The organism is Enterobacter sp. fkY84-1 (genome assembly GCF_052974705.1).
Window position 1 is genome coordinate 1,260,372 of sequence record NZ_CP169393.1, and the last position, 57,671, is coordinate 1,318,042.

The 57,671-nt window shown below is 56.0% G+C and carries 49 protein-coding genes and 7 tRNA genes (2 of these 56 cut by a window edge); 24 read left to right on the forward strand and 32 right to left on the reverse strand.

What is annotated here, in order from left to right; translation table 11 throughout:
• The 5 genes from lnt to miaB all read right to left on the reverse strand — a co-directional run.
• Window positions 1-489, reverse strand: partial view of an apolipoprotein N-acyltransferase gene (gene lnt / locus ACEPLT_RS05885; RefSeq protein ID WP_021242575.1) — the 5' end (the start) only. Its footprint begins 1,050 nt before the window's first position; 489 of the gene's 1,539 nt are visible here — the first part of the coding sequence; it begins with the start codon at window positions 487-489; its stop codon lies beyond the left edge, outside the window.
• A gap of 5 nt (window positions 490-494) precedes the next feature.
• Window positions 495-1,373, reverse strand: a complete 879-nt coding sequence (gene corC / locus ACEPLT_RS05890) for a CNNM family magnesium/cobalt transport protein CorC (RefSeq protein WP_021242574.1) — start codon at window positions 1,371-1,373, stop codon at window positions 495-497.
• Window positions 1,374-1,462: 89 nt separating this feature from the next.
• Entirely contained in the window at window positions 1,463-1,930 is a 468-nt protein-coding gene (gene ybeY / locus ACEPLT_RS05895; RefSeq protein ID WP_008501052.1) for an rRNA maturation RNase YbeY, read from the reverse strand.
• Window positions 1,927-2,973, reverse strand: a complete 1,047-nt coding sequence (locus ACEPLT_RS05900) for a PhoH family protein (RefSeq protein WP_063453799.1) — start codon at window positions 2,971-2,973, stop codon at window positions 1,927-1,929. The genes ybeY and ACEPLT_RS05900 overlap by 4 nt, the downstream gene beginning before the upstream one ends.
• Window positions 2,974-3,136: 163 nt before the next feature.
• The gene (gene miaB / locus ACEPLT_RS05905) at window positions 3,137-4,561 is read right to left on the reverse strand and encodes a tRNA (N6-isopentenyl adenosine(37)-C2)-methylthiotransferase MiaB (protein ID WP_021242573.1); all 1,425 of its coding nucleotides are present in this window, start codon (window positions 4,559-4,561) and stop codon (window positions 3,137-3,139) included.
• A gap of 135 nt (window positions 4,562-4,696) precedes the next feature.
• On the opposite strand from miaB, the gene ubiF reads away from it, so the two are divergent.
• Window positions 4,697-5,872, forward strand: a complete 1,176-nt coding sequence (ubiF, locus tag ACEPLT_RS05910; protein ID WP_126288502.1) for a 3-demethoxyubiquinol 3-hydroxylase — start codon at window positions 4,697-4,699, stop codon at window positions 5,870-5,872.
• 104 nt (window positions 5,873-5,976) lie between these two features.
• Here ubiF and ACEPLT_RS05915 read toward each other — a convergent pair.
• The 12 genes from ACEPLT_RS05915 to nagB all read right to left on the reverse strand — a co-directional run bounded on the left by ACEPLT_RS05915 (window position 5,977) and on the right by nagB (window position 12,846).
• Window positions 5,977-6,051: transfer RNA gene (locus ACEPLT_RS05915), tRNA-Gln, on the reverse strand.
• A 36-nt stretch (window positions 6,052-6,087) separates the two neighbouring features.
• Window positions 6,088-6,162, reverse strand: a tRNA-Gln gene (locus ACEPLT_RS05920).
• 42 nt (window positions 6,163-6,204) lie between these two features.
• Window positions 6,205-6,281, reverse strand: a tRNA-Met gene (locus ACEPLT_RS05925).
• A gap of 17 nt (window positions 6,282-6,298) precedes the next feature.
• Window positions 6,299-6,373: transfer RNA gene (locus ACEPLT_RS05930), tRNA-Gln, on the reverse strand.
• A gap of 32 nt (window positions 6,374-6,405) precedes the next feature.
• Window positions 6,406-6,480 (reverse strand) — tRNA-Gln (locus ACEPLT_RS05935).
• A gap of 23 nt (window positions 6,481-6,503) precedes the next feature.
• Window positions 6,504-6,588: transfer RNA gene (locus ACEPLT_RS05940), tRNA-Leu, on the reverse strand.
• Window positions 6,589-6,597: 9 nt separating this feature from the next.
• Window positions 6,598-6,674 (reverse strand) — tRNA-Met (locus ACEPLT_RS05945).
• A gap of 226 nt (window positions 6,675-6,900) precedes the next feature.
• Window positions 6,901-8,565 (reverse strand): asparagine synthase B, encoded by a 1,665-nt coding sequence (gene asnB / locus ACEPLT_RS05950; protein WP_021242994.1) that lies wholly within the window; start codon window positions 8,563-8,565, stop codon window positions 6,901-6,903.
• A gap of 249 nt (window positions 8,566-8,814) precedes the next feature.
• A complete protein-coding gene (gene nagD / locus ACEPLT_RS05955) occupies window positions 8,815-9,567 on the reverse strand; it encodes a ribonucleotide monophosphatase NagD (protein WP_008501057.1) in 753 nt (250 codons plus the stop codon).
• A 45-nt stretch (window positions 9,568-9,612) separates the two neighbouring features.
• Window positions 9,613-10,833: a DNA-binding transcriptional regulator NagC gene (nagC, locus tag ACEPLT_RS05960; protein WP_021242995.1), complete on the reverse strand. Its 1,221-nt coding sequence runs from the start codon at window positions 10,831-10,833 to the stop codon at window positions 9,613-9,615.
• Between the two features lie 8 nt (window positions 10,834-10,841).
• Window positions 10,842-11,990 carry an N-acetylglucosamine-6-phosphate deacetylase gene (gene nagA, locus ACEPLT_RS05965; RefSeq protein WP_008501059.1) on the reverse strand — a complete coding sequence of 383 codons (1,149 nt, stop codon included), beginning with the start codon at window positions 11,988-11,990 and terminating at the stop codon, window positions 10,842-10,844.
• 55 nt (window positions 11,991-12,045) lie between these two features.
• Window positions 12,046-12,846: a glucosamine-6-phosphate deaminase gene (gene nagB, locus ACEPLT_RS05970; protein WP_008501061.1), complete on the reverse strand. Its 801-nt coding sequence runs from the start codon at window positions 12,844-12,846 to the stop codon at window positions 12,046-12,048.
• Window positions 12,847-13,173: 327 nt separating this feature from the next.
• Here nagB and nagE point away from each other — a divergent pair, with 327 nt between their 5' ends.
• The 4 genes from nagE (at window position 13,174) to chiQ (ending at window position 19,191) form a co-directional block, all read left to right on the forward strand.
• Window positions 13,174-15,126, forward strand: a complete 1,953-nt coding sequence (gene nagE, locus ACEPLT_RS05975; protein WP_232928088.1) for a PTS N-acetyl glucosamine transporter subunit IIABC — start codon at window positions 13,174-13,176, stop codon at window positions 15,124-15,126.
• A gap of 179 nt (window positions 15,127-15,305) precedes the next feature.
• Window positions 15,306-16,973: a glutamine--tRNA ligase gene (glnS, locus tag ACEPLT_RS05980; RefSeq protein WP_181367259.1), complete on the forward strand. Its 1,668-nt coding sequence runs from the start codon at window positions 15,306-15,308 to the stop codon at window positions 16,971-16,973.
• A 446-nt stretch (window positions 16,974-17,419) separates the two neighbouring features.
• A complete protein-coding gene (chiP, locus tag ACEPLT_RS05985; RefSeq protein ID WP_023293022.1) occupies window positions 17,420-18,817 on the forward strand; it encodes a chitoporin ChiP in 1,398 nt (465 codons plus the stop codon).
• Between the two features lie 47 nt (window positions 18,818-18,864).
• The gene (chiQ, locus tag ACEPLT_RS05990; RefSeq protein WP_025912725.1) at window positions 18,865-19,191 is read left to right on the forward strand and encodes a ChiQ/YbfN family lipoprotein; all 327 of its coding nucleotides are present in this window, start codon (window positions 18,865-18,867) and stop codon (window positions 19,189-19,191) included.
• A 91-nt stretch (window positions 19,192-19,282) separates the two neighbouring features.
• Here chiQ and fur read toward each other — a convergent pair whose 3' ends face one another.
• The 4 genes from fur to ybfF form a co-directional block, all read right to left on the reverse strand.
• Window positions 19,283-19,729, reverse strand: coding sequence for a ferric iron uptake transcriptional regulator (gene fur, locus ACEPLT_RS05995; protein ID WP_008501066.1), 447 nt, complete (start codon window positions 19,727-19,729; stop codon window positions 19,283-19,285).
• A gap of 291 nt (window positions 19,730-20,020) precedes the next feature.
• Window positions 20,021-20,551, reverse strand: a complete 531-nt coding sequence (fldA, locus tag ACEPLT_RS06000; protein WP_008501067.1) for a flavodoxin FldA — start codon at window positions 20,549-20,551, stop codon at window positions 20,021-20,023.
• A 155-nt stretch (window positions 20,552-20,706) separates the two neighbouring features.
• Window positions 20,707-20,994 carry a LexA regulated protein gene (gene ybfE, locus ACEPLT_RS06005; RefSeq protein WP_008501068.1) on the reverse strand — a complete coding sequence of 96 codons (288 nt, stop codon included), beginning with the start codon at window positions 20,992-20,994 and terminating at the stop codon, window positions 20,707-20,709.
• Between the two features lie 128 nt (window positions 20,995-21,122).
• On the reverse strand, window positions 21,123-21,896 hold the full coding sequence (gene ybfF, locus ACEPLT_RS06010) for an esterase (protein ID WP_032674368.1): 774 nt from the start codon (window positions 21,894-21,896) through the stop codon (window positions 21,123-21,125).
• A gap of 183 nt (window positions 21,897-22,079) precedes the next feature.
• Here ybfF and seqA point away from each other — a divergent pair, with 183 nt between their 5' ends.
• Both seqA and pgm read left to right on the forward strand, forming a co-directional pair.
• Window positions 22,080-22,628, forward strand: a complete 549-nt coding sequence (gene seqA / locus ACEPLT_RS06015; RefSeq protein WP_008501070.1) for a replication initiation negative regulator SeqA — start codon at window positions 22,080-22,082, stop codon at window positions 22,626-22,628.
• A 24-nt stretch (window positions 22,629-22,652) separates the two neighbouring features.
• On the forward strand, window positions 22,653-24,293 hold the full coding sequence (gene pgm, locus ACEPLT_RS06020) for a phosphoglucomutase (alpha-D-glucose-1,6-bisphosphate-dependent) (protein WP_023343591.1): 1,641 nt from the start codon (window positions 22,653-22,655) through the stop codon (window positions 24,291-24,293).
• An 89-nt stretch (window positions 24,294-24,382) separates the two neighbouring features.
• On the opposite strand, the gene potE is transcribed toward pgm, so the two are convergent.
• The 9 genes from potE to kdpF form a co-directional block, all read right to left on the reverse strand.
• Window positions 24,383-25,696 carry a putrescine-ornithine antiporter gene (gene potE / locus ACEPLT_RS06025; protein WP_008501072.1) on the reverse strand — a complete coding sequence of 438 codons (1,314 nt, stop codon included), beginning with the start codon at window positions 25,694-25,696 and terminating at the stop codon, window positions 24,383-24,385.
• The gene (speF, locus tag ACEPLT_RS06030) at window positions 25,693-27,891 is read right to left on the reverse strand and encodes an ornithine decarboxylase SpeF (protein WP_032674369.1); all 2,199 of its coding nucleotides are present in this window, start codon (window positions 27,889-27,891) and stop codon (window positions 25,693-25,695) included. Before speF ends, potE begins: the two co-directional genes overlap by 4 nt.
• A gap of 253 nt (window positions 27,892-28,144) precedes the next feature.
• Window positions 28,145-28,249, reverse strand: a complete 105-nt coding sequence (speFL, locus tag ACEPLT_RS06035; protein ID WP_003858645.1) for a leader peptide SpeFL — start codon at window positions 28,247-28,249, stop codon at window positions 28,145-28,147.
• Between the two features lie 278 nt (window positions 28,250-28,527).
• Complete coding sequence (gene kdpE / locus ACEPLT_RS06040; RefSeq protein WP_008501074.1) at window positions 28,528-29,205, reverse strand: two-component system response regulator KdpE; 678 nt, start codon at window positions 29,203-29,205, stop codon at window positions 28,528-28,530.
• Window positions 29,202-31,889, reverse strand: coding sequence for a two-component system sensor histidine kinase KdpD (gene kdpD / locus ACEPLT_RS06045; RefSeq protein WP_232928102.1), 2,688 nt, complete (start codon window positions 31,887-31,889; stop codon window positions 29,202-29,204). The genes kdpE and kdpD overlap by 4 nt, the downstream gene beginning before the upstream one ends.
• A complete protein-coding gene (gene kdpC / locus ACEPLT_RS06050) occupies window positions 31,890-32,465 on the reverse strand; it encodes a potassium-transporting ATPase subunit KdpC (protein WP_232928106.1) in 576 nt (191 codons plus the stop codon).
• A gap of 12 nt (window positions 32,466-32,477) precedes the next feature.
• Window positions 32,478-34,526 (reverse strand): potassium-transporting ATPase subunit KdpB, encoded by a 2,049-nt coding sequence (kdpB, locus tag ACEPLT_RS06055; protein ID WP_008501077.1) that lies wholly within the window; start codon window positions 34,524-34,526, stop codon window positions 32,478-32,480.
• A gap of 18 nt (window positions 34,527-34,544) precedes the next feature.
• On the reverse strand, window positions 34,545-36,224 hold the full coding sequence (kdpA, locus tag ACEPLT_RS06060; protein WP_045909575.1) for a potassium-transporting ATPase subunit KdpA: 1,680 nt from the start codon (window positions 36,222-36,224) through the stop codon (window positions 34,545-34,547).
• On the reverse strand, window positions 36,224-36,313 hold the full coding sequence (gene kdpF, locus ACEPLT_RS06065) for a K(+)-transporting ATPase subunit F (RefSeq protein WP_014069365.1): 90 nt from the start codon (window positions 36,311-36,313) through the stop codon (window positions 36,224-36,226). Before kdpF ends, kdpA begins: the two co-directional genes overlap by 1 nt.
• A gap of 309 nt (window positions 36,314-36,622) precedes the next feature.
• On the opposite strand from kdpF, the gene ACEPLT_RS06070 reads away from it, so the two are divergent.
• The 7 genes from ACEPLT_RS06070 to nei all read left to right on the forward strand — a co-directional run bounded on the left by ACEPLT_RS06070 (window position 36,623) and on the right by nei (window position 42,470).
• Window positions 36,623-36,829 carry a YbfA family protein gene (locus ACEPLT_RS06070; RefSeq protein WP_008501079.1) on the forward strand — a complete coding sequence of 69 codons (207 nt, stop codon included), beginning with the start codon at window positions 36,623-36,625 and terminating at the stop codon, window positions 36,827-36,829.
• Window positions 36,830-37,169: 340 nt separating this feature from the next.
• Window positions 37,170-38,582, forward strand: a complete 1,413-nt coding sequence (gene phrB / locus ACEPLT_RS06075; protein ID WP_232928109.1) for a deoxyribodipyrimidine photo-lyase — start codon at window positions 37,170-37,172, stop codon at window positions 38,580-38,582.
• 10 nt (window positions 38,583-38,592) lie between these two features.
• Window positions 38,593-39,336 (forward strand): type 2 GTP cyclohydrolase I, encoded by a 744-nt coding sequence (locus ACEPLT_RS06080; protein ID WP_021241021.1) that lies wholly within the window; start codon window positions 38,593-38,595, stop codon window positions 39,334-39,336.
• A gap of 14 nt (window positions 39,337-39,350) precedes the next feature.
• On the forward strand, window positions 39,351-40,007 hold the full coding sequence (gene pxpB, locus ACEPLT_RS06085; RefSeq protein WP_021241020.1) for a 5-oxoprolinase subunit PxpB: 657 nt from the start codon (window positions 39,351-39,353) through the stop codon (window positions 40,005-40,007).
• Window positions 40,001-40,933 (forward strand): 5-oxoprolinase subunit PxpC, encoded by a 933-nt coding sequence (gene pxpC / locus ACEPLT_RS06090; protein WP_021241019.1) that lies wholly within the window; start codon window positions 40,001-40,003, stop codon window positions 40,931-40,933. The genes pxpB and pxpC overlap by 7 nt, the downstream gene beginning before the upstream one ends.
• A complete protein-coding gene (gene pxpA, locus ACEPLT_RS06095) occupies window positions 40,920-41,660 on the forward strand; it encodes a 5-oxoprolinase subunit PxpA (RefSeq protein WP_232928112.1) in 741 nt (246 codons plus the stop codon). The genes pxpC and pxpA overlap by 14 nt, the downstream gene beginning before the upstream one ends.
• 18 nt (window positions 41,661-41,678) lie before the next feature.
• The gene (gene nei, locus ACEPLT_RS06100) at window positions 41,679-42,470 is read left to right on the forward strand and encodes an endonuclease VIII (protein ID WP_045371902.1); all 792 of its coding nucleotides are present in this window, start codon (window positions 41,679-41,681) and stop codon (window positions 42,468-42,470) included.
• Window positions 42,471-42,555: 85 nt separating this feature from the next.
• On the opposite strand, the gene ACEPLT_RS06105 is transcribed toward nei, so the two are convergent.
• Window positions 42,556-43,839 carry a citrate synthase gene (locus ACEPLT_RS06105; protein ID WP_008501086.1) on the reverse strand — a complete coding sequence of 428 codons (1,284 nt, stop codon included), beginning with the start codon at window positions 43,837-43,839 and terminating at the stop codon, window positions 42,556-42,558.
• A gap of 639 nt (window positions 43,840-44,478) precedes the next feature.
• Here ACEPLT_RS06105 and sdhC point away from each other — a divergent pair.
• The 8 genes from sdhC (at window position 44,479) to sucD (ending at window position 54,144) form a co-directional block, all read left to right on the forward strand.
• Window positions 44,479-44,883, forward strand: coding sequence for a succinate dehydrogenase cytochrome b556 subunit (gene sdhC, locus ACEPLT_RS06110; RefSeq protein WP_020684965.1), 405 nt, complete (start codon window positions 44,479-44,481; stop codon window positions 44,881-44,883).
• Window positions 44,877-45,224 carry a succinate dehydrogenase membrane anchor subunit gene (gene sdhD, locus ACEPLT_RS06115; protein WP_008501088.1) on the forward strand — a complete coding sequence of 116 codons (348 nt, stop codon included), beginning with the start codon at window positions 44,877-44,879 and terminating at the stop codon, window positions 45,222-45,224. The genes sdhC and sdhD overlap by 7 nt, the downstream gene beginning before the upstream one ends.
• A complete protein-coding gene (gene sdhA, locus ACEPLT_RS06120; RefSeq protein ID WP_232928121.1) occupies window positions 45,224-46,990 on the forward strand; it encodes a succinate dehydrogenase flavoprotein subunit in 1,767 nt (588 codons plus the stop codon). The genes sdhD and sdhA overlap by 1 nt, the downstream gene beginning before the upstream one ends.
• A gap of 15 nt (window positions 46,991-47,005) precedes the next feature.
• On the forward strand, window positions 47,006-47,722 hold the full coding sequence (gene sdhB / locus ACEPLT_RS06125; RefSeq protein WP_008501090.1) for a succinate dehydrogenase iron-sulfur subunit SdhB: 717 nt from the start codon (window positions 47,006-47,008) through the stop codon (window positions 47,720-47,722).
• A gap of 248 nt (window positions 47,723-47,970) precedes the next feature.
• Window positions 47,971-50,778, forward strand: a complete 2,808-nt coding sequence (gene sucA / locus ACEPLT_RS06130; protein ID WP_008501092.1) for a 2-oxoglutarate dehydrogenase E1 component — start codon at window positions 47,971-47,973, stop codon at window positions 50,776-50,778.
• 14 nt (window positions 50,779-50,792) lie between these two features.
• Window positions 50,793-52,013, forward strand: coding sequence for a 2-oxoglutarate dehydrogenase complex dihydrolipoyllysine-residue succinyltransferase (gene odhB / locus ACEPLT_RS06135; protein ID WP_008501093.1), 1,221 nt, complete (start codon window positions 50,793-50,795; stop codon window positions 52,011-52,013).
• 95 nt (window positions 52,014-52,108) lie between these two features.
• Window positions 52,109-53,275, forward strand: coding sequence for an ADP-forming succinate--CoA ligase subunit beta (gene sucC, locus ACEPLT_RS06140; RefSeq protein WP_006809579.1), 1,167 nt, complete (start codon window positions 52,109-52,111; stop codon window positions 53,273-53,275).
• Entirely contained in the window at window positions 53,275-54,144 is an 870-nt protein-coding gene (sucD, locus tag ACEPLT_RS06145) for a succinate--CoA ligase subunit alpha (protein WP_008501094.1), read from the forward strand. Before sucC ends, sucD begins: the two co-directional genes overlap by 1 nt.
• Before the next feature lie 83 nt (window positions 54,145-54,227).
• On the opposite strand, the gene ACEPLT_RS06150 is transcribed toward sucD, so the two are convergent.
• Window positions 54,228-54,944 (reverse strand): GntR family transcriptional regulator, encoded by a 717-nt coding sequence (locus ACEPLT_RS06150; protein WP_232928124.1) that lies wholly within the window; start codon window positions 54,942-54,944, stop codon window positions 54,228-54,230.
• Between the two features lie 170 nt (window positions 54,945-55,114).
• Here ACEPLT_RS06150 and mngA point away from each other — a divergent pair, with 170 nt between their 5' ends.
• Together mngA and mngB are read left to right on the forward strand one after the other, a co-directional pair.
• Window positions 55,115-57,031 carry a PTS 2-O-a-mannosyl-D-glycerate transporter subunit IIABC gene (gene mngA / locus ACEPLT_RS06155; RefSeq protein WP_447088337.1) on the forward strand — a complete coding sequence of 639 codons (1,917 nt, stop codon included), beginning with the start codon at window positions 55,115-55,117 and terminating at the stop codon, window positions 57,029-57,031.
• Window positions 57,032-57,054: 23 nt separating this feature from the next.
• Window positions 57,055-57,671, forward strand: the start of a protein-coding gene (gene mngB / locus ACEPLT_RS06160; protein WP_232928129.1) for a mannosylglycerate hydrolase. The gene runs 2,014 nt beyond the window's last position; the window shows 617 of its 2,631 coding nt (coding positions 1-617); the start codon lies at window positions 57,055-57,057; its stop codon lies off the right edge, out of view.

A 57,671-nucleotide genomic window follows, 5' to 3' on the forward strand; every position in this document is an offset into this window, starting at 1 on the left:
CAGGCCTTTCAGCGGGCCGTCAATCTGACTGTAGCCGAACTGCAGCCACGGGAAGCCGGTCAGCACCCAGCCGCGCAGGAATTCCGTGATCTGCCAGACCACCGGCGCGGCAATGGCAACGCGCAGCCAGGTGGTTTTGGGCCACAGGCGAGAAAGGATGCCGGCGAACAGACCGGTATAGAGCGAGAGATACGCGGCGAGCAGTACCACCAGGAAGACGTTTACCGGGCCCGGCATACCGCCAAACTGGGCGATGCTGACGTAGACCCAGTTAATCCCTGAGCCAAACAGCCCCAGTCCCCAGAAGTAGCCGATAGCGGCAGCCTGCACCGGACGACGATTCAGGGTCAAACCCTGAAGCCCCATCAGGGAGAGAATGGCCGCAGGCCAGATGTCGTAAGGAGAAAAAGCCAGCGTACCGCTGGCTCCGAGTAACAGCGCCAGCAGCAAACGGACGCGCTGGCGTTCAAGCAATGGGGCAAATGCCATTTACATTAATCTTCCAGTTTTGGCACCGGTGAGTCGTCCGGCGTTCTGACGTGAACCTGTATAATACGTCGGCTGTCGGCCATGGCTACTTTGAACTGGTAACCGTCGATGTCAACGGTCTCTCCGCGCGCCGGGAGGTGGCCAAAGGCCTGCATCACCAGCCCGCCAATGGTATCGACCTCTTCATCGCTGAAGTGGGTCCCGAAGGCGTCGTTGAAGTCCTCAATGGAGGCCAGCGCCCGCACGGTCCAGGTGTGGCGGCTGAGCTGACGGAAGTCGATATCCTCTTCTTCGTCGTACTCATCTTCGATTTCGCCCACGATCAGCTCAAGGATATCCTCGATCGTGACCAGACCGGAGACGCCACCAAATTCATCAATAACAATCGCCATGTGGTAACGCTGAGAGCGAAACTCTTTCAGCATCCGATCCACACGTTTACTTTCCGGCACAACCACGGCCTGGCGTAACACTTTTTCCATGCTGAAGGCTTCGGCATCGCTGCGCATAAACGGCAGCAGATCTTTCGCCATCAAAATCCCTTCGATGTGATCTTTGTCTTCGCTGATGACCGGGAAACGCGAGTGGGCGGATTCGATGATGACATCGAGACACTCGTCCAGCGTCTGGTTACGTTTCAGGGTGATCATCTGCGAGCGGGGAATCATGATATCGCGAACGCGCTGGTCGGCGATGTCCATAACCCCTTCGAGCATTTCGCGCGTATCTTCGTCGATAAGGTCGTTTTGCCCGGAATCACGAATCAGCTCCAGCAGTTCATCACGGTTTTTCGGTTCGCCGTGGAAAAGCTGGTTCAGAATGAGGGAGAAAAATCCCTTTTTACTGGTTGTCGTGTCGCTACTGTGTGAATTGTCGTCGCTCATGGCGTTTGTTAAGGGTTCTCTTGTTAGTTCAATGTTTACCGCCACGCGATGTCCTTTCGTGGCGGCAGGGGAGTCAGTCCGGTGACTGACTATTCTTTCTCGGCAATGTACGGATCCTCATAGCCCAGAGCAAGCATTATCTCTGTCTCGAGGGACTCCATCTCTTCCGCTTCGTCGTCTTCAATATGATCGTAGCCGAGCAGATGCAGGCTGCCGTGTACCACCATGTGCGCCCAGTGGGCTTCAAGAGGTTTCTGCTGCTCTTTAGCTTCCTGTTCAACCACCTGGCGGCAGATGATCAGATCGCCCAACAGCGGCATCTCGATGCCCGGCGGGGCTTCGAACGGGAAAGAGAGCACGTTGGTCGGCTTATCTTTCCCGCGATAGGTCAGGTTAAGCTCATGGCTTTCTGCTTCATCCACCAGGCGAATCGTGACTTCTGATTCTTCCTGAAACTGCGGGATAACGGCATCCAGCCATTTCTGAAACTGTGCCTCATCTGGCATGCCGGAATTGTCTTCACAGGCCAGCTGTAAATCGAGGATCACCTGACTCATTTCTGTTCTTGCTCCTGCGCTTCGCGCTTACGTTCCGCGGCCTGTTCGGCCCTGCGTTTTTGATCCGCCTCTTCCCAGGCTTCATAGGCGTTAACGATGCGCGCGACCACCGGGTGGCGAACGACGTCTTCACTGTGGAAGAAGTTAAAGCTGATTTCATCGACCTCGGCCAGCACTTCGATGGCGTGGCGCAGGCCCGATTTGGTGCTGCGTGGCAGATCGATCTGCGTGACGTCGCCGGTAATCACCGCTTTCGAGTTAAAGCCAATACGCGTCAGGAACATTTTCATCTGTTCGATGGTGGTGTTCTGGCTCTCATCGAGAATGATGAACGCATCGTTCAGCGTGCGGCCGCGCATGTAGGCGAGCGGGGCCACTTCGATCACGTTACGCTCAATGAGCTTCTCGACCTTCTCAAAGCCCAGCATTTCGAACAGCGCATCGTATAAAGGACGGAGATACGGGTCGACCTTCTGGCTGAGATCGCCTGGCAGGAAGCCCAGTTTTTCACCGGCTTCAACGGCAGGGCGGGTCAGCAGGATACGTCGGATCTCCTGACGCTCCAGCGCATCGACCGCTGCGGCAACGGCCAGATAGGTTTTACCCGTACCCGCCGGCCCCACGCCGAAGGTGATGTCGTGGTCGAGAATATTGGCGATATACTGCGCCTGGTTTGGCGTACGCGGCTTGATGACGCCACGCTTGGTCTTAATGTTGATCGCCTTGCCATAGTCCGGCACGCTCTCCGCGCTCTGCTCAAGCACGCGCGCCTCTTTAATGGCGAGGTGAATCTGCTCCGGTTCGATATCCTGAATTTCGCCGCGCATGGGGGAGGTGTCGACATACAGGCTACGCAGAATGTCCGCAGCGGCGTTGACGCAGATAGGGCGTCCGGTGAGTTTGAAATGATTATCGCGACGATTGATTTCGATACCCAGACGTCGCTCCAGTTGTTTGATGTTGTCATCAAACGGCCCGCACAGGCTCAGCAGGCGAGCGTTGTCTGCTGGCTCAAGGCTAATTTCACGCGTATCTATGTTCAAACTGTTCCTCTTTGATTGATTAACTGACCCACTGCCACACGGCGCAATAAAACGGTCATTACCGAAATTATTCACGCCACAGAATAAAGGCGCAAGCGTTGCGGAAGATATTGGGGGCGATGAGAGGAAATACAAGGCCTGCCAAAGCGGCAGGCCTGAAGGATTATGGCTGGTAAATCCCAACGCCAGAATCGTTTTCTTTGCGGGTACGCGAGATCACGGATTCCGGTGACTCTGCGATACGCAGGCCCATTTCGTCTTCGGTGCGGACCACTTTCGCGCGCAGCGAGTTGGTCAGCACTTCGACAATCTCGACGTCCACAAACTTACCGATCATATCCGGGGTGCCTTCAAAGTTCACCACGCGGTTATTTTCCGTACGACCAGAGAGTTCCATAATGCTCTTGCGGGAAGTGCCTTCCACCAGAATGCGCTGTACGGTACCGAGCATGCGGCGGCTCCAGGCGTTAGCCTGCTGGTTGATGCGCTCCTGCAGAATATACAGGCGCTGCTTTTTCTCTTCTTCCGGTACATCGTCAACCATATCGGCCGCCGGTGTTCCTGGACGCGCAGAGAAGATGAAGCTGTAGCTGACGTCAAAGTTCACTTCGCCGATGAGCTTCATGGTGCGCTCGAAGTCTTCTGCGGTTTCGCCAGGGAAGCCGACGATAAAGTCGGAGCTAATCTGGATATCCGGACGTGCTTCACGCAGCTTGCGGATGGTGGATTTGTACTCCAGCACCGTATGGGGGCGGCCCATCAGGTTCAGCACGCGGTCAGAGCCACACTGAATCGGCAGGTGCAGGAAGCTCACCAGCTCTGGCGTATCGCGATAAACGTCAATGATGTCATCGGTAAATTCCATCGGATGGCTGGTGGTAAAGCGAATGCGGTCGATGCCGTCAATCGCGGCCACCAGACGCAGCAGCTCAGCAAAGCTGCCGGTCGTGCCGTCGTAGTTCTCACCGCGCCAGGCGTTAACGTTCTGGCCCAGCAGGTTCACTTCGCGCACGCCCTGCGCGGCAAGCTGCGCGATTTCAAACAGAATGTCATCTGCCGGGCGGCTGACCTCTTCACCACGGGTGTACGGCACCACGCAGTACGTGCAGTATTTGTTGCAGCCTTCCATGATGGAGACGAAGGCGGTCGGGCCATCGGCACGTGGCTCAGGCAGACGGTCAAATTTTTCGATTTCCGGGAAGCTGACGTCAACGACCGGGCTACGGTTACCGCGAACCTGATTGATCATCTCAGGCAGACGGTGCAGGGTCTGAGGGCCAAAGACAATGTCCACATACGGGGCTCTCTGGCGGATCAGCTTGCCTTCCTGCGACGCGACGCAGCCGCCCACGCCGATGATCAGGTCCGGATTTTTTCGTTTGAGAAGTTTCCAGCGGCCTAACACGTGAAAGACTTTTTCCTGCGCTTTTTCACGAATTGAACAGGTGTTCAGCAGCAGCACATCGGCTTCTTTCGCATTTTCAGTCAGCTGGTATCCGTGGGTGGTATCCAGCAGATCGGCCATCTTGGATGAATCGTATTCGTTCATCTGACAGCCCCAGGTTTTTATATGGAGTTTTTTAGTCATCGACTTGCTCAGCTCAGGATTGCAAGCCGCGTATTGTAATGCTTTGGTGGGGTTGTGACCAGTATGAAGGTTATGTGTCTCAGGACCGCAAAAATCCGGTAAACTTAAGGGATTCTCCAATAAGGAAAATTGACCATGACACTCCAACACACCGAAGTTGCCGTTGTCGGCGGCGGTATGGTCGGCGGCGCGCTGGCGCTGGGGCTGGCACAGCAGGGATTTGAGGTAACGGTCATCGAACAGGCGGCTCCGCCAGCCTACGATCCCGCCAGTAAACCGGACGTGCGCATTTCCGCGATCAGCGCGGCATCCGTCGATCTGCTGCGCGGGCTGGGCGTCTGGGAGGCAGTGCAGGCGATGCGCGCGCACCCTTACAGCCGCCTCGAAACCTGGGAGTGGGAAAATGCCCACGTCGCGTTTGATGCCGCTGAGCTAAAGCTGCCGCGCCTGGGGTATATGGTGGAAAACAACGTGCTCCAGCGGGCGCTCTGGCAGGCGCTGGAGGCGCATCCGAAGGTGACGCTGCGCGTGCCTGCGTCGCTTAAGGCGCTGCATCCTCACGAGCGTGGCTATCTACTGACGCTCGACAACGGCGATGAGCTGGCCGTGAAGCTGGTCATCGGGGCGGACGGCGCTAACTCGCAGGTCAGACAGATGGCGGGGATCGGGGTTCATGCCTGGCAGTATGAACAGTCCTGTATGCTGATTACCGCCGAGTGTGAGAATGCGCCGGGCGAAAGCACCTGGCAGCACTTTACGCCGAACGGCCCGCATGCCTTTTTACCGCTGTTTGATAACTGGGCGTCGCTGGTGTGGTACGACAAACCGGCGCGCATTCGTCAGCTGCAGGGGATGAACATGGAACAGCTGCAGCGCGAGATCCTGCTGCACTTCCCGAGCCGTCTGGGGCACGTCACGCCGGTCGCCGCCGGGGCGTTCCCACTCACGCGTCGTCATGCGTTGCAGTATGCCCGCGCAGGCTTAGCGCTGGTGGGTGATGCGGCACACACCATTCATCCGCTGGCCGGGCAGGGCGTGAACCTGGGATATCGTGACGTCGATGCCCTGCTGGATGTGCTGGGCAACGCCCGCGGACACGCGGAAAACTGGGCCAGCCATCAGGTGCTGAAGCGTTATCAGACGCGGCGTATGGCGGATAACTTTATCATGCAGTCGGGGATGGATCTGTTCTATGCCGGGTTTAGCAATGACGTAGCGCCAGTGCGTATTCTGCGTAATATAGGCCTAATGGCAGCAGAACGTGCCGGTGGCCTGAAGCGTCAGGCCCTGAAGTACGCTCTCGGACTCTAAACTTTTTCCCTCTCCCCGTGGGAGAGGGCCGGGGTGAGGGCATCAGGCCGCACAATTCTGTACAAAAACAAAAAAGCCCGCAGAGCGGGCTTTTTTGTTTTAAGTGGCTGGGGTGCAGGGATTCGAACCCCGGAATGCTGGTATCAGAAACCAGAGCCTTACCGCTTGGCGACACCCCAATTGCGTTAAACAAGCTGCTTAACGACTTTGTAAATTGGCTGGGGTACGAGGATTCGAACCTCGGAATGCCGGAATCAGAATCCGGTGCCTTACCGCTTGGCGATACCCCAACAATTTTTTCTCATTACCGAAATCGATCGATAATCTCAATTTGGTGGCTACGACGGGATTCGAACCTGTGACCCCATCATTATGAGTGATGTGCTCTAACCAACTGAGCTACGTAGCCAGTACTGCAATCTTCGATGGCTGGGGTACCTGGATTCGAACCAGGGAATGCCGGTATCAAAAACCGGTGCCTTACCGCTTGGCGATACCCCAATACCGCGGAGAACCGCAAAATCGAAGAAATATGGCTGGGGTACCTGGATTCGAACCAGGGAATGCCGGTATCAAAAACCGGTGCCTTACCGCTTGGCGATACCCCATCCGTGCAACGCTTACCCGGGAATGGTGCGGGAGGCGAGACTTGAACTCGCACACCTTGCGGCGCCAGAACCTAAATCTGGTGCGTCTACCAATTTCGCCACTCCCGCAAAAAAAGATGGTGGCTACGACGGGATTCGAACCTGTGACCCCATCATTATGAGTGATGTGCTCTAACCAACTGAGCTACGTAGCCATCTTTTTTTCGCGTTACCTTATCGGCGTTGCGGGGCGCATTATGCGTATAGACCCTTGCAGCGTCAACACCTTTTTCAACGAAAATAGCCGGAATGTGACTGTTTGGTTAGGTTGCGAACAGCGTGACCGAATATTCGGCAATTATTGGTTATTAATCGGTTTTAGCTGTGCAAAAGCGGGGCAAAAAAAATCAGGCCCCGCAGGGCCTGAGATGAAATGCGTGATTATTTGTAGGCTGACTGGTGAACGCCTACCGCACGTCCTGACGGATCGTTCATGGATTTGAACGATTCATCCCATTCAATCGCTTTGGCAGACGAGCAGGCGACGGATGGACCACCCGGCACACACTCCGCAGCGCTCGGTACCGGGAACAGTTCTTCAAAAATTTCACGGTAGAGGTACGCTTCTTTCGAGCCCGGCGTGTTGTACGGGAAGCGGAAGCTTGCGGTTTCCAGCTGTTGGTCAGAAACCTGTTTCGCCGCCACCTCTTTCAGGGTGTCGATCCAGCTGTAGCCTACGCCATCGGAGAACTGCTCTTTCTGACGCCATGCCACGCTCGCCGGCAGGTAGGATTCAAAACATTCACGCAGGATATGTTTTTCCATTTTACCGTTGCCGCACATTTTATCCTGCGGGTTGATGCGCATCGCCACGTCGAGGAATTTCTTATCCAGGAACGGTACACGCGCTTCGACACCCCATGCCGACATCGCTTTGTTGGCACGCGCGCAGTCAAACATATGCAGCGCCTGGAGTTTACGCACGGTCTCTTCGTGCAGCTCTTTGGCATTTGGCGCTTTGTGGAAGTACAGGTAGCCGCCAAACACTTCGTCAGAACCTTCACCGGAGAGCACCATTTTGATGCCCATCGCCTTGATCTTACGCGACATCAGGTACATCGGCGTGGAGGCGCGAATTGTCGTTACGTCATACGTTTCAATGTGATAGATCACATCGCGGATCGCATCCAGGCCTTCCTGCACGGTGAAGTGAATTTCATGGTGCACGGTGCCGAGGTGGTTTGCCACTTCCTGCGCGGCTTTCAGATCCGGCGCGCCTTCCAGGCCCACGGCAAAGGAGTGCAGCTGTGGCCACCAGGCTTCTGAGCGCTCCTGATCTTCCACGCGACGAGCCGCAAATTTCTTGGTGATCGCGGAGATCACGGAGGAGTCCAGACCGCCGGAGAGCAGCACGCCGTAAGGTACGTCTGACATCAGGTGGCTTTTCACGGAATCTTCCAGCGCCTGACGCAGCTCGGCTTTGTCCGTCACGTTGTCTTTTACCGCGTCGTAGTCGAACCAGTCGCGCTGGTAGTACGGACGGATCTCGCCGTCTTTACTCCACAGGTAACTGCCTGCCGGGAACTCTTTGATGGTGCGGCAGACCGGCACCAGGGCTTTCATTTCAGACGCAACGTAGAAGTTGCCGTGTTCATCGTGGCCCATGTACAGCGGGATAATACCGATGTGGTCGCGGCCAATCAGGTAGGCGTCTTTTTCGCTGTCGTACAGGGCGAAGGCAAACATACCCTGCAGGTCGTCCAGAAACTCGGGACCTTTCTCCTGATACAGCGCCAGGATCACTTCACAGTCGGACCCGGTCTGGAACGCGTAGCGGTCGCCGTACTCGGCGCGCAGCGCCTGGTGGTTATAGATCTCACCGTTGACAGCCAGCGCGTGCGTTTTTTTCTCGTTATACAGCGGCTGTGCACCGGCGTTGACGTCAACAATAGACAGACGTTCGTGAGCCAGAATTGCTTTGTCACTGGCGTAAACGCCTGACCAGTCCGGGCCGCGATGGCGCATCAGGCGGGACAGTTCGAGTGCCTTTTTACGCAGTTCGCCCGCGTCAGTTTTAATATCCAGTACGCCAAAAATTGAACACATAACCTTCTCCGTTAACCCTGTTGCTTTGTAATGTTGCTTGCTTATGAAAATGCCGCAAAGGGGCAGGGCGCGCAAGCGTTTTACGGGCGAAAACGGAAATAGTGCAATGGTGGTTGCAGATCAGTGAAAAACGCGTATGCCATGAGCACTTTTATTGAGGATTATGCAATGAAAGTGCTTTTTCGTTAGATGTAGTCGTGTTTTGCAGGTGAGAAAATAAAAAACCACGCCCTGAGGCGTGGTTCGGTATCAGATGATGTCAATTTCATCGACGGAGGGGTAAATCCAGCTTGGGCGGAACGGCATTGAGTCAATGTCATCAAGCTGAGAGACCCCAGAGAGCACCAGAATCGTCTCCAGGCCTGCCTGGAAACCGGCCAGAATATCGGTGCGCAGGTTGTCGCCGACAATCACGGTCTCTTCAGAGTGGGCCTGCATCTTGTTGAGCGCGGCGCGAATGATCCATGGGCTGGGCTTGCCGACATAGAACGGCTTGCGCCCGGAGATCTTCTCGATACCGGCACACAGCGCGCCGCAGGCCGGATAAAAACCGCGACCGTGGGTATCCGGGTTGGTCGCAATAAAGCGCGCGCCGTTAGCCACAAAGAAGGATGCCTTATGCATCATCTCCCAGTTGTAGGAACGCGTTTCACCTACAATCACAAAGTCCGGGTTGACGTCGGTGATGGTAAAGCCCGCTTTATACAGCTCATGGATCAGCGCGCCTTCACCGACCACATAGGCTTTTTTTCCTTCCTGACGCTTCAGAAAATCCGCCGTGGCCATCGCCGAGGTATAAAACACGCTGTCCGGGACGTCGACCCCCGCCGTGGCAAAGCGGTTTGCCAGATCCTGACCGGTCTGAGAAGGGTAGTTCGTGAGAAGAACCAGAGGCATTCCTTTGTCGATGATGCGGTGAAGAAACTCCGCAGCACCCGGCACGGCAACGTTGTCGTGCATCAGCACGCCGTCGATATCACAAATTACATTCTTAATGGTCATGGACAGTCCGACATCAAAAAAAGAAGGCGTTACTATAAGGTCCGATCAACTTTCCAGCAAATGCTGCAGCAGAATTCCGTTGAGCATGGCGCGTTTGACCAGCGCGAACGCGCCAATCGCCGAACGATGGTCAAGCTTTGAACGAACCACCGGAAGATTCTGGCGGAATGCTTTCAGCGCCTGGGTGTTAATACAGCCTTCAATCGCGGGGAGCAGCACCTTTTCCGCCTCCACAATTTCACCGGCGATCACCACTTTTTGTGGGTTAAACAGGTTAATGGCGATGGCGATGGTTTTCCCCAGATGGCGACCCACCTGCTCGATCACTTCACAGGCCAGCGCGTCGCCTTTATTAGCAGCTTTGCAGATGGTGCCTATCTTGCAGTCATCCAGCGTCACGCGGCTTTGGTAACCCTGTTCAAGCAGATGGCGAACGCGCTGCTCGATGGCGGTGTTGGCGGCAATGGTTTCAAGGCAGCCAAAGTTGCCGCAGTGGCAGCGCTCCCCGAGCGGTTCAACCTGAATGTGGCCGATCTCACCGACGTTACCGTTGCGACCGATAAAAATTCGGCCGTTAGAGATAATGCCTGCGCCCGTACCGCGGTGAACGCGCACCAGAATAGAGTCTTCACAGTCCTGGCTCGCACCAAAGTAGTGCTCTGCCAGCGCCAGAGAGCGAATGTCATGGCCCACAAAGCAGGTCACTTTAAAGCGCTTTTCCAGCGCGTCGACCAGCCCCCAGTTTTCAACCTGAATGTGCGGCATATAGCGGATCACGCCGCTTTCCGGGTCGACCAGACCGGGCAGAATCACCGAGATGGCGATGAGTTCGCGGATCTTGCGCTGACAGCTTTCAATAAACTGCGCGATGGTATTCAGCAGCGCATGCTCCAGCGTCTCCTGGGTGCGTTCCGGAAGGGGATAGTGCTCTTCCGCAATGGCTTTACTGCTTAGATCGTACAGCGTGAGCGTGGTGTCATGACGGCCCAGACGGACGCCAATTGCCTGAAAATTGCGGGTTTCGGTAATAATGGAGATAGCGCGGCGGCCCCCGGTGGAGGCCTGCTGATCGACTTCTTTGATCAAACCGCGCTCAATGAGCTGGCGGGTAATTTTTGTCACGCTGGCGGGAGCAAGCTGGCTTTGTTCGGCTATCTGAATACGTGAGATTGGCCCGTGTTGGTCAATCAGGCGATATACCGCCGCGCTGTTAAGCTGTTTAACGAGATCGACATTACCGATTTGAGCTTGTCCGCCAGGTGTCATACTTTTACTTACTCAGTGACGACCTCGTTACCATTAACGATGGTCTTAATAATTTTATAATCGTGTGTGAATGCCGTCAGGTTTGCAACCATACCTGGTGCAATTCCGCCAAGCTGTTTATCCACGCCGATAGCGCGCGCAGGATAAAGGGTGGCCATGCGCAGGACTTCATCAAGCGCAATTCCGCAATGCTCAACCAGGTTACGCACCCCTTCAATCATGGTCAAAGAGGAACCGCTCAGCGTACCGTTTTCATCCACACACAGTCCATTGCGGTAGTATATTGTTTTACCGGCAAAAATGAACTGCTCAATATTTGCACCTGCCGGTGCGGTAGCGTCCGTTACCAGGCAGAGCTTGTCACCTTTCAGCCGCTTGGCGTTGCGAATGTTGGTGTAATCAACGTGTAAGCCGTCCGCGATAATGCCGCAGTAAACGTCTGGCTCATCCAGAATCGCGCCGACCAGACCCGGTTCACGACCTGTGATGTATGGCATGGCGTTATAAAGGTGCGTCGCAAAGGTAATGCCCGCGCGGAAACCGGCTTTCGCTTCTTTCAGCGTGGCATTTGAGTGGCCCGCTGAAACCACAATTCCGGCGGCGGCCAGCTTGCTGATGACGTCCGTGCCGGTCATTTCCGGTGCCAGCGTCACCTTGGTGATCACATCGGCGTTGGCACACATGTAGTCAACCAGCTCCGCATCAGGTTTACGCACGTAGTCCGGGTTATGCGTTCCTTTCTTGACCATGTTCAGCCATGGCCCTTCCAGGTGCAGACCGAGCGCCTGATTCGGATGTTTGGCCAGGTATTCGCGCATCACGCGGATACCCTGCTTCATCAGGTCATCACTGCTGGTGATGAGCGTCGGCAGATAGCTGGTGCAGCCCGATTTCTCGTTGGCTTTCTGCATGATCTCCAGCGTTTCGACCGTTACCGCATCGGCGGTATCATTGAATTGCACACCGCCGCAGCCGTTGAGCTGTACGTCGATGAAACCGGGGGAGATTACTGCTCCATTGAGTGAGCGCTGTTCAATCTCCGGCGGCAGTTCTGCCAGCGGGCAAACACGTTCAATCAGGCCATTCGCGATAACAATCGCGTGGTCATCCAGAATTTCATGGCCGGTATAAATCCGACCGTGGGTTAAAGCGTACATAACGACCCCCGGTTAAAAAAAGCGGCCGCCTCTTGATAAAGAGGCGGTTATTCAATTACAGACCTTTGATGTTCTCGGCTTCTAACTCGTTGAAGTATTTCAGCGTTTTAACCTTCAGCTCCATCGTTGACGGTTCGTCGCAGACGATGACGGATTTAGGATGCAGCTGCAGACAGCTGATGGTCCACATATGGTTAACGTTGCCTTCAACAGCAGCCTGGAGCGCCTGCGCTTTCACGCCGCCCAGCACCAGAATCATCACTTCTTCAGCATCCAGCAGGGTGCCTACGCCTACGGTCAGGGCGTATTTTGGAACCTGGTTCACGTCACCGTCAAAGAAGCGGGAGTTTGCCACGCGCGTGTCATGGGTCAGCGTTTTAATACGGGTACGGGAAGCCAGAGAGGACGCCGGTTCGTTAAACGCGATATGACCATCATTACCTACACCACCCATGAACAGGTGGATTTTACCGTAGGAACGGATTTTTTCTTCATACTGACGGCATTCTGCGTCAATATCCGGCGCGTTTCCATTCAGCAGGTTAATATTTTCAGCTGGGATATCAACGTGATCAAAGAAATTGCGGTGCATAAAGCTATGGTAGCTTTCCGGGTGGTCTTTCGGTAAGCCAACATATTCATCCATATTGAAGGTCACAACATGTTTGAAGCTAACCTGGCCTGCTTTATGCATCTCAACCAGCGCCTTGTAAGCGGTCAGCGGTGTGCCGCCGGTTGGAAGGCCCAGAACGAAAGGACGATCGGCGGTCGGTTTGAACGCGTTAATGCGGTTTACGATATGGCGAGCGGCCCATTTACCAACTTGTTCTGCAGTTGCCAGGGGAATCAGTCTCATTGTTCACCTCAAAGTTTAAGTAGAAGAGTGGGCGGATGGCTTCGGAACCTGATACTAAAGCGTAACCTGGAAACTTTCAGGCCGGATCAATCCGTCTTGATTTTTTGAATGATAAAATAAGTTTTCACTGTTAGCCAGTGTAAGGGAGGGCTGAATACGATATTTGGTGACAAAAATCACAAAAAATAGGTGTTTAATTTGCGATACGAATTAATTTTTCACACACTCAGACTGCCAGTGAATTATCAACGGTATCTATCGTTCGTGACACAATAAAAACATAGTTTATGCGCGAGCCTGAAAAAGGGGGCTCGTAGGGGGAATAGGATGAATATTTTAGGTTTTTTCCAGCGCCTCGGTAGGGCTTTGCAGCTCCCTATCGCCGTGCTACCGGTTGCAGCGCTGCTGCTGCGATTCGGGCAACCCGATCTTCTTAACGTACCGTTTATTGCTCAGGCTGGCGGTGCCATTTTTGACAACCTGGCGCTGATTTTCGCCATCGGTGTTGCCTCTAGCTGGTCAAAAGACAGCGCGGGTGCCGCAGCGCTGGCAGGGGCAGTCGGTTATTTCATCCTGACGAAAGCGATGGTAACCATTAACCCAGAAATCAACATGGGCGTGCTGGCAGGTATCATTACCGGTCTGGTCGGTGGTGCTGTGTACAACCGCTGGGCAAACATTAAGCTGCCAGACTTCCTGAGTTTCTTTGGCGGCAAACGTTTCGTGCCGATCGCGACAGGTTTCTTCTGTCTGGTTCTGGCCGCTATCTTTGGCTACGTCTGGCCACCGGTACAGCATGCGATCCATGCGGGTGGTGAGTGGATTGTTTCAGCGGGTGCACTTGGCTCAGGTATCTTTGGTTTTATCAACCGTCTGCTGATCCCAACCGGTCTGCATCAGGTGCTGAACACTATCGCATGGTTCCAGATTGGTGAGTTCACCAATGCTGCGGGCACCGTATTCCACGGCGACATCAACCGCTTCTACGCGGGTGACGGCACCGCAGGCATGTTCATGTCTGGCTTCTTCCCAATCATGATGTTTGGTCTGCCGGGCGCTGCGCTGGCAATGTACCTGGCTGCGCCAAAAGCGCGTCGCCCAATGGTTGGCGGCATGCTGCTGTCCGTTGCGATTACCGCGTTCCTGACCGGCGTAACCGAGCCGCTGGAATTCCTGTTCATGTTCCTGGCGCCGGTGCTGTACCTCATGCATGCGGTCCTGACCGGTATCAGCCTGTTTGTGGCGACCCTGCTGGGTATCCATGCTGGCTTCTCCTTCTCTGCAGGCGCGATCGACTACGTGTTGATGTACAACCTGCCGGCGGCAAGCAAGAACGTCTGGATGCTGGTGGTAATGGGTCTGGTCTTCTTCGTCATCTACTTCGTGCTGTTCACTGCGGTTATTCGTATGTTTAACCTCAAAACGCCGGGCCGCGAAGACACCAAAGATGAAGTGGTCACCAACGAAGCTAATAGCAATACCGAAGAGGGGCTGACCCAGCTGGCGACCAGCTATATCGCTGCCGTTGGGGGGACTGACAACCTGAAAGCCATTGATGCCTGTATCACTCGTCTGCGTCTGACGGTAGGTGACTCTGCGCGCGTCAGCGACGCAATGTGTAAACGCCTTGGTGCATCGGGCGTGGTTAAACTGAACAAACAAACTATCCAGGTTATCGTGGGTGCCAAAGCGGAATCCATCGGTGACGAAATGAAGAAAGTGGTTGCCCGCGGTCCGGTCGCGGCAGCATCAACCGACAGCGCGCCTGCGTCGACGGTTGCCCCGGTAGCGAAGCCGCAGGCCGTGCCTAACGCCGTGACGGTGGCCGCGCTGGTCTCTCCGGTTACGGGTGACGTGGTTGACCTTGAGCAGGTGCCTGACGAAGCGTTCGCCAGCAAAGCGGTCGGTGACGGTGTGGCGGTGAAACCAACGGATAAAACCGTGGTGTCTCCTGCTGCCGGTACCATCGTGAAAATCTTCAACACCAACCACGCGTTCTGCCTCGAAACCGAAAAGGGCGCGGAGATCGTTGTCCACATGGGTATCGATACCGTTGCGCTGAATGGTCAGGGCTTTACTCGCCTGGTGGAAGAGGGGGCCGAAGTGGTGGCAGGTCAGCCGATTCTGGAAATGGATCTGGACTTCCTGAATGCCAACGCGCGCTCGATGATTAGTCCGGTCGTGTGCAGCAACATCGACGACTTTAGCGGTCTGGTACTCCAGGCGAAAGGTCAGGTTGTTGCGGGTCAAACCCCGCTGTATGAGATTAAAGGCAAGTAATCGCTCCTGAGTAGAGTCATGCCTTAAGCGGCGGGGGATATCCTCCGCCGCTTTTTTTTGCAGCAAATGCCCCCATTATTTTCATCTGATACGTATTTTCCGTAACTAAGGGTTGTCACTACGTCCGGCTTATAAGATCATATGCCGTTATACGTTGTTTACGCTTTGAGGAATCCACGATGAGTGAGGCAGAAGCCCGCCCGAGTAACTTTATTCGTCAGATCATCGATGAAGATCTGGCCAGTGGTAAGCACACCACAATTCATACCCGTTTCCCGCCGGAGCCGAATGGCTACCTGCATATCGGGCATGCGAAGTCCATCTGCCTGAACTTTGGCATTGCGCAAGACTACCAGGGACAGTGCAACCTGCGTTTCGATGACACCAACCCAGTAAAAGAAGACATCGAATACGTTGAGTCCATCAAAAATGACGTGCAATGGTTGGGCTTCAACTGGTCTGGCGATATCTGCTACTCCTCTGACTATTTTGATCAGCTGTATGCCTACGCGTTAGAGCTCATCAACAAAGGTCTGGCGTATGTAGACGAACTGTCTGCAGATGAGATCCGTGAGTACCGCGGTACGCTGACCGCACCGGGTAAAAACAGCCCGTTCCGCGATCGCAGCGTGGAAGAGAACCTGGCGCTGTTTGAAAAAATGCGTGCCGGTGGCTTCGAAGAGGGCAAAGCGTGCCTGCGTGCCAAAATCGATATGGCGTCTCCGTTCATCGTGATGCGCGATCCGGTGCTGTACCGCATCAAGTTCGCAGAACACCACCAGACCGGCAACAAGTGGTGCATCTATCCGATGTACGACTTCACCCACTGCATCAGCGATGCGCTGGAAGGGATCACCCACTCGCTGTGTACGCTGGAGTTCCAGGACAACCGTCGTCTGTACGACTGGGTGCTGGATAACATCACCATTCCTGTGCATCCGCGTCAGTACGAGTTCTCTCGTCTGAATCTGGAATACACCGTGATGTCCAAGCGTAAGCTGAACCTGCTGGTCACCGACAAGCACGTTGAGGGCTGGGACGACCCGCGTATGCCAACCATCTCTGGTCTGCGCCGCCGTGGCTACACCGCGGCGTCAATCCGTGAGTTCTGCAAGCGTATCGGCGTGACCAAGCAGGACAACACCATTGAGATGGCGTCTCTGGAATCCTGCATTCGTGAAGACCTCAATGAAAATGCCCCGCGCGCGATGGCCGTTATCGACCCGGTGAAGCTGGTTATCGAAAACTATCCGCAGGGCGAGAGCGAGCTGGTCTCCATGCCTAACCATCCGAACAAACCGGAAATGGGAAGCCGCGACGTGCCGTTCAGCGGCGAGATCTGGATTGACCGCGCTGACTTCCGCGAAGAAGCTAACAAGCAGTACAAGCGTCTGGTGCTGGGTAAAGAAGTGCGTCTGCGTAATGCTTACGTCATCAAAGCCGAGCGCGTAGAAAAAGATGCGGAAGGAAATATCACCACCATCTTCTGTACTTATGACGCTGAAACGCTAAGTAAAGATCCGGCGGATGGCCGCAAGGTGAAAGGCGTTATCCACTGGGTGAGCGCATCCCACGCGCTGCCGGTAGAGATTCGTCTGTACGATCGCCTGTTCAGCGTGCCTAACCCAGGTGCGGCGGAAGACTTCCTGGCGACCATCAACCCGGAATCTTTGGTGATCAAGCAGGGTTATGCGGAGCCTTCTCTGAAAGCGGCTGAAGCAGGCAAAGCGTTCCAGTTCGAACGTGAAGGATACTTCTGCCTGGACAGCCGTCACAGCACGGCGGAAAAACCGGTATTTAACCGTACCGTGGGCCTGCGTGATACCTGGACGAAGATCGGCGAATAATATTGCTGCTCTGGTCAATGAGAAACAAACGCCGCATTATGCGGCGTTTTTTTATTTAACGATCAGAGTATTAAGCCAGGGGTTAAAGTGGCGTCATGAAAATAACAGGTCAATGAGGTGCTACTTATTTTTTAAAAAAAAGTTTGTGCCATTACGAAATTCAAAAGGGTTATAAAAAAGGAAACCGATCCCACGCCTGGATACTGAAATAGCTGAGAATTTCCCGTCATTCCTCGCCTTCCTGTAAATGTTACAAAGCACTACCAATTATGTGCACTTCGTCATAATCCTGACCTTTGCCCGCTGAAAAGCATTGATAATTCGCGTCGCGAAAAATAACCTAAAGACGGTAGTTAATTCGAGGGTATTTAAAACTACCCCTGACCATTTGGTCTTTTTTATTTACGCCGTTTCAGGCGTTTTAATTCGTCAAAGAGGAATAATCTATGCGTACGTTCAGTGGCAAACGTAGTGCGCTGGCGCTGGCTATTGCCGGTGTGACAGCAATGTCGGGCCTGGTGATTGCGCCAGAGGCAAAAGCAGCGGGTTTCATCGAAGATTCTACCCTCACGGGCGGTATTTATTACTGGCAGCGTGAGCGTGACCGTAAAGACGTCACTGAAGATAAATACAAAACCAACCTCTCGCACTCCACCTGGAACGCCAACCTGGACTTCCAGTCAGGCTACGCCGCGGATATGTTCGGTCTGGATATCGCCGCGTTCACCGCGATCGAAATGGCGGAAAACGGCGACAGCGGCCACCCGAACGAAATCGCCTTCTCCTCCAGCAACAAAGCCTATGATGAAGACTGGTCCGGGGATAAGAGCGGTATCAGCCTCTACAAAGCCGCAGCGAAATTTAAATACGGCCCGGTCTGGGCGCGTGGGGGCTATATTCAGCCAACCGGCCAGACGCTGTTAGCCCCACACTGGAGCTTTATGCCGGGTACCTATCAGGGTGCAGAAGCCGGGGCTAACTTTGACTACGGTGACGCAGGTGCGCTGAGCTTCTCCTATATGTGGACCAACGAGTACAAAGCACCGTGGCACATTGAAATGGACAAGTTCTACCAGAACGATAAGAAAACCAAAGTCGATTACCTCCACTCGCTGGGTGCGAAATACGACTTCAAAAACGATCTGGTTCTCGAAGCGGCATTCGGCCAGGCGCAAGGGTATATCGATCAATACTTTGCCAAGGCCAGCTATAAGTTTGATATTGCGGGTAGCCCGCTGAGTACCAGCTACCAGTTCTACGGTACGCGCGACAAAGTCAGTAACGGTGGCGTCAATGATATCTACGACGGCACCGCGTGGCTGCAGGCGTTAACCTTCGGCTACAAGGTCGGTCAGGTTGATTTGCGTCTGGAAGGCACATGGGTGAAAGCGGAAGGGCAGCAGGGCTACTTCCTGCAGCGTATGACCCCGACCTATGCTTCCTCCAACGGTCGTCTTGATATCTGGTGGGATAACCGCTCCGATTTCAACGCCGACGGTGAGAAGGCGGTCTTCTTCGGCGCCATGTATGATCTGAAAAACTGGAACCTGCCGGGCTGGGCGGTGGGCGCTTCTTATGCTTACGCCTGGGATGCAAAACCAGCCGACATGGCAACACCGGATGCTTACTACGATCCAAACTATCGCCTGAAAGAGTCTTCCTACAGCCTGGATGCTATCTATACCCTGCAGGATGGCCGCGCGAAAGGCACGATGTTCAAACTGCACTTCACCCAGTACGACAACCACTCCGATATCCCGAGCTACGCGGGCGGTTACGGCAACATCTTCCAGGATGAACGTGACGTGAAATTCATGGTTATCGCACCGTTCACCATCTTCTGATGAATCGTCCGGCGGGTTAGATCCCGCCGGACCGGAGACTGCAAATGATGAAAAAAATCGTAATCGTCGCGCTGTTGGCATCGGGGCTGGTGGCGTGTGCCCAGACTCAGGCACCGAAAGAGGACTCCCGTCTCAAGGAGGCCTACAGCGCCTGCATTAATACTGCGGAAGGTTCGCCGGAGAAGATTGAAGCCTGCCAGAGCGTGCTGAACGTGCTGAAGAAAGAGAAAGCGCACGAGCAGTTCGCGACGCAGGAGAATGTCCGCGTGATGGATTACCAGGCCTGTATCCAGGCACGTAAAACCGGTAACGATCAGGAAGTGGCGAAGCGTTGCGATAAGATCTGGAACGAGATACGCAATAATAATAAATAAGTTGCTTTACGCCCGGTGGCACTGTGCCACCGGGCTTTTTTCTGGCAAAAAAAAGCCAACCTTACGGCTGGCTCAGAGTATGAACACTCACTTATTTTGCGTCATGCGCATGTTCATTTTCGCGGCAATCGCCTTCAGCGCAGTGACCATAAAGGTACAGGCTGTGGTTGGTCAGACGGATGCCGTGACGCGCGGCGATTTCACGCTGGCGCGCTTCGATAGAGTCATCGCTAAATTCAATGACCTTGCCACAGTCGAGGCAGATCAGGTGATCGTGGTGCTGCTGCTGGGTCAGTTCGAAGACAGATTTACCACCTTCGAAATTATGACGGGTGACAATGCCCGCGTCATCAAACTGGTTCAGCACGCGATAGACGGTAGCCAGCCCAATCTCTTCACCCATGTCGATAAGACGTTTATAAAGGTCTTCCGCACTGACATGGTGATTGTCTGGACCCTGAAGCACTTCGAGGATTTTTAACCGAGGAAGCGTAACTTTCAGGCCAGCCTTCTTTAATGCGGTATTGTTGTCAGTCATGCGGAATCTGTCCTGTTGCTAAACGATTCACTTCTGTAGGAAGTGACAGAAAATGCACCCGGGATAATGCGTCTCATTATAGAACTGCCATGGCTAAATGAAAACTGCAAGTCTCAGGCAAAATATGCTTATAAAAATGGGGTATCACCAACAAACTTGCTCGGTGGAAAACCACATTTTATCAGGGAGACATTGTACAGGTCTGGGCGAAAAAGTTAAAAGATTGTAGCAATTAATTTAATCGGTTTGACCTGGTGCGCGGGCGCAACCGCCGTTGCGCCGCGATAAAAATCAGGCGTTGAGAATATCGTCCAGGTGCAGTTCTTCACGGATCTGCTTAACCCATTTCTCGACGCGCTCTGCAGTCAGTTCTGGCTGACGGTCTTCGTCGATGGCCAGACCCACGAAATGATCGTCATCGGCCAGGCCTTTGGACGCTTCGAAGTGGTAACCGGCGGTTGGCCAGTGGCCGACGATTACAGCGCCATTCGGCTCAATGATGTCGCGGATGGTACCCAGCGCGTCACAGAAGTACTCGGCGTAGTCTTCCTGGTCGCCACAGCCAAACAGGGCAACCAGCTTACCGTTGAAGTCCACTTCTTCCAGCGTCGGGAAGAAATCATCCCAGTCGCACTGGGCTTCGCCGTAGTACCAGGTCGGAATACCCAGCAGCAGAATGTCATAGCCTTCGAGATCTTCTTTGCTGCTCTTGGCGATGTCATGCACATCAGCAACGTCTTTACCGAGCTGTTTTTGAATGTTTTTCGCGATATTTTCGGTATTGCCGGTATCACTGCCAAAGAAAATGCCGATGATTGCCATGAGTAAAATAACCTCTTGAAACTTAATAGTATGGTGGCGCAATTCGGCCACGGATAAGGGCAATAATAGCAGAACTGGCAACCCTGCGGAAACAGCTATCGCGCAGGACTGCACTCTGTGCTACATGAAAAGGGTAATTAAGGGAATTTTCAGACTTATGCCTGGCTGCGCAGCATCTCAAGCTGGGCGATCAACATCTCTTCAATGAGCTCGCTGCGGCTAATATTTCGCGCGTCGGCCAGCTCGTTAAGCGCATCGACCGCGTCGGCGTTGAGCTTCAGTTCGACACGCTTAAGCCCACGATTTTTATCGCGTTTAAGCTGATTGCGTTTATTGATACGCAGCTGTTCATCGCGCGAAAGCGGATTCGTCTTCGGTCGTCCCGGGCGACGCTCATTCGCGAACAGATCTAGTGTCGTACGGTCCGTTTGTTCTTTGGCCATGATTCTGAGACTTCGGGGGAAACACGCCGCCCTGCTAATGCCCGGGCGATAAGCGCGCCATCATACATCACCAAAAACGGCGCGCCAACGACTGGAAGCCCGCAGCCTTCCAGTCGCTCTCTTTTTAATCAATTTGCAGTATCAGCAAGATAGCGGCGAATGGCGCGCAGCACGGCGTCAGGTTTTTCCGCATGCACCCAGTGTCCGGCTCCGGCAATGACGTGGGCACGAGCCTGCGGGAATTGCGCCAGTATGGCGTCGCGGTACGCGTCGGTAACGTAAGGGGAATTGCCGCCGCGAATAAAGAGGGTAGGGTGTGGCCAGGCGGGTACGGTTTGCCAGCCCACAATATTGTTGTACTGGTTCCAGAGCACCGGCACGTTAAAACGCCATTGCCCGTCAACAAACGACTTCAGCAGGAACTGGACGACGCCTTCTTCATCAAGATGCTCACGCATGACGGCAGCCGCCTGCTGACGCGTCGCGGCACCCGCTTCGGTGACCGCATTGATAGCGGCAAAAATTTCGTCGTGACGGCGGACGTCGTAATCCACGGGCGCAACATCAATCACCACCAGGCCGTTAATACGCTCCGGGGCCAGCGCCGTCAGGGCCATCACCGCTTTACCGCCCATTGAATGCCCGATGAGGGTCACCTTTTGCAAGTCGTTGGCATCCAGCGTATCCCGCAGATCCTGCGCCATCGCGGCGTAGGTCATCTCGTCGGAACGGCCGGAAAGACCGTGATTGCGCATATCGACCTGAAGAATATCGTGGTCGGTAACCAGATCGCGCGCCAGCACGCCCAGGTTATCCAGGCTGCCAAAAAGCCCGTGAACCAGTACGATGGGAGAATTATTGTTCGGCGATTGTGCAGTTTGCGCTCGGGTATTCAATTTCATGGCAAAGTTCTTTTTTTACGTATGTCAGGTTAGGGTATCATGTTGTCCATTCTGCCGCCCGGCTGCAAGGTTCCAGTTTAATCTGACTTTTGCCGCCAACCTGGTTTGACGCTATCCGCTGTTGGGATTTGACCTTATAATCCCAATGACTTGTATTCAGATAAGATATCGCACTGGATTAAGATGAAAACAATCGAAGTTGATGACGAACTCTATCAGTATATTGCCAGCCAGACGCGGCATATCGGGGAGAGCGCGTCCGACATTTTACGGCGCATGCTTAAAATTTCCGCCGCTTCACAGCCTGCTACCCCAGTCACCAAAGATGTCGTGTCTCAGCCAAGCGTTGTTGCACAAGCAAAACCTGCCGTGACACCGGCTAAAGATAAAGTGCGCGCGATGCGCGAGCTGCTGCTCTCCGATGAATATGCGGAGCAAAAAAAGGCGGTTAACCGCTTTATGCTGGTGCTGTCTACACTTTATTCACTGGATAACAAAGCGTTTGCTGAAGCGACCGAGTCGCTGCACGGCCGTACTCGCGTCTACTTCGCGGGCGACGAGCAGACGTTGCTGCAAAATGGCAATCAAACCAAACCCAAACATGTTCCTGGCACCCCATACTGGGTGATCACCAATACCAATACGGGCCGCAAGTGCAGCATGATTGAACATATCATGCAGTCCATGCAGTTCCCGGCGGAATTGATTGAGAAGGTTTGCGGTACAATTTAACCCTTGCATCAGAAGGACCCGGTAATGGCAAATCACAGCCGTGCAGGCCAACCTGCACAACAAAGCGATTTGATTAACGTCGCTCAGCTGACCGCGCAGTATTACGTGCTGAAGCCGGTCGTGGGCAACGCAGAACACGCAGTGAAGTTTGGTACATCTGGTCACCGCGGCAGCGCGGCGCGCCACAGCTTTAACGAACCGCACATTCTGGCCATTGCTCAGGCCATTGCGGAAGAGCGCGCTAAAAATGGCGTTACCGGTCCTTGCTACGTGGGGAAAGATACCCATGCCCTGTCTGAACCGGCCTTTATCTCCGTGCTGGAAGTTCTGACAGCGAACGGCGTTGATGTGATTGTTCAGGAGAACAACGGCTTCACCCCAACGCCTGCGGTCTCTAACGCCATCCTGGTACACAACAAAAAGGGTGGCGCGCTGGCTGACGGTATCGTGATCACGCCATCCCACAACCCGCCGGAAGACGGCGGCATCAAATACAACCCGCCTAACGGTGGCCCGGCAGACACCAATGTCACCAAAGTGGTGGAAGATCGTGCGAACGCCCTGCTGGCTGACGGTCTGAAAGGCGTGAAGCGCATCTCTCTGGATGCGGCCATGGCGTCCGGCCACGTAAAAGAGCAGGATCTGGTTCAGCCGTTCGTGGAAGGGCTGGCGGAGATCGTCGATATGGCGGCCATCCAGAAAGCCGGCCTGAAGCTAGGTGTGGATCCGCTGGGCGGCTCCGGTATTGAATACTGGAAACGTATTGCCGAGCACTACAAGCTGGATCTGACCATCGTGAACGATCACGTCGATCAGACCTTCCGTTTTATGCACCTGGACAAAGACGGCGCGATCCGTATGGACTGCTCCTCCGAGTGCGCGATGGCGGGCCTGCTGGCGCTGCGTGATAAATTCGATCTGGCGTTTGCGAACGACCCGGATTACGACCGTCACGGTATCGTCACTCCTGCCGGGCTGATGAACCCGAACCACTATCTGGCCGTTGCGATCAACTACCTGTTCCAGCACCGTCCGCAGTGGGGCAAAGAGGTGGCTGTCGGTAAGACGCTGGTGTCCTCCGCGATGATCGACCGCGTGGTCGAGGCGCTGGGCCGCAAGCTGGTGGAAGTACCTGTGGGCTTCAAATGGTTTGTTGACGGTCTGCACGACGGCAGCTTTGGCTTCGGTGGTGAAGAGAGCGCGGGGGCCTCTTTCCTGCGCTTCGACGGCACGCCGTGGTCAACCGATAAAGACGGCATCATCATGTGCCTGCTGGCGGCAGAAATCACCGCGGTCACCGGTAAAAACCCGCAGGAACATTACAACGACCTGGCAGCACGCTTTGGTGCGCCAAGCTATAACCGTATTCAGGCCAGCGCAACGTCTGCCCAGAAAGCGGCCCTGTCCAAACTCTCTCCGGAGATGGTCAGTGCAAGCACCCTGGCGGGCGATCCGATCACCGCGCGTCTGACGGCGGCACCGGGTAACGGTGCGTCTATTGGTGGTCTGAAAGTGATGACCGAAAACGGCTGGTTCGCTGCGCGTCCATCCGGTACGGAAGATGCGTATAAAATTTATTGCGAAAGCTTCCTCGGCGCTGAGCATCGTCAGCAGATTGAGAAAGAAGCGGTAGAGATTGTCAGCGAAGTGCTGAAAAACGCGTAAGTGCGGTTTGTGTGCCGGGCGGCACTGCGTTTGCCCGGCCTACAACAACGATCGTAGGCCCGGTAAGCGCTAGCGCCACCGGGCTTTTTTCAACTGTGCTTATTCTTCAATTCAAACCGCGGTGACACCAGACCGTACAGCGTCCAGCCCATAAAGGTCACCATCGCACCATACAGCATCGCTTCCTGTCCGGAGGAATAGAGCGCATAGAAGCTGTAGATTGCGCCAATCAGCGCCACGATATTGGCCGCACGCGCCTTGCGCGGATCCACCTTCGCAACCTTCTGAATAATCACCAGCGCCGCCATCGACAGAATATACGGAATGATGTTCGTCACCACCGCCAGGTTGACCAGCACGTTGAACTGGCTGTTCAGCGACGGGCTAATGGTCATCAGCGACAATCCGCTCTGGAAGATAACAATCGCCAGCATGCCCTGCACCGGCGCATCGGCTTTGGTCACACGGGAGAAGATTTTTGGGAAGTAACCTTCATCAGCCGAAGATTTAAATACCTGTGCGATGGTGAACTGCCAGCCAAGCAGTGAACCGCAGCATGACATGACCATCAGACCCATAATCACTTTCCCGACTTCCGGCGTGAACATCTGCGCGAAGGCCAGCCCGAACGGCGCCGTGGAGTTGGCCAGATCCATGTTCGGAACGATGCCCGCAATGACGTTCGTCGAGACGATATAGATCACCGCCGCGCCCAGCGTACCGCCGAGGACCGCAATCGGCACGTTCTTTTCAGGGTTATCAACCACTTCTGCGTTCGCGCAGGCGGATTCCAGGCCCAGGAAGGCCCAGAGCGTCATGGCGATAGAAGAGCCGACTGCGCTGAAGAACGGCACATGGTGCGGGTTCCAGGAGTTAGCGTACAGGGTCGGGCTGAACCAGAACCAGCCGATGATGCACAGGCCGACAACCGGAATAATCACGCCCCAGACGGTGATGCTGGAGAGCTGTCCGGTGATACGCGCCCCGCCAAAGTTAGCCACGGTGCAGATCCACAGCACGCCGATGGTGGCCAGGCCAATCTGTACTGGGCTAAGCGTCGCGCCAAACAACTCCGTACCGTAGCCCACGGCGGAGATGGCAATCGCCACGTTGGCGATCAGCAGTGACACCCCGTAGGTATAGTTGGCCATAAAGTTGCCAGACTTACCAAAGGCATACTCGGCGTAGCCCCCCATGCCGCCTGACTTGCGGCTGAACATCCCGCACTTGGCAAACGCCCATGCCAGCGCCATCGAGCCGACGGCGGTCACCAGCCAGGAGATAATTGAAATGGTTCCTACTTCGGCAAGCTTGGTGGGCAGCATAATGATCCCTGAACCCATCATGTTCACCATGGTGAGGATGGTCAGCTGCACCACGCCCATCTTATTGGACTTGCTCATAATTTCTCTCCTTTCAGCAGCGCGGGCTGAGCGGCGGGTTGTTTGATGACGTTACAGCGAACCTGTTTGCGGCCCTCGCACTCTTCGACGTACACACCCTGCAGCTCCGGCGCGAAGCCCGGCAGCAGGTTGATGCCTTCTTCCAGCGCGGCGAAGTAGCGCAGCACGGAGCCGCCCCAGACCTCCCCTGGAACCACGCACAATACCCCCGGTGGATAAGGGAGGGCGCCTTCGGCGGCGATGCGGCCTTCCGCGTCGCGCAGGGAGACCAGTTCCACTTCTCCGCGCAGATAGGCGTAGTTCGCGTCCTGCGGGTTCATCATCACGCGCGGGAAGTGAGACTTGCGGAACATCTCTTTCTGCAGCTGTTTGACATTGTGACGGGCGTACAGGTCATGCATCTCCTGGCAGATCTGGCGCAGGGTGTAATCCGCGTAACGTTCCGGATGTTGTCTGCAGATGGAAGGCAGCACCTCTTTTAGTGGAGCATCGCTCTCGAGCAGTTTTTCGAAACGCACCAGCTGCGCCACCAGCTGCTGCAGCTTGCCCATATCTTCCGCAGGCGTGAGCAGGAACAGGATCGAGTTGAGATCGCATTTCTCCGGCACGATGCCGTTTTCACGCAGGAAGTTGGCGAGGATGGTGGCAGGCACGCCGAAGCCGTCATACTCCCCGGTGCGGGCGTTAATGCCCGGCGTGGTCAGCAGGAGCTTGCACGGGTCGATAAAATACTGATGCTCGGCGTAGCCTTCAAAAGCGTGCCAGTTTTCACCCGGTACGAAGTGGAAGAAGCGCAGATCGGTCGCAATCTCCGCCGTGTCCCAGCTTTCCCACGGACGGCCATCCACTGTCTCCGGCACGAACGGGCGCAGATACTGGCAGTTCTCCAGGATTAGTTTTCGCGCCTCAATACCGTTCACCACGCAGTCCATCCACATGTTGCGGCCGCTCTGGCCTTCATGCATACGGGCGTTGATGTCCAGCGCGGCAAACAGCGGATAGAACGGGCTGGTGGAGGCGTGCATCATAAAGGCATTATTCAGCCGCTTATGCGGGACATAGCGCTGCTGGCCTTTGATATGGCTGTCTTTCTTGTGGATTTGCGAGGTCTGGGAGAAGCCGGCCTGCTGTTTATGCACGGACTGGGTAACCAAAATCCCCGGGTCGTTTTCGTTCAGCTCCAGCAGCAGCGGCGAGCAGTCGGCCATCATTGGAATAAACTGCTCGTAACCCACCCAGGCCGAGTCAAACAGGATGTAATCACACAGGTGCCCAATCTTATCCACCACCTGGCGGGCGTTGTAGATGGTGCCATCGTAGGTGCCCAGCTGGATCACCGCCAGACGGAACGGACGCGCATCGCGTGCACGGCCGGGTGCGACTTCTGCCACCAGCTCGCGAAGATAGCTTTCTTCAAAACAGTGGGCGTCAATGCCGCCGATAAAGCCGTACGGGTTGCGCGCGGTTTCCAGATAGACCGGCGTTGCGCCTGCCTGGAGGAGGGCACCGTGATGGTTGGATTTGTGGTTATTACGGTCGAACAGCACCAGGTCGCCCGGGGTGAGCAGGGCGTTCAGCACCACTTTGTTGGATGACGAGGTACCGTTGAGCACGAAGTAGGTCTTATCGGCATTAAAGACCTTCGCCGCATGCTGCTGTGCGATGCACGGCGCGCCTTCGTGGATCAGCAGATCGCCCATTGCCACGTCGGCGTTGCACAGATCGGCGCGGAAAAGCGTCTCGCCAAAGAAATCAACGAACTGATTGCCGGCAGGATGGCGGCGGAAGAACTGGCCGCCCTGATGCCCCGGGCAGTCAAACGCGCTGTTGCCCTGTTTTACATAGTCGACAAGGGCGCGGAAAAACGGCGGGCGCAGCTGGGTTTCATACTTCAGGGCAGCCGCCTCCAGCTGGCGTCCATAAAAGTCGTTGCTGGTGTCTGAATACTCAAATACGCCATGAATGCGCGATAAATAATCTGCCGGAATGAATTCTTCTTTATGCGTCGCGACAAAAACAGGAATGCCAAATCCGGTGGCTTCTATTTCTTCCAGTATGCCGTCGGTAATATCACTGACCGCCAGCACAATAGCGGCAACGTCGATATAATCCGAGGCCCGGACATCCACCAGTTCACGCTGGGTGGTAAAGCAATCCGGACATGCGCGGCTGGCTGCGATTTTTAAACTTTTCATCTTTCTCTCTTTATTTTAGGTAATAAGCGTCCCTCGATTTCTTGCAAAAAAGAAATCGATAATTTTCCGGAAAAAAAGCAAAGGGTGGCCGCTGATTAAAATCAGTACATTGCTTTTTGAGGATTGAAATTCAGTCCGCCCGGTGCGGATGGGTCTGAATCAAAATGAATGAGCGCACGCGTTCACAGGCAATGGCCTGTAAAATAAGAGGTTTCAGGGTAACCTGTAAGCGAATGCGCCAGAAGTCGAAGGACTACCGGGCATTAAAGAGATGAAAGTCAAAGCAGTTTCGGTGGGCAAACATCATGATATGTGTTGTCCGCCTTATATGGGGCATTAAACGATTGTTGTTTTCCATGATTTATTTTCCTTTCAGTAATTGAAAGCACGGTCATTTTATCCAGGAAAACGCGATTAACTGTGAAGGAGATCACCGTTAACCGATCATTTTAGAAATAAATAGTCGTTTTTGATGAATATCGCAGATCAAAATTCTGATTTGTTGGTATCTGGTTAATAGGATGTATTGCAAATGTTTTAAATGGGCATAAATAACCCAAAAAATATCGAGTGGATTATTTATGAAATATTTTCTGAGAGATTTTGATTTTATTTAAAAATAAAATGAATAGTTATTCAGAGCATAAACCGATAACCGATACCGGTTTCAGTTAATAAATGGCGAGGGCGAGCGGGGTCGACTTCGAGTTTCTGACGAAGATGGCCCATATATATGCGTAAATAGTGACTATGTTCCACGGCGTTGGGTCCCCACACCTGACTTAACAGCTGGCGCTGGGTGAGAACCTTGCCGTGATTGTTGAGCAGCACGGCGAGCAGGCGAAATTCGATGGGCGTGAGGTGAATTTCCTCTTCGCCGCGCACAATGCGCCGCGCGGCCAGGTCAACCCGGATATCCCCAAACGTGTAGGTTGGATCGGCAGGCGTGGTGGCGCTGTGGCGACGCAGCGCCACGCGAAGGCGAGCCTGTAGCTCGCCGATGCCAAACGGTTTAATCAGGTAGTCATCCGCCCCGGCATCCAGCGCGGCGATTTTATCCGTCTCTTCAGTACGGGCGGAGAGCACCAGAATCGGCATCTGGCTCCACTGACGGACTTCACGAATAAAATCGATGCCGTCACCGTCCGGGAGACCCAGATCGAGGATCACCAGGTCCGGCTTGCGGGTGGCGGCTTCAATTAACCCCCGCTGAAGCGTACCTGCATCATGGACGCGCAGACCGTCTCCTTCCAGCGCAGCGCGCAGAAAACGGCTAATGGCGATCTCATCTTCAACAATCAAGACGTTGATCACAAATCCTCTGGTAATTCATTAAGTTCTGGCGGGGTTTCCAGAGGAAGTGTAACACAAAAACGCGCACCGCCTTCCGGACGATTCTCCGCGGAAATGGAGCCGCCATGCACGTCAATGATCGCCTGGCAAATGGCCAGCCCCAGCCCCACGCCCGGAATGGCCGACTCCTTATTGCCGCGCGCGAATTTCTCGAAAATAGCCAACTCCTGCCCGGCAGGAATGCCCGGGCCGGTATCCCAGACGTCAAGGCGAAGCGCGCCGTCGTCCACCGTCGCATCCACCCCAATCTGCGCGCTGGCGCCCGCATATTTGGCGGCATTTTCCAACAGGTTGATCAGCACCCGTTCAAACAGCGGACCATCAACATGAATTAAGGTCAGGGGCTCGGGCATGTTCAGCGCAATATGTCGCCCGCCCAGGCCGGGTTCGAGCATTTTCAGCGCGCTGCCCACCACCTCTTCCAGCGTGAGCCACTCTTTTTTGAGGTTAAATCCACCCGACTGGATACGCGCCATGTCGAGCAGGTTATTCACCAGGCGTGTGGTATTCAGCACGTGCTGGCGGATCTCGCTGGCCTGAAGTGCATGCTTCGAGCCTTCCGCCGCCAGGTCCAGCGTCAGAATTTCTGACTGACCGAACAGGACGGTGAGCGGGGTACGCAGATCGTGAGACAGCGCCGCCAGCAGCGAGTTACGAATGCTTTCACGCTCGCTTGCCAGCCGGGCCTGTTCCTCGCTGGCGGTGAGGGCCAGTCGTTCCAGCGCGCTGGCAACCAGCAGCGTAAACGTCTCCAGTAAACGCTGCTGTTCGGGGATCATCAGCTGGCGCAGGTTGGAAGGCTCCACGATGACCAGCCCCTGATTTTTATCGGCGCTGCGCAGGGGCAGAATTTGGTAGGGCACGCCGGGGAGGGTGTCGGTCCCTGCGCCCGCCGGTAAGCCTTTGTCAAAGCTCCAGCGCGCGATGGCTTCGTCCCAGGGCGTCATGCCTGTGGCGGAGGTCAGCGGGCGCAGCTTGCCGTGTTCGTCCGGGAGTAAAATCAGGTTGCTGGCATGAAACGTCGAGCGGATAAACTGCTCGCTGGTCTGCACGATATCCAGCGGCGTGCGGCCCACCGCCAGCGATTTCGACATCTCATAGAGATGGCGCGTGCGCTGTTCGCGATAGCGGGCGATGCGGGCCTGATAGCGCACGCCCGCCGTCAGATTGCCGATCACCAGCCCGACGGTGAGCATGACGGCAAAGGTGAGGATGTACTGCACGTCCGAGACGGCGAGCGTCCCGCGGGGGGCAATAAAGAACAGATCGAAGCTGATGACGTTGATCACCGTCGCCAGGACCGACGGCCAGCGCCCGTAGAAGAGCGCCACCACCACCACGCCCAAAAGGTAGATCATCACCAGGTTGGCGGCATCAAACGCGATCAGCCACTGGCTGGCAATCACGGTAATCAGGGCGCAGAGCACGACGGCGACGAGACAGCCGCGAAGCTGAATGCGCCATTTATCGCTGAAGGTACGGCTGTCCGGCGCGCGATTGGGTAAGGGGGTAGGTTTGTCATCCAGCGCCACGATCACCAGATCCAGATCCGGCGCTCGACGGGCCAGCTTGTCGGCAAAGGATTCGCGGCTAAACCAGCGCCGATGCTGACGACGGCCAATGACGATTTTCCCCAGGTTATGCTCGCGCGCGTAGCGCAGAATGGCTTTATCTTCCTGCGGATCGGAAAGGGTGGCGGTTTCCGCGCCCAGCTCCTGCGCCAGGCGCAGCGAACTCAGGATCGCGCGACGCTGGTTTTCGGGCAGCGCGTGCAGCTGCGGCGTTTCAACATACACCGCATGCCAGACGCTGCCAAATTTGGCCGCCAGGCGCGCGGCGGTGCGGACAAGCTTTTCATTGCCGCTGCCGTGGCCCACGCACAGCAGGATGGCGTCCCGGGTGTGCCAGACGCGTTCCTGTCCCTGTAAATCGCGCCAGGCGCGCATCTGATCGTCCACCCGGTCGGCGGTTCGGCGCAGGGCCAGCTCGCGCAGGGCAATCAGGTTGCCTTTACGGAAGAAATGTTCGATGGCGCGCTCGGCCTGGCCGGCGATATAGACTTTGCCTTCGTGCAGGCGCTGGCGCAAATCATCGGGCGGCAGGTCGACCAGCACCACCTCATCCGCGGAATCAAAGAAGGGATCCGGCACCGTCTCGCGTACCTGAATGCCGGTCACGCCGCTGACCACGTCGTTCAGGCTTTCGAGATGCTGAACGTTAACCGTGGTGAACACATCGATACCGGCTTCAAGTAATTCTTCAACGTCCTGCCAGCGTTTGGGGTGGCGCGAGCCTGGCGCATTGCTGTGCGCCAGCTCGTCCATCAGGATAAGCGCGGGGCGGCGGGCGAGGGCGGCATCGAGATCGAATTCGGTGACTAACCGACCGCGGTGGCTGATGCGGCGGGGCGGCTGGGTAGCCAGCCCCTTCAGCAGTGATGCCGTCTCTTTACGTCCGTGGGTTTCAACCACGCCGATCAGAATATCGAGCCCCTGCGCCCGAAGCCGCTGGGCTTCCGTCAGCATGGCGAAGGTTTTCCCGACGCCCGCGCAGGCGCCGAAGAAAATTTTCAGTTTGCCGCGATGGGCCTCAGCTGTTTGTTCGAGCAGCCTGTCCGGATCCGGGCGCATGGGCTCGTCGGTCATTTAGTTTTTCCTTAGCGCGTCCAGCGCCAGATTCAGCTCAACAATATTAACCACGGGCATGCCGATGAAGCTGACCAGCGGCTTTTGCGTGTGCTCTGCCACCAACTGGCTCACCTGTTCGTCGGTCAGCTGACGGGCAGCGGCGACGCGTGGGATCTGCCATGCCACGGCTGCCGGGGTCAGGCTGTAGTCCAGCCCGCTGGCCGAGGCGGTTACCAGCTCCACGGGAACGACACGGCTGGCCTGCGGATTCGCGGCGCGCAGGGCTGCTACGCGCTCCGCGACGGCTTTGTCCAGCTCGGGGTTGCTGCCCGCCAGGTTGCTGCCGCCGGATGCCATCGGATTATACGGGCTTTCGGCAGTGGCGGAAGGGCGTCCCTGGAAGTAGCGGGCATCCGTAAAGTTCTGACCAATCAGGCGAGAGCCGCGGTTTTCACCGTTTTGCAGTATCAGCGAGCCGTTAGCCTGATCCTTAAACCACCACTGGCCCAGCGCGGTGGTCACCAGCGGGTACAGCCCGCCGGTAATGAGAGACAGCAGTATGAACAGAAGTATAGCGGGGCGTAACATGGTCATTTGATTCACCTTTTAAACCAGGCCGAACAGGGTCAACAGCAGATCGATAACCTTGATACCGACGAAGGGCACCACCAGCCCGCCCAGGCCGTAAATCCACAGGTTGCGGCGCAGCATGGCGGCCGCTGTGAGCGGCTTATAGCTCACGCCCTTCAGCGCCAGCGGGATCAGGAAGACAATAATCAGGGCGTTAAAAATTACTGCGCTCAGAATGGCCGAGGCCGGAGAGTGCAGGTGCATCACGTTCAACGCGTTTAATTGCGGATAGGTCGCAGCAAACGCGGCCGGAATGATGGCGAAATACTTCGCCACGTCGTTGGCGATGCTGAACGTGGTCAGCGAACCGCGCGTCATCAGCATCTGTTTGCCGATGTGCACCACTTCAATCAGCTTGGTCGGGTTAGAGTCGAGGTCGACCATGTTGCCTGCCTCTTTTGCGGCCTGGGTACCGGAGTTCATCGCCACCGCCACGTCGGCCTGCGCGAGGGCAGGAGCATCGTTGGTCCCGTCGCCGGTCATCGCCACCAGACGGCCTTCCGCCTGATACTGACGAATCAGTGCCAGCTTGGCTTCCGGTGTGGCTTCGGAAAGGAAATCATCCACGCCCGCTTCGGCGGCAATCGCCGCGGCGGTAAGACGGTTATCCCCGGTGATCATCACCGTTTTGATCCCCATTTTACGCAGCTGGGCAAAGCGCTCCTTGATGCCGCCTTTGACGATGTCCTTCAGGGCAATGACCCCGAGCACGCGCGCGCCTTCGGCCACCACCAACGGCGTCGCCCCCTGACGGGCCACGCTTTCGACCAGGCTGTCCACTTCCGGCGGGAAGTGACCGTTGTTGGCCTCGATGTGGCGGCGGATGGCGTCAACCGAGCCTTTACGGATCATGCGATCCTGAATGTTAATGCCGCTCATGCGGGTTTGCGCCGTGAAGGGCACGAAGGTGGCGTGCAGGCTCTGCACGTCGCGCTGGCGCAGGTTAAAGCGCTGCTTGGCGAGGATCACAATGCTGCGGCCTTCCGGGGTTTCATCGGCAAGCGATGAGAGCTGGGCGGCATCCGCCAGCGTTTTTTCATCCACGCCCGGGGCGGGTAAGAAATCCGACGCCTGGCGGTTACCGAGGGTAATGGTCCCGGTTTTATCCAGCAGCAACACATCCACGTCACCGGCGGCTTCCACCGCACGCCCGCTGGTGGCGATGACGTTGGCACCGAGCATACGGCTCATGCCGGCCACGCCGATGGCCGACAGCAGGCCGCCGATGGTGGTGGGGATCAGACAAACCAGCAGCGCCACCAGCACCGTGACGGTGACCGCGGTACCGCCATAGGCAGAGAACGGCCACAGCGTCGCGGTTGCCAGCAGGAAGACAATGGTCAGGGCCACCAGCAGGATGGTCAGGGCAATCTCGTTTGGCGTTTTACGGCGCTGTGCGCCTTCTACCATGGCGATCATCCGGTCGAGGAAGGTTTCACCCGGGTTAACGCTGCACTGGATCACCAGCCAGTCGGAGAGAATGCGCGTCCCGCCCGTCACGGAGGCGAAATCGCCGCCGGACTCACGGATCACCGGCGCGGATTCGCCGGTAATAGCGCTCTCATCCACCGATGCGCCCCCTTCAATAACTTCGCCGTCGCAAGGGATGATGTCACCGGCTTCCACCAGCACCACATCGCCTTTACGCAGTTCATCTGCCGGAACGTGGTCCATCTGTGCGCCGTACTTCGGCTCACGTAGCTTGCGTGCGAAGGCGGTCTTTTTCACCCCTTTCAGGCTGTTGGCCTGGGCTTTGCTCCGGCCTTCCGCCAGCGCTTCCGCAAAGTTGGCGAACAGCACGGTAAACCACAGCCACAGGCTGATGGCGCCGGTAAACATCGCATTTCCCGGCATATGGCCCGTTCCCATGGCAATCGCCAGGGCGGTGGTCAGGACGCTTCCCGCCCAGACGATAAACATCACCGGGTTGTGCCACTGCACGCGCGGGCTCAGCTTTTTCACCGCATCCATGAGCGCCTGGCGAACTAATGACGGTTCGAACAGGGCCAGTTGTTTACGACTCATGACAATTTCTCCGCAAAATCAGCGTAAAGAGAGGTATTCCGCGACCGGGCCTAACGCGAGGGCGGGGATAAAGGTCAGGGCGCCGACCAGCAACACGGTGCCCGTCAGCAGGCCGATAAACAGCGCGCCGTGGGTCGGTAACGTTCCGGTAGTGGTCGGTTGGATTTTTTTGTTCACCAGCGATCCGGCTATCGCCATAACCGGCACAATGATCCCGAAGCGGCCCACGAACATGCAGAACGCCAGCAGACAGTTCCAGAATGGAGAGTTGGCGCTTAGGCCTGCAAAGGCGCTGCCGTTGTTGTTGGCGGCAGAGGAGACGGCATACAGCACTTCGCTAAAACCGTGAATGCCAGGGTTAAAGATGCCGCTGCGTCCAGCCTCGGTCATCAGCGCCAGCGCGGTGCCGAGCAGCACGAGGGCCGGGGTGACCAGAATTGCCAGCGCGGTTAATTTCATTTCGCGAACGTCGATCTTTTTACCCAGATACTCCGGGGTGCGGCCAATCATCAGACCGGCAATAAACACCGCCAGCAGCACGAACAGCAGCATGCCGTAAAGACCGGAGCCCACGCCGCCAAACACCACCTCGCCAATCTGCATCAGCCACATCGGGATCATGCCGCCCAGCGCCGTAAAGGAATCATGCATGGCATTGACGGCCCCGCACGACGCTGCCGTGGTGACCACCGCATAGAGGCTGCTGGCGAGAATGCCAAAGCGGCTCTCTTTACCTTCCATGTTGATTGCGCTATCTGCACCCAGTGAGAGGAAGTGCGGATTACCCTGCCATTCGGCCCACATCACCAGCGCTACACAGACCACGAAAATAAGCGACATGGTCCAAAGCAGGGTACGCCCCTGACGGCGATCGTTGACCACGTCGCCAAAGGCAAAGCAGAGCGCGGCGGGGATCAGGAAAATCGCCAGCATCTGCACAAAATTGGTCAGGGCGGTCGGGTTTTCAAACGGATGCGAGGAGTTGGCGTTGAAGAAGCCACCGCCGTTCGTCCCGAGCATTTTGATGGCTTCCTGCGACGCCACTGGCCCCATCGGCAGGAGCTGTTTTGCGCCTTCCAGCGAGGTATAAGGTGCGTAAGGCAGCAGGTTTTGCAGGCTGCCCTGCTGAATGAAGAACAGCGCGATCAGCAGCGCAATCGGCAGCAGGATCCACAGCGTAATGCGCGTCAGGTCTACCCATGCGTTACCTAACGTACTCACTTTCTGACGTGCAAACGCACGCGTCAGCGCGAAGATCACCGCAATACCGCTGGCGGCAGAGAGGAAGTTCTGCACGGTTAATCCGACCATCTGGCTGAAGTAGCTGAGCGTGGTTTCACCGGAATAGGACTGCCAGTTGGTGTTGGTGACAAAACTGACTGCCGTGTTCAGCGCAAGATGCCAGGACAGGCCCGGTAATTGTTGCGGATTCAGCGGCAGGATACCCTGCAACATCAGCATGGCAAAAAGCGCAATGAGTCCGACAATGTTCAGCAGCAGAATGGCGATCAGATAGTCACGCCAGTTCATCTCCCGATCGTCTACACCCAGTACGCGCCAGATCCCTTTTTCAACGCTTCCCGTGCCGGGCAGGGGAACGTTATTGATCAGCCGTGCCAGCCCTGAGCCCAGTGGCCTTGCCAGGACGAACAACACCACTAAGAAACTGGCAATAAGCAAAAACGCCTGAGCAGCCATCAGAATGCCTCCGCATTAATCAGGGCATAAACCAGATAACCCAATAACAGGAACACCAGCACGATGCCAGCAATAAGACCTGCACTCACAATCCACCTCCGGGTGACTTTTGTTGTTGTGCTAACGGTAGGATTTATGGCGCAAAGATTTCGCAAAAATGAGAAGGGCGGGTGTAAAAAAAGTATAAAAATGGCAAAGCCCACAATTTAACTATTGATAAGTAAATCGTTAACTTTTTTGTAACTTAATTACGGCGTGAATGTAAATTTTGGCTAAACGGACGAAAATAAGTGGTCGGATGAGTAGTAAAATTACAAACAAAGCGATATTATTTTAGCCAGGTCACAGATTTTGAATTTTCCGGATGACGTTTCCGGCCAACTATAGGGGAGAAAAATATGGATCTTTATAAAGAGTTTCCGGCTCATATCGTGTTCATGCGCCGCGCTTTCGCCGTAGTGGCTGGCGTGCTGGCTCTGCCGGTGATGCTGTTCTGGAAAGATCGTGCACGTTTTTATAGCTATCTGCACCGCGTCTGGGCGAAAACCAGCGAGAAGCCGGTGTGGATGGATCAGGCCGAGAAAGCGACCTGCGATTTTTACTGATACTAAGACGACACCCAGAAAAAAACGCCGGGGGAGCGATAGCCCCTCGTCAGGGTTTACAGGCACATATTTGCCGTCTTTCTTGCCGGGTGACGCTGCGCTTACCCGGCCTACACAGGGCAAAGAGATCAATGCATTGCATGTTTCATTGTAGGCCCTTGCAAGCGTAGCGCCGCCGGGCGAAATGCACAGCATGCACCTTGTCATCAGTCTGTAAGGCCGCCTTGGGCGGCCTTTTTTATTTCATCCCGTCTACACTTCATGGCAAAGTAGTTCAATGCATGCTTTTTCCTTTTACGGCATGCCCTTATGGACATAATGGACAATAGCCTGGAGTTTTATGCCCACCCATCTGGTTTGGTTTCGCGCGGACCTGCGCGTACATGACAACTTCGCACTCGCGGCAGCCTGCCGTTCCGATGACGCCAGCGTGCTGGCGCTGTTTATCGCTACGCCCGAACAGTGGCAGCAGCATGATATGGCCCCGCGGCAGGCGGCTTACCTCAAATCGCATCTGAACGATCTGCAACACTCACTTGCTGAAAAAGGTATCCCGCTGATCTACAAAGAGGTCAGTGACTTTGCCGCGCAGCTTAAGATGTTGCGGGAGGTATGTCAGCAGAACGGCGTCACGCATCTTTTTTATAACTACCAGTACGAGCTGAACGAACGGCTGCGGGATCGCCAACTGGAGAACATTCTGGGCGAGGTGGTTTGTGAAGGATTTGATGACAGCGTAATGCTGGCACCGGGCAGCGTCATGACCGGCGGCCATGAAATGTATAAAGTGTTCACGCCGTTTAAAAATGCTTTTGTTAAACGTCTGAAAGAGGCGCTGCCGGAGTGCGTACCCGCACCCGCAGCCAGAGGGGAAGCTATAACCACGCTGCCTGAATTAACGTTTAACTATCCCCAACAGGCATTCGATGAGCTTCTGTTCCCCGCAAACGAGAAGGCAGCAATTGCGAAGCTGCGCCAGTTTTGCAAACAGGGCGCGGGAGAGTACGACGCGCGCAGGGATTTCCCGGCGATTGAAGGGACAAGCCGCTTATCGGCAAGCCTGGCGCTGGGCGTACTCTCTCCTCGCCAGTGTTTACATCGTCTTCTGGCCGAGCAGCCGCAGGCGATGGACGGTGGGGCGGGTTCGGTGTGGCTGAACGAACTCATCTGGCGTGAATTCTATCGCCATCTGATGACGTATCATCCCGATCTCTGTAAGCATCGTCCGTTCATCTCCTGGACCGACAACGTCAAATGGCAGCACGATGAGGCACGTTTACAGGCCTGGCAAAAAGGGGAAACGGGCTATCCGATTGTTGATGCTGCCATGCGCCAGCTGAATGAAACCGGGTGGATGCACAACCGCCTGCGAATGATTACCGCCAGCTTTCTGGTGAAGGATCTGCTTATCGACTGGCGTATCGGAGAGCGCTATTTTATCTCTCAGCTGATCGACGGCGATCTCGCTGCGAATAACGGCGGCTGGCAGTGGGCGGCCTCTACCGGCACCGATGCGGCTCCCTATTTCAGGATTTTTAATCCGACCACTCAGGGGCAAAAATTTGATGCCAACGGCGACTTTATCCGCCGCTGGTTGCCCGCGCTCAGGAACGTTCCTGCGAAAGCGATCCACGAACCGTGGGCATGGGCGGATAAACAGGGCGTAAAGCTCGATTATCCCCGCCCGATTGTTGACCATAAACAGGCGCGCACCGCCACGCTGGCGGCGTACGAAGCCGTCCGAAAAGTTTGAGAGCATAAAGATGAAAAACAGTGAACTAGAACGCCTGATTAACGAAAAACTCAATACCGCCTCCTTTAGCGACTACGGCCCGAATGGCCTGCAGGTGGAAGGGCGCGAAACGGTGCAGAAAATTATCACCGGCGTCACGGCAAGCCAGGCGCTGCTGGACGAGGCTGTCCGTCAGGAAGCCGATGCGGTGATTGTCCATCACGGCTACTTCTGGAAAAACGAATCACCGATTATTCGCGGCATGAAGCGCAATCGCCTGAAAACGTTGCTGGCAAATGACATCAACCTGTACGGTTACCACCTGCCGCTGGACGCACACCCGGAACTGGGCAACAACGTTCAGCTTGCGCAGCTGTTGGGGATTACCGTAATGGGCGAAATCGAGCCGCTGGTGCCGTGGGGCGAGCTGGCGATGCCGGTTCCCGGACTGGAGCTGGCCTCGTGGATTGAAGCGCGCCTGGGGCGTCGCCCGCTGTGGTGCGGCGATACGGGCGCGGACCTGGTAAAACGCGTTGCCTGGTGCACCGGGGGCGGGCAGGGCTTTATCGACAGCGCCGCGCGCTTCGGTGTTGATGCCTTTATCACCGGCGAGGTTTCCGAGCAGACCATTCACTCGGCGCGTGAACAGGGGCTGCATTTCTACGCGGCCGGTCATCATGCCACCGAGCGCGGCGGCATTCGGGCCCTCAGCGAGTGGCTGACGGAAAATACCGATCTGGATGTAACCTTTATTGATATCCCTAATCCGGCCTGATGAGAGGTGCCTGAGTGCAGCGAGCGCGTTGTTATCTTCTGGGAGAAACGGCAGTGGTTCTGGAGCTCGAGCCGCCGGTGACCCTTGCCACGCAAAAGCGTATCTGGCGGCTAACCCAGCGTCTGGTCGATCTGCCGGACGTGGTTGAAGCCATTCCGGGGATGAATAACATCACGGTGGTGCTGCGTAGTCCGCATACGCTGGCGCTGGATGCCATCGAGCGTTTACAGCGCTGGTGGGAAGAGAGCGAGGCGCTGGAGCCGGAATCGCGTGCCATTGAGATCCCGGTCGTTTATGGCGGTACGGGGGGACCGGATCTTGGTGTGGTCGCAGACCATTGCGGGCTCACCGAAAAGCAGGTGGTTGAGCTGCACAGTTCGGTGGATTACGTCGTCTGGTTCCTGGGATTCCAGCCCGGATTCCCGTATCTGGGGGGATTATCTCCCCGGCTGCATACGCCGCGCCGCGCTGAACCGCGCCTGAGCGTACCGGCGGGGACGGTCGCGATTGGTGGCGAGCAGACCGGCGTCTATCCGCTGGCTTCGCCCGGTGGTTGGCAGCTTATTGGGCATACCGCCACCCCGTTATTTGACCCCGCGCTGGCGTCGCCAATACTCCTGCGCCCGGGCGACACCCTTCGCTTTATCCCGCAGAAGGAGGGGGTATGTTAACGCTTATTCGCGCCGGGCTTTACACCTCCGTACAAGATGCCGGGCGCTTTGGCATGCGCCAGTCCGGCGTGAGCTATTGTGGCGCGCTGGACCGTCCTGCGCTGGAAATCGCTAACGTGCTGGTGGGCAACCCCGGCAGCACGGCGGCGCTCGAAATTACGCTCGGCCAGTGTGTCATTGAGTTTGGTCAGGAGACCTGGTTCGCGCTCACCGGCGCCGGCTGTGATGCCACGCTGGACGGCAAAGCGGTGTGGACCGGCTGGCGTCTGCGGGCGAAAGCCGGGCAGCGTCTGACCTTAAAGCGTCCTCTGCACGGCGTGCGTAGCTATCTCGCGGTGGCTGGCGGCATTGATGTGCCTGAGGTGCTGGGCTCATCCAGTACCGATCAGAAAGCCGGGATAGGCGGTCACGAAGGACGTCTGTTGCGCGACGGCGATCGCTTGGCGATTAAGCCCTCTTCGCGTCATTTCTCGACGGCTCAGGGGGTGAAACAACTTCTCTGGGGAAACCAGATCCGCGCCTTACCGGGGCCGGAATATCATGAGTTCGACGAGGCCTCAAAAGAGTCTTTCTGGCGCGCGCCGTGGAAGCTTAGTCCGCAGAGTAACCGAATGGGCTATCGTCTGCAGGGGCAGCCGCTGATCCGGACCACCGACCGGGAACTGCTCTCCCACGGTTTGTTGCCCGGCGTGATTCAGGTTCCAGGTAACGGGCAACCGATCGTCTTAATGAACGACGCGCAGACGACGGGGGGCTATCCGCGAATTGCCTGCATTATTGAAGCCGATCGCTACCATCTGGCGCAAATTCCCCTCGGTCAGCCGATTCACTTCGTGCAGTGTTCGCTGGAGGAAGCGCTAAAGGCGCGGCAGGATCAGCAGCGCTATCTCGAACAGTTGGCGTGGAGGCTCGATGGTAAAGATTGATTTGAATGCCGATCTGGGCGAGGGCGGCAGCGCCGACGCGGCGCTAATGACGCTGGTCTCTTCGGTCAATATTGCCTGCGGCTTCCACGCGGGCGATGCGCAAACCATGCTGGAGAGCGTGCATCATGCCATCAAAAATGGCGTGGCGATTGGCGCTCACCCGAGCTTCCCTGACCGGGAGAACTTTGGCCGCACCGCGATGGACCTGCCGCCTGAGACGGTCTACGCGCAGGTGCTCTACCAGACTGGCGCGCTGGAGGCGATGGTTCGCGCCGGGAAGGGCGTACTGCGTCACGTGAAGCCGCACGGTATGCTCTATAACCAGGCGGCAAAAGACCCGGTACTGGCGGCGGCGATTGCCCGTGCGGTGCGGGACTGTAATCCGCAGCTGATTCTGGTCGGCCTGGCGGGCAGTGAGCTTATTCGTGCCGGAGAACGGCTGGGGCTGACCACGCGGCAGGAGGTGTTTGCCGATCGGGGATACATGCCGGACGGCAGTCTGGTTCCGCGCACGCAAGCCGGTGCGCTGATTACCGATGAAGCGAAAGCGCTGGCGCAGACGCTGGAGATGGTGCGCTACGGGCGAGTGACCGCCGTGGATGGCACAACGGCGCACGTTCAGGCTGATACGGTATGTTTACACGGCGATGGCGAGCATGCGCTCCAGTTCGCGCGCCGCCTGCGGGCTGCGTTCGCTGAAGAGGGCATTCTTGTCAGCGCAGATTAATCATAAAAGGACAGAAAAATGCCAGAAGGCCCGGAGATCCGCCGCGCGGCGGATAGCCTCGAGGCGGCGATAAAGGGCAAACCGCTGACGGAGGTCTGGTTTGCTTTTCCTCAACTGAAACCGTTTGAATCACAGCTGGTGGGGCAGTCGGTAACGCATATTGAAACGCGCGGCAAAGCGTTGCTCACGCACTTTTCCCATAACCTGACGTTATATAGCCATAACCAGCTTTACGGCGTGTGGCGCGTGGTGGAGGCGGGTGAACAGCCGCAAACGACCCGCGTGCTGCGCGTCAGGCTGCAAACGGCGGATAAGGCGATCCTGCTCTATAGCGCTTCTGATATCGAAATGTTAACGCCTGAGCAGTTGCTCACGCACCCGTTCTTACAGCGGGTTGGGCCGGACGTGCTGGATATGCGCCTGACGGCGAGCGATGTGAAGGCCCGGCTGCTATCGCCCACATTCCGCAACCGGCAGTTTTCCGGCCTGTTCCTTGACCAGGCCTTTCTCGCCGGGCTTGGCAACTACCTGCGGGTGGAGATCCTCTGGGAAGTCGGGCTGGCACCGCAGCACAAAGCTTCTCAGCTGAGCGATGAACAGCTGGAGGTGCTGTCCCACGCGCTGCTGGACATCCCGCGGCTGTCGTACAACACGCGTGGCATCGTAGATGAAAACAAGCACCACGGGGCGCTGTTCCGGTTCAAGGTGTTTCATCGGGCGGGGAAGAAGTGCGAGCGGTGCGGCGGGATTATCGACAGGATTATGCTCTCTTCGAGACCCTTTTACTGGTGTCCACATTGTCAAAAATAAAAAAGCCGGGTGGCGGCTACGCCTTACCCGGCCTACGTTTCGCATTTGTAGGCCCGGTAAGCGTTAGCGCCACCGGGCTTAACTTTTAGCGCTTCAGGTCAGACTTAAAATCACGCTGCTCGTAGCCGGTATAAAGCTGACGAGGACGGGCGATCTTCATGCCTTCGCTGTGCATTTCGTTCCAGTGCGCAATCCAGCCTACGGTACGCGCCATGGCGAAGATCACGGTGAACATGGAAGACGGAATGCCCATCGCTTTCAGAATAATGCCAGAGTAGAAATCGACGTTCGGGTAGAGTTTCTTCTCGATGAAGTACGGGTCGTTCAGCGCGATGTGTTCCAGCTCCATCGCCACTTCCAGCAGGTCATCTTTGGTACCCAGCTCTTTCAGCACTTCGTGGCAGGTTTCACGCATCACGGTGGCGCGCGGGTCATAGTTTTTGTAAACACGGTGACCGAAGCCCATCAGGCGGAAGGAGTCATTCTTGTCTTTCGCGCGACGCACGAACTCAGGAATGTGCTCAACGGTGCTGATCTCTTCCAGCATCTTCAGCGCCGCTTCGTTGGCGCCGCCGTGCGCCGGTCCCCACAGGGAGGCGATGCCCGCAGCGATACAGGCGAACGGGTTCGCGCCTGAAGAGCCTGCGGTACGAACGGTTGAGGTCGAGGCGTTCTGTTCGTGGTCAGCATGCAGGATCAGAATACGGTCCATCGCGCGTTCCAGAACCGGGTTCACTTCGTACTCTTCGCACGGCGTGGAGAACATCATGCGCAGGAAGTTGCCCGCGTAGGAGAGGTCGTTACGCGGATACACAAACGGCTGGCCGATGGAGTATTTGTAACACATCGCCGCCATGGTCGGCATTTTGGACAGCAGACGGTAAGCGGCGATTTCACGGTGACGCGGGTTATTCACGTCAAGGGAATCGTGGTAGAACGCGGCCAGCGCACCGGTAATCCCGCACATCACCGCCATTGGGTGAGAGTCACGACGGAACGCATGGAACAGACGGGTAATCTGCTCATGGATCATGGTGTGACGGGTCACGGTGGTTTTAAATTCATCGAACTGGGCCTGCGTCGGTTTTTCGCCGTTCAGCAGGATGTAGCACACTTCCAGATAGTTGGATTCGGTGGCTAACTGATCGATAGGGAAGCCGCGATGGAGCAGGATACCTTCGTCACCGTCGATAAAGGTGATTTTGGATTCGCAAGATGCGGTAGAGGTAAATCCAGGGTCAAAGGTGAATACCCCTTTGGAACCCAGCGTACGGATATCAATAACATCCTGACCGAGCGTGCCTTTTAGCACATCCAGTTCAATAGCAGTGTCACCATTTAGGGTGAGCGTTGCCTTTGTATCAGCCATTTACGGTCTCCTTAGCGCCTTATGCTTAAGACTGCGCTTTACCGGATTTGCTTTCAGCTGTTAATCACCGTTACCAGATTGTTATTTGGCTTACCGCTCAGCTCACGAGGACAAACCAGGGTACAGAGCTATGGCGCCTTGCAGGTAAACGAATGAAATATCAGTGAAACAACAGCAAATCAGCGTTTTTGCAGTCCGAATTATTCAAACCTGTATATCACTAATAACTGTCCTGATAACTTCGGTCAATACCATCACACTGTTACATAACTATTTGTCAGGTGAAAGAGAGACCTCATAACTTTTGCGCATTATATGCCTTTTCTGATGACGTTTGTAACAATATTGTTTAACATTTGTCAAATCAGATGATTAAAAATTAAAAAGATGTTGTTATCGTGACCCTGATCACTGTTCCAGAGAAAACCCGACAAACTGTATGTAGGTTAATTGTAATGATTTTGTGAACGGCCTATACTGCCGCCAGGTCTCCGGAACACCCTGCAATCCCGAGCCACCCAGCGTTGTAATGTGTCGTTTAAGCATCTGGAAGCACTGTTTTGCATGACGCGCAGTTATAGAAAAGGAACGCTGTCTGACCCGCATCGCAGTCCGGAGGAAGGAAACAATAAGAACAGCATGTGGGCGTTATTCATGATAAGAAATGTGAAAAAACAAAGACCTGTCAATCTGGATCTCAAAACGATCCGGTTCCCCGTAACAGCAATAGCGTCCATTCTGCACCGTGTTTCTGGTGTGATTACGTTTGTGGCGGTCGGTATTCTGCTGTGGTTACTGGGCACCAGCCTCTCTTCCCCTGAAGGATTCCTCCAGGCCTCTGCCATCATGAACAGCTTCTTCGTGAAATTCATCATGTGGGGCATTCTGACCGCACTGGCGTACCACGTTGTGGTGGGTGTTCGCCATATGCTGATGGACTTTGGCTACCTGGAAGAGACCTTCGAAGCCGGGAAACGCTCCGCTAACATTTCATTTGTGATTACAGTCGTGCTTTCACTTCTCGCAGGAGTTCTCGTATGGTAAGCAACGCCTCCGCATTAGGACGCAACGGCGTACATGACTTCATTCTGGTCCGTGCTACCGCCATCGTTCTCACCCTCTACATCATCTATATGATCGGTTTCTTCGCGACCAGCGGCACGCTGACGTGGGAAATCTGGAGTGGGTTCTTTGGATCCGCCTTCACCAAAGTGTTCACCCTGCTGGCCCTTTTCTCCATCCTTATTCATGCCTGGATTGGCATGTGGCAGGTGTTGACCGATTACGTTAAACCGCTGGCGATTCGCCTTCCACTGCAGCTGGCCATTGTGGTTGCACTGGTGGTTTACGTTATTTATGGATTCGTTGTGGTGTGGGGTGTGTAATGAAACTGCCAGTCAGAGAATTTGATGCTGTTGTGATTGGTGCCGGTGGCGCAGGTATGCGTGCCGCACTGCAAATTTCCCAGAGTGGCCAGAGCTGTGCGCTGCTCTCTAAAGTCTTCCCAACCCGTTCCCATACTGTGTCTGCGCAGGGCGGTATTACCGTTGCGCTGGGTAACTCCCATGAAGATAACTGGGAATGGCACATGTATGACACGGTAAAAGGTTCCGATTACATCGGCGACCAGGATGCCATCGAATATATGTGTAAAACTGGCCCGGAAGCGATTCTGGAGCTGGACCACATGGGTCTGCCGTTCTCCCGTCTGGAAAATGGCACCATCTATCAGCGTCCGTTTGGCGGCCAGTCGAAAAACTTCGGCGGCGAGCAGGCGGCACGCACCGCGGCGGCGGCTGACCGTACCGGTCACGCGCTGCTGCACACCCTGTATCAGCAGAACCTGAAAAACCACACCACCATCTTCTCCGAATGGTATGCGCTGGATCTGGTGAAAAACGCCGATGGCGCCATCGTTGGTTGTACCGCGCTGTGCATCGAAACCGGTGAAGTGGTCTACTTCAAAGCCCGCGCAACCGTGCTGGCGACCGGCGGTGCAGGCCGTATTTACCAGTCCACTACCAACGCCCACATCAACACCGGTGACGGTGTCGGTATGGCTATCCGCGCGGGCGTGCCGGTGCAGGATATGGAGATGTGGCAGTTCCACCCAACCGGCATCGCCGGTGCAGGCGTGCTGGTAACAGAAGGCTGCCGTGGTGAAGGTGGCTACCTGCTGAATAAACACGGCGAGCGCTTCATGGAGCGTTATGCCCCGAATGCGAAAGACCTGGCGGGTCGTGACGTGGTGGCGCGTTCCATCATGATCGAAATCCGTGAAGGCCGCGGCTGTGACGGCCCTTGGGGTCCACACGCCAAGCTGAAGCTCGACCACCTGGGTAAAGAAGTGCTGGAGTCCCGTCTGCCGGGCATCCTGGAACTGTCCCGCACCTTCGCGCACGTCGATCCGGTGAAAGAGCCGATTCCGGTTATCCCAACCTGCCACTACATGATGGGCGGTATTCCGACCAAAGTGACCGGTCAGGCGCTGACCGTGAACGAGCAGGGCGAAGACGTGGTCATTCCTGGCCTGTTCGCGGTGGGCGAAATTGCCTGCGTATCCGTACACGGCGCAAACCGTCTGGGCGGCAACTCGCTGCTGGATCTGGTGGTGTTTGGTCGCGCAGTGGGTCTGCATCTGCAGGAATCCATTGCCGAGCAGGGCGCGCTGCGTGACGCGACCGACGACGAAATTGATGCCTCTCTTGATCGCCTCAACCGCTGGAACGGCAACCGTAACGGCGAAGATCCGGTGGAAATCCGTAAAGCGCTGCAGGAATGCATGCAGCACAACTTCTCGGTATTCCGCGAAGGCGACGCGATGGCCAAAGGTCTTGAGCAGCTGAAAGCGATCCGCGAGCGTCTGAAAAATGCCCGTCTGGACGACACCTCCAGCGAGTTCAACACCCAGCGCGTTGAGTGCCTGGAGCTGGATAACCTGATGGAAACCGCGTTCGCGACCGCGATGTCGGCAAACTTCCGTACCGAAAGCCGTGGCGCGCATAGCCGCTTCGACTTCCCGGAACGTGATGACGAAAACTGGCTGTGCCATTCCCTGTATCTGCCAGAGTCGGAAACCATGACGCGTCGTAGCGTCAACATGGAACCGAAACTGCGTCCGGCGTTCCCGCCGAAGATTCGTACTTACTAATGCGGAGACAGGATAATGAAACTCGAATTCTCAGTTTATCGTTATAACCCGGATGTTGATGACGCTCCGCGCATGCAGGACTACACCCTGGAAGCGGAAGAAGGTCGCGACATGATGCTGCTGGATGCCTTAATCCAGCTGAAAGAAAAAGATCCAACCCTCTCGTTCCGTCGCTCCTGCCGTGAAGGGGTGTGTGGTTCTGACGGTGTGAACATGAACGGCAAAAATGGCCTGGCCTGCATCACGCCAATTTCAGCGTTGCAGCGTCCAGGTCAGAAAATTGTTATCCGTCCTCTGCCAGGCCTGCCGGTCGTGCGTGATTTGGTGGTAGACATGGGGCAATTCTATGCACAATATGAGAAGATTAAGCCTTACTTATTGAATAATGGGCAAAATCCACCGGCTCGTGAGCACTTACAGTCTCCTGAGCAGCGTGAAAAACTCGATGGTCTGTACGAGTGTATTCTCTGCGCATGCTGTTCTACGTCCTGCCCGTCGTTCTGGTGGAACCCGGACAAGTTTATCGGCCCGGCCGGTCTGCTGGCTGCCTATCGCTTCCTGATCGATAGCCGCGACACCGAAACCGACAGCCGTCTGGAAGGACTGAGTGACGCTTTCAGCGTATTCCGCTGCCATAGCATCATGAACTGCGTCAGTGTGTGTCCGAAGGGGCTGAACCCGACGCGCGCCATCGGCCATATTAAGTCGATGCTGCTGCAGCGCAGTGCGTAAGTAACGTTGCCGGATGGCGCTGCGCTTATCCGGCCTACGAAACTGTAGGCCCGGTAAGCGTAGCGCCACCGGGCAAAATGCAGAAACCTTTAAAAACTGCCCTGTACTACCCTGAAGTCCAGACAGTTTCTAAAGGTTCCTTCGCGGGCCAAATGAAAAGAGCTCGCAGGTGAACCCCGGCACGTACACGTGGTGTGCGTGGTAGTTTCTACGGCGAAAGTAAGCATAAAAATGCTTAAGGGATCACGATGCAGAACGGCGCAATGAAAGCCTGGCTGGACTCTTCTTACCTCTCTGGTGCCAACCAGAGCTGGATAGAACAGCTCTATGAAGACTTCTTAACCGATCCTGACTCAGTGGACGCAAACTGGCGTTCCATGTTCCAGCAGTTGCCTGGTACAGGGGTCAAACCGGATCAATTCCATTCCAAAACACGTGATTATTTCCGTCGTCTGGCGAAGGATGCCTCACGTTACTCTTCTGCGATTTCCGACCCTGACACCAATGCGAAGCAGGTTAAAGTCCTGCAGCTTATCAACGCTTATCGCTTCCGTGGTCACCAGCATGCGAATCTCGATCCGCTGGGACTGTGGAAACAAGACCGTGTGGCCGATCTCGATCCGGCGTATCACGATCTGACCGAGGCCGATTTCCAGGAAAGCTTTAACGTAGGTTCCTTTGCCATCGGCAAAGACACGATGAAGCTGGGCGATCTGATTGATGCGCTCAAGCAAACCTACTGCGGCTCCATCGGCGCGGAATACATGCACATTACCTCTACCGAAGAGAAGCGCTGGATCCAGCAGCGCATCGAATCCGTAGCGGGCCACGCGACCTTCTCGGCTGACGAGAAAAAACGCTTCCTCAGCGAACTGACCGCAGCGGAAGGCCTTGAGCGCTATCTGGGCGCGAAGTTCCCGGGCGCAAAACGCTTCTCGCTGGAAGGCGGTGACGCCCTGGTGCCGATGCTGAAAGAGCTGATTCGTCACGCAGGCAAGAGCGGCACCCGTGAAGTGGTGCTGGGCATGGCACACCGTGGTCGTCTGAACGTACTGGTCAACGTGCTGGGTAAAAAACCGCAGGACCTGTTCGACGAATTCGCAGGCAAACATAAAGAACACCTCGGCACCGGCGACGTGAAGTACCACATGGGCTTCTCGTCAGATATCGAAACCGAAGGCGGTCTGGTTCACCTGGCGCTGGCGTTTAACCCGTCGCACCTCGAGATCGTCAGCCCGGTGGTTATCGGTTCCGTGCGCGCGCGTCTGGATCGTCTGGACGAGCCGAGCAGCAACAAAGTTCTGCCAATCACCATCCACGGTGATGCGGCGGTGACAGGGCAGGGCGTGGTGCAGGAAACCCTGAACATGTCCAAAGCGCGTGGTTACGAAGTAGGCGGTACCGTTCGCATCGTGATCAACAACCAGGTGGGCTTCACCACCTCTAACCCGCTGGACGCACGTTCTACCCCGTACTGCACCGACATCGGTAAGATGGTTCAGGCGCCGATCTTCCACGTTAACGCGGATGACCCGGAAGCCGTGGCTTTCGTGACCCGCCTGGCGCTGGACTTCCGTAATACCTTCAAACGCGATGTGTTCATTGACCTCTTCTGCTACCGCCGTCACGGCCACAACGAAGCGGATGAGCCAAGTGCAACACAGCCGCTGATGTACCAGAAAATCAAAAAACACCCGACCCCGCGCAAAATCTATGCTGACAAGCTGGAAAGCGACAAAGTGGCGACGCTGGAAGATGCGACCGAAATGGTCAACCTCTACCGCGACGCGCTGGACGCGGGTGAATGCGTAGTGAAAGAGCTGCGCCCGATGAACATGCACTCCTTTACCTGGTCGCCGTACCTCAACCACGAGTGGGATGAGAGCTACCCGAACAAGGTGGAGATGAAGCGCCTGCAGGAGCTGGCTAAACGCATCAGCACCGTGCCGGACGCTATCGAGATGCAGTCTCGCGTGGCGAAAATTTATGCTGACCGTCAGGCCATGGCGGCAGGCGAGAAGCTGTTCGACTGGGGCGGCGCGGAAACGCTGGCTTACGCGACGCTGGTTGACGAAGGCATTCCTGTTCGTCTGTCCGGTGAAGATGCGGGCCGTGGCACCTTCTTCCACCGTCACGCGGTGGTTCACAACCAGTCTAACGGTTCAACCTACACCCCGCTGCAGCACGTGCACAACGGTCAGGGCCAGTTCAAGGTCTGGGACTCCGTGCTGTCTGAAGAAGCGGTACTGGCTTTCGAATACGGTTACGCCACGGCAGAACCGCGCACCCTGACCATCTGGGAAGCGCAATTCGGCGACTTCGCCAACGGTGCGCAGGTGGTGATCGACCAGTTCATCTCCTCCGGCGAACAGAAATGGGGCCGTATGTGTGGCCTGGTGATGCTGCTGCCGCACGGCTATGAAGGCCAGGGTCCGGAGCACTCCTCCGCGCGTCTGGAACGTTATCTGCAGCTCTGCGCCGAGCAGAACATGCAGGTTTGCGTACCGTCCACCCCGGCTCAGGTTTACCACATGCTGCGTCGTCAGGCGCTGCGCGGTATGCGTCGTCCGCTGGTGGTCATGTCGCCGAAATCCCTGCTGCGTCACCCGCTGGCGGTGTCCAGCCTGGAAGAGCTGGCGAACGGTACCTTCCTGCCGGCCATCGGTGAAATTGACGAGCTGGATCCACAGGCCGTGAAGCGTGTGGTGATGTGTTCTGGTAAGGTTTATTACGACCTGCTGGAACAGCGCCGTAAGAACGATCAGAAAGATGTCGCCATCGTGCGTATCGAACAGCTTTATCCGTTCCCGCACCAGGCGGTGCAGGAAGCGCTGAAACCGTACGCTCACGTTCATGATTTTGTCTGGTGCCAGGAAGAGCCGCTCAACCAGGGCGCATGGTACTGCAGCCAGCATCATTTCCGTGAAGTGATTCCATTTGGGTCAGCCCTGCGCTATGCAGGTCGCCCGGCCTCCGCCTCTCCGGCGGTAGGGTATATGTCCGTTCACCAGAAGCAGCAACAAGATCTGGTCAATGACGCGCTGAACGTCGATTAATTAAAGGATACATAATGAGTAGCGTAGATATTCTTGTTCCCGACCTGCCTGAATCTGTAGCAGATGCGACCGTCGCTACCTGGCACAAAAAACCAGGCGATGCCGTTAAGCGCGATGAAGTGCTGGTAGAAATCGAAACTGACAAAGTGGTACTGGAAGTACCGGCTTCGGCGGATGGCGTTCTGGACGCGGTGCTGGAAGACGAAGGCACCACCGTCACCTCTCGTCAGATCCTGGGTCGCCTGCGTGAAGGCAACAGCGCGGGCAAAGAGTCCAGCGCGAAGTCTGAAGAGAAAGCCTCTACGCCGGCTCAGCGCCAGCAGGCGTCTCTGGAAGAGCAGTCTAACGACGCCCTCAGCCCGGCGATCCGTCGCCTGCTGGCGGAACACAGCCTTGACCCGGCAGCCATTAAAGGCACCGGTGTGGGCGGTCGTCTGACCCGTGAAGACATCGACAAGCATCTGGCGAAAGCGCCTGCTCAGGCCGAAGCGAAAGCCCCTGCGGCAGCACCGGCAGCACAGCCTGCTCTGGGCGCTCGCAGCGAAAAACGCGTGCCTATGACCCGCCTGCGTAAGCGCGTGGCCGAGCGTCTGCTGGAAGCGAAAAACTCTACCGCGATGCTGACTACCTTCAACGAAGTGAACATGAAGCCAATCATGGACCTGCGTAAGCAGTACGGTGACGCGTTTGAAAAACGTCACGGTATCCGTCTGGGCTTTATGTCCTTCTACGTGAAGGCGGTGGTTGAAGCGCTGAAACGCTACCCGGAAGTGAACGCGTCCATTGATGGCGATGACGTGGTTTACCACAACTACTTCGACGTCAGCATGGCGGTTTCGACCCCACGTGGCCTGGTGACCCCGGTTCTGCGTGATGTGGATACCCTGGGTATGGCCGACATCGAGAAAAACATTAAAGAGCTGGCGGTGAAAGGCCGCGACGGCAAGCTGACCGTAGACGACCTGACCGGCGGTAACTTCACCATTACCAACGGCGGCGTCTTCGGATCGCTGATGTCTACCCCGATCATTAACCCGCCGCAGAGCGCGATCCTGGGTATGCATGCCATCAAAGATCGTCCTATGGCGGTAGACGGTAAAGTTGAGATCCTGCCGATGATGTACCTGGCGCTCTCTTACGACCACCGCCTGATCGACGGCCGCGAGTCCGTGGGCTTCCTGGTAGCCATTAAAGAGCTGCTCGAAGATCCAACGCGTCTGCTGCTGGACGTCTAGTCACGATTTAGCATCACCTGCCCCGTAGACCGGCACACGCTGCGCCGGTCTACAGGTTTGAAGATAACGATTACCCTGAAGGATGGATAGAACACATGAACTTACATGAATATCAGGCCAAACAGCTGTTTGCCCGGTATGGCTTACCGGCTCCGGTGGGTTATGCCTGTACTACCCCGCGTGAAGCAGAAGAAGCCGCATCTAAAATCGGTTCCGGCCCGTGGGTAGTTAAGTGTCAGGTTCACGCTGGTGGCCGTGGTAAAGCGGGCGGTGTGAAGGTTGTTAAGAGCAAAGAAGAGATTCGTGCGTTTGCTGAACATTGGCTCGGCAAGCGTCTGGTAACGTACCAGACAGATGCGAACGGCCAGCCGGTTAACCAGATCCTGGTTGAAGCGGCAACCGACATCGCGAAAGAGCTGTACCTGGGCGCGGTGGTTGACCGTAGCTCCCGTCGCGTGGTGTTCATGGCTTCTACCGAAGGCGGCGTGGAAATCGAAAAAGTGGCGGAAGAGACCCCGCACTTGATCCACAAAGTGGCTATCGATCCGCTGGCTGGCCCAATGCCTTACCAGGGTCGCGAGCTGGCGTTCAAACTGGGTCTGGAAGGCAAGCTGGTTCAGCAGTTCACCAAGATTTTCATGGGCCTGGCGACCATTTTCCTGGAGCGCGATCTGGCGCTGATCGAGATCAACCCGCTGGTGATCACGACCCAGGGCGATCTGATCTGCCTCGACGGCAAGCTGGGCGCTGACGGCAACGCGCTGTTCCGCCAGCCGGATCTGCGCGAAATGCGCGACCAGTCTCAGGAAGACCCGCGTGAAGCACAGGCTGCTCAGTGGGAGCTGAACTACGTGGCGCTGGACGGTAACATCGGCTGCATGGTTAACGGTGCGGGCCTGGCGATGGGCACCATGGACATCGTTAAGCTGCACGGCGGCGAGCCAGCGAACTTCCTCGACGTGGGCGGTGGCGCAACCAAAGAGCGCGTAACCGAAGCGTTCAAAATCATTCTCTCCGACGACAACGTGAAGGCCGTTCTGGTTAACATCTTCGGCGGCATCGTCCGTTGCGACCTGATCGCCGACGGTATCATCGGTGCGGTAGAAGAAGTGGGTGTTAACGTTCCGGTGGTTGTGCGTCTGGAAGGTAACAACGCTGAACTCGGCGCGAAAAAACTGGCTGACAGCGGCCTGAATATTATTGCAGCGAAAAGTCTGACGGATGCAGCTCAGCAGGTTGTTGCCGCAGTGGAGGGGAAATAATGTCAGTTTTAATTAATAAAGATACCAAGGTTATCTGCCAGGGCTTCACCGGTAGCCAGGGGACTTTCCACTCCGAACAGGCGATTGCCTACGGCACGCAGATGGTTGGCGGCGTAACGCCAGGTAAAGGCGGCACCACGCATCTGGGCCTGCCGGTGTTCAACACCGTGCGTGAAGCCGTAGAAGCGACGGGCGCAACCGCAACCGTGATCTACGTTCCGGCGCCGTTCTGCAAAGACTCTATTCTGGAAGCGATCGACGCAGGCATCAAACTGATCATCACCATCACCGAAGGTATCCCGACGCTGGATATGCTGACCGTGAAGGTGAAGCTGGATGAAGCTGGCGTACGTATGATCGGCCCGAACTGCCCAGGCGTTATCACCCCGGGCGAATGCAAAATCGGCATCATGCCGGGCCACATTCACAAGCCGGGTAAAGTGGGCATCGTGTCCCGTTCCGGTACCCTGACCTATGAAGCGGTTAAGCAGACCACCGACTACGGTTTCGGCCAGTCCACCTGCGTGGGCATCGGCGGTGACCCGATCCCGGGTTCTAACTTCATCGACATCCTGAAGCTGTTCCAGGAAGATCCACAGACCGAAGCGATCGTGATGATCGGTGAGATCGGTGGTAGCGCGGAAGAAGAAGCGGCTGCTTACATCAAAGAACACGTGACCAAGCCAGTTGTGGGCTACATCGCGGGTGTGACCGCGCCGAAAGGCAAGCGTATGGGTCACGCAGGCGCGATCATCGCCGGTGGTAAAGGTACGGCTGATGAGAAATTCGCAGCGCTGGAAGCCGCAGGCGTGAAGACCGTTCGCAGCCTGGCGGATATCGGCGAAGCACTGAAATCCATCATTAAGTAAGTCCTCTCTGCTCCCCGAAAGGGGGGCGTTGCAGTATAAAAATGTCCGTTTCGACATGGTTGGCCGCTGTAAAGCGGCCTTTTTTATTGCCTGCGTCTGGCGACTAGCGTGAACTTGTAATCATCGGTATTGAACACGTTGCGGCTGTATTCAAATACCCGCCCGTCCTTCAGAAACCCGCGGGAGACTTTTTCCAGGATCGGCTTTGCCGGATCGAGCGACAGCGCGGCGATCGCCTCCTCTGACGGCATGATCGGCACCAGCTCCTGTTCGCTGCGATCGATAACCAGCTTTTTGATCTGCTCAACGTAGTGGTATTTCGAATTCTCCATCACTTCCCAGGTGAGGTCGGGGAACAGGGCCAGCGGCATCCACGTTTCTTCCAGATTTACCGGTTTTTGTTTGATAAAGCGGACGCGTTTGACGTGCCAGATTTTATCGTCATGAGAGAGATTCAGCTTTTCGGCAAGTTTTGCATCGGCTTTCAGCACTTCGAAAATGCTCACCTCACTATGGGTATCCACGTTCCGGTCCGCCAGTTTTTCGTAAAACCCGGTGAGCTGGTAAATATCGTAATTGACGCGCTCTTCTTTTACGTAGGTGCCGCTGCCCTGAATGCTCTCGACGATCTGCTCTTCCGTAAGCAGCTTCAGCGCCTGTCTCACCGTGACGCGACTCACGTTGAATGCCTCCTGAAGGCTGGATTCCGTCGGTAACGCATCGCCAGGCTTTAACTCTCCCGCACTGATTTTTTCGCGAAGCGCATCGGCTATTTGCCGGTACATCGGTTTGTTACCCATCGAATCTGCCTTTCTAATACCTTTTCATGGAATTATGCCTCCCGCTTAAAATTTGTAAATAATACAACTTAAATACAAATTTGCGTTGTTAGTGAAAATAATCACATAAATGTATTGTGTGGCCTGTCACAATTGCCGCCAGACAATAACAACGTATGTGTGAGGATCTTATGAACCTGACGACTCTGACCCACACCAGTGCTGTCTGCGTGCAGGCGCACTATGCCAGCCGTGATGAGGCCATTCGCCAGCTTACAATGCGGCTGGTGGCGCTGGGCAAAATTACCGATGGCGATGCATTTCTGGCGGAGGTCTACCGTCGCGAATCGCAGGGGCCAACCGCCCTGGGTGAAGGGCTGGCTGTCCCGCATGGTAAATCGAACGCGGTGAACGAAGCGGCTTTTGCGGTTGCTACGCTGCGCGAACCGCTGGAGTTGGAGGGGGTGGACGGCCCTGAACGCGTAGAGCTGATCGTCCTGCTTGCCATCCCGCCAGCTGAAGCGGGATCCACGCATATCCAGGTGCTGACGGCGCTGACGTCTCGCCTTGCCGATGATGCCCTCCGGGAACGCGTTATGGCTGCCGGGACGGCAGAGGATCTGCTTGATGCGCTGAACGGTGTCTCGAAGGAAGACGAGGCTGATACGCCGGTGAATGCACCAACCGTCGTCTGTGTCACCGCCTGTCCGGCGGGGATCGCGCATACCTATATGGCCGCAGAGTACCTGGAGAAAGCGGGACGTAAGCTCGGCGTCAACGTGGTGGTTGAAAAGCAGGGGGCGAACGGTATTGAAGGGCGCATTACTGCCCAGCAGTTGCTGGAGGCGAAAGCGTGTATTTTTGCCGCTGAAGTGGCGATCAAAGAGAGCGAGCGCTTTCAGGGGATCCCCGCCATTTCCGTGCCCGTTGCGGAACCCCTGCGTCATGCTGAAGCGTTGATTGAGCGCGCGCTGGCGCTAAAGCCTTCTACCGATGCGCGCCATGCGCAGGTCGATACCGAAACGAAAAAGCGCGTTAAAACTGAACTCAAGCAGGCGCTTCTCAGCGGCATCTCTTTTGCGGTGCCGCTGATCGTCGCTGGCGGTACGGTGCTGGCCGTATCGGTACTGCTGGCGCAGATCCTTGGCCTGCAGCACCTGTTTGACCAGGAAAACTCGTGGCTGTGGATGTACCGCAAGCTTGGCGGCGGCATGCTCGGCATTTTGATGGTGCCTGTCCTGTCGGCCTACACCGCCTACTCGCTGGCGGATAAACCCGCGCTGACGCCGGGCTTTGCGGCCGGTCTGGCTGCCAACATGATCGGCTCCGGTTTTCTCGGCGCTATCGTCGGTGGGCTGATCGCGGGCTATCTGATGCGCTGGGTGAAAAACCACATCCGGCTCAGTAGCCGCTACAACGGCTTTCTGACTTTTTATCTCTATCCGGTGATTGGCGTGCTGGGCGCGGGCAGCCTGATGCTGTTTGTGATTGGCGAACCGGTGGCCTGGCTCAATAACACGCTCACCGTCTGGCTTGACGGTCTCTCCGGCGCGAATGCGCTGCTTCTGGGGGCAATCCTCGGGTTTATGTGCTCATTCGATTTGGGTGGCCCGGTCAACAAAGCCTCTTACGCGTTTTGCCTGGGGGCGATGGCGAACGGGGTATACGGTCCCTATGCCATCTTTGCCTCCGTCAAAATGGTCTCAGCCTTCACCGTCACGGCGTCAACGATGCTGGCACCGAAGCTGTTTAAGTCGTTTGAAATTGAAACCGGTAAATCGACCTGGCTGCTCGGCCTCGCGGGCATTACCGAAGGGGCGATTCCGATGGCGATTGAAGACCCGCTTCGCGTCATTGGCTCATTTGTACTCGGATCCATGGTGACAGGCGCGGCTGTCGGTGCGATGGGGATCGGGTTGTCTACGCCGGGGGCCGGGATTTTCTCTCTCTTTTTACTTCACGATGCCGGGTTGGGCGGTGTGGTTGCGGCGGCGGGCTGGTTTGGCGCGGCGCTGGTGGGGACCGCTATCTCCACCCTGGTTCTGCTGCTCTGGCGACGCCAGGCGGTAAAAAAGGGCAACTACGTCACTGAAGACGCCTTATCGTAAAAACGCACAAACAGGAAACGAAGATGAAAGCTGTATCTCGCGTTCATATCACGCCGCATATGCACTGGGACCGTGAGTGGTACTTCACCACCGAAGAGTCGCGTATTCTTCTGGTCAATAATATGGAAGAAATCCTGACCCGGCTGGAGCAGGATGATGATTACAAATACTATGTTCTCGATGGACAGACGGCTGTTCTGGAGGATTATTTTGCCGTTGTGCCCGAAAACCGCTCTCGCGTGAAGGCGCTTGTCGAGCGTGGAAAGCTGATTATCGGCCCCTGGTATACCCAGACCGATACCACGATCGTGAGCGGCGAGTCGATTGTCCGCAACCTGATGTACGGCATCCGGGATTGTATGGCCTTCGGCGAGCCGATGAAGATCGGCTATCTGCCGGATTCGTTTGGCATGTCCGGCCAGCTTCCGCATATCTATAACGGGTTTGGCATTACCCGCACGATGTTCTGGCGCGGTTGTTCTGAACGCCACGGGACCGATAAAACCGAATTTCTCTGGCAGAGCCAGGACGGCAGTGAAGTGACGGCACAGGTGCTGCCGCTGGGCTACGCGATTGGTAAGTACTTACCGGAGGACGAAGCGGGGCTGCGAAAACGGCTCGACAGCTATTTCGAGGTTCT

Excerpts from the sequence above, each read along its gene's own strand:
- kdpA (WP_045909575.1), bottom strand. The coding sequence starts at position 36,224 with ATGGCTGCTCAGGCGTTTTTGCTTATTGCCAGTTTCTTAGTGGTGTTG.
- speFL (WP_003858645.1), bottom strand. The coding sequence starts at position 28,249 with ATGGAAAACAACAATCGTTTAATGCCCCATATAAGGCGGACAACACAT.
- nagC (WP_021242995.1), bottom strand. The coding sequence starts at position 10,833 with ATGACACCTGGCGGACAAGCTCAAATCGGTAATGTCGATCTCGTTAAA.
- kdpB (WP_008501077.1), bottom strand. The coding sequence starts at position 34,526 with ATGAGTCGTAAACAACTGGCCCTGTTCGAACCGTCATTAGTTCGCCAG.
- nagB (WP_008501061.1), bottom strand. The coding sequence starts at position 12,846 with ATGAGACTGATTCCCCTGGCAACTGCAGAACAAGTTGGTAAATGGGCC.
- potE (WP_008501072.1), bottom strand. The coding sequence starts at position 25,696 with ATGAGCAAGTCCAATAAGATGGGCGTGGTGCAGCTGACCATCCTCACC.
- chiP (WP_023293022.1), top strand. The coding sequence starts at position 17,420 with ATGCGTACGTTCAGTGGCAAACGTAGTGCGCTGGCGCTGGCTATTGCC.
- chiQ (WP_025912725.1), top strand. The coding sequence starts at position 18,865 with ATGAAAAAAATCGTAATCGTCGCGCTGTTGGCATCGGGGCTGGTGGCG.
- nei (WP_045371902.1), top strand. The coding sequence starts at position 41,679 with ATGCCAGAAGGCCCGGAGATCCGCCGCGCGGCGGATAGCCTCGAGGCG.
- sucC (WP_006809579.1), top strand. The coding sequence starts at position 52,109 with ATGAACTTACATGAATATCAGGCCAAACAGCTGTTTGCCCGGTATGGC.
- nagD (WP_008501057.1), bottom strand. The coding sequence starts at position 9,567 with ATGACCATTAAGAATGTAATTTGTGATATCGACGGCGTGCTGATGCAC.
- nagA (WP_008501059.1), bottom strand. The coding sequence starts at position 11,990 with ATGTACGCTTTAACCCACGGTCGGATTTATACCGGCCATGAAATTCTG.
- pgm (WP_023343591.1), top strand. The coding sequence starts at position 22,653 with ATGGCAAATCACAGCCGTGCAGGCCAACCTGCACAACAAAGCGATTTG.
- sdhD (WP_008501088.1), top strand. The coding sequence starts at position 44,877 with ATGGTAAGCAACGCCTCCGCATTAGGACGCAACGGCGTACATGACTTC.
- glnS (WP_181367259.1), top strand. The coding sequence starts at position 15,306 with ATGAGTGAGGCAGAAGCCCGCCCGAGTAACTTTATTCGTCAGATCATC.
- pxpC (WP_021241019.1), top strand. The coding sequence starts at position 40,001 with ATGTTAACGCTTATTCGCGCCGGGCTTTACACCTCCGTACAAGATGCC.
- pxpA (WP_232928112.1), top strand. The coding sequence starts at position 40,920 with ATGGTAAAGATTGATTTGAATGCCGATCTGGGCGAGGGCGGCAGCGCC.
- corC (WP_021242574.1), bottom strand. The coding sequence starts at position 1,373 with ATGAGCGACGACAATTCACACAGTAGCGACACGACAACCAGTAAAAAG.
- ybfE (WP_008501068.1), bottom strand. The coding sequence starts at position 20,994 with ATGGCCAAAGAACAAACGGACCGTACGACACTAGATCTGTTCGCGAAT.
- odhB (WP_008501093.1), top strand. The coding sequence starts at position 50,793 with ATGAGTAGCGTAGATATTCTTGTTCCCGACCTGCCTGAATCTGTAGCA.
- ACEPLT_RS06080 (WP_021241021.1), top strand. The coding sequence starts at position 38,593 with ATGAAAAACAGTGAACTAGAACGCCTGATTAACGAAAAACTCAATACC.
- sucA (WP_008501092.1), top strand. The coding sequence starts at position 47,971 with ATGCAGAACGGCGCAATGAAAGCCTGGCTGGACTCTTCTTACCTCTCT.
- asnB (WP_021242994.1), bottom strand. The coding sequence starts at position 8,565 with ATGTGTTCAATTTTTGGCGTACTGGATATTAAAACTGACGCGGGCGAA.
- fur (WP_008501066.1), bottom strand. The coding sequence starts at position 19,729 with ATGACTGACAACAATACCGCATTAAAGAAGGCTGGCCTGAAAGTTACG.
- fldA (WP_008501067.1), bottom strand. The coding sequence starts at position 20,551 with ATGGCAATCATCGGCATTTTCTTTGGCAGTGATACCGGCAATACCGAA.
- ybfF (WP_032674368.1), bottom strand. The coding sequence starts at position 21,896 with ATGAAATTGAATACCCGAGCGCAAACTGCACAATCGCCGAACAATAAT.
- sdhA (WP_232928121.1), top strand. The coding sequence starts at position 45,224 with ATGAAACTGCCAGTCAGAGAATTTGATGCTGTTGTGATTGGTGCCGGT.
- sdhC (WP_020684965.1), top strand. The coding sequence starts at position 44,479 with ATGTGGGCGTTATTCATGATAAGAAATGTGAAAAAACAAAGACCTGTC.
- mngA (WP_447088337.1), top strand. The coding sequence starts at position 55,115 with ATGAACCTGACGACTCTGACCCACACCAGTGCTGTCTGCGTGCAGGCG.
- sucD (WP_008501094.1), top strand. The coding sequence starts at position 53,275 with ATGTCAGTTTTAATTAATAAAGATACCAAGGTTATCTGCCAGGGCTTC.
- kdpD (WP_232928102.1), bottom strand. The coding sequence starts at position 31,889 with ATGACCGACGAGCCCATGCGCCCGGATCCGGACAGGCTGCTCGAACAA.
- ACEPLT_RS06070 (WP_008501079.1), top strand. The coding sequence starts at position 36,623 with ATGGATCTTTATAAAGAGTTTCCGGCTCATATCGTGTTCATGCGCCGC.
- ACEPLT_RS06105 (WP_008501086.1), bottom strand. The coding sequence starts at position 43,839 with ATGGCTGATACAAAGGCAACGCTCACCCTAAATGGTGACACTGCTATT.
- ubiF (WP_126288502.1), top strand. The coding sequence starts at position 4,697 with ATGACACTCCAACACACCGAAGTTGCCGTTGTCGGCGGCGGTATGGTC.
- seqA (WP_008501070.1), top strand. The coding sequence starts at position 22,080 with ATGAAAACAATCGAAGTTGATGACGAACTCTATCAGTATATTGCCAGC.
- phrB (WP_232928109.1), top strand. The coding sequence starts at position 37,170 with ATGCCCACCCATCTGGTTTGGTTTCGCGCGGACCTGCGCGTACATGAC.
- ybeY (WP_008501052.1), bottom strand. The coding sequence starts at position 1,930 with ATGAGTCAGGTGATCCTCGATTTACAGCTGGCCTGTGAAGACAATTCC.
- sdhB (WP_008501090.1), top strand. The coding sequence starts at position 47,006 with ATGAAACTCGAATTCTCAGTTTATCGTTATAACCCGGATGTTGATGAC.
- speF (WP_032674369.1), bottom strand. The coding sequence starts at position 27,891 with ATGAAAAGTTTAAAAATCGCAGCCAGCCGCGCATGTCCGGATTGCTTT.
- ACEPLT_RS06150 (WP_232928124.1), bottom strand. The coding sequence starts at position 54,944 with ATGGGTAACAAACCGATGTACCGGCAAATAGCCGATGCGCTTCGCGAA.
- kdpC (WP_232928106.1), bottom strand. The coding sequence starts at position 32,465 with ATGACCATGTTACGCCCCGCTATACTTCTGTTCATACTGCTGTCTCTC.
- nagE (WP_232928088.1), top strand. The coding sequence starts at position 13,174 with ATGAATATTTTAGGTTTTTTCCAGCGCCTCGGTAGGGCTTTGCAGCTC.
- miaB (WP_021242573.1), bottom strand. The coding sequence starts at position 4,561 with ATGACTAAAAAACTCCATATAAAAACCTGGGGCTGTCAGATGAACGAA.